Source organism: Actinokineospora sp., from assembly GCF_052390155.1.
Lineage (GTDB): Bacteria > Actinomycetota > Actinomycetes > Mycobacteriales > Pseudonocardiaceae > Actinokineospora.
Genome location: NZ_JBQTHF010000031.1, coordinates 1 through 57,671, shown reverse-complemented (window position 1 = coordinate 57,671; position 57,671 = coordinate 1). Strand labels below are relative to the sequence as shown.

At 71.5% G+C, this 57,671-nt stretch carries 50 protein-coding genes (1 of these 50 running past the window's edge); 23 read left to right on the top strand and 27 right to left on the bottom strand.

Going from position 1 to position 57,671, the window contains the following annotated elements:
• Positions 1–247 carry the final stretch of a TetR/AcrR family transcriptional regulator gene (locus tag ACT4N7_RS13295; protein ID WP_444829002.1) on the top strand. Its footprint begins 398 nt before the window's first position, so 247 of the gene's 645 nt are visible here — the last part of the coding sequence; its start codon lies off the left edge, out of view; the stop codon is at positions 245–247.
• Between the two features lie 339 nt (positions 248–586).
• On the opposite strand, the gene ACT4N7_RS13290 is transcribed toward ACT4N7_RS13295, so the two are convergent.
• Positions 587–952 carry a nuclear transport factor 2 family protein gene (locus ACT4N7_RS13290; RefSeq protein ID WP_444829001.1) on the bottom strand — a complete coding sequence of 122 codons (366 nt, stop codon included), beginning with the start codon at positions 950–952 and terminating at the stop codon, positions 587–589.
• A gap of 188 nt (positions 953–1,140) precedes the next feature.
• On the opposite strand from ACT4N7_RS13290, the gene ACT4N7_RS13285 reads away from it, so the two are divergent.
• Positions 1,141–1,929, top strand: coding sequence for a dioxygenase family protein (locus ACT4N7_RS13285; protein WP_444829000.1), 789 nt, complete (start codon positions 1,141–1,143; stop codon positions 1,927–1,929).
• Positions 1,930–2,002: 73 nt separating this feature from the next.
• Here ACT4N7_RS13285 and ACT4N7_RS13280 read toward each other — a convergent pair whose 3' ends face one another.
• The 3 genes from ACT4N7_RS13280 to ACT4N7_RS13270 all read right to left on the bottom strand — a co-directional run bounded on the left by ACT4N7_RS13280 (position 2,003) and on the right by ACT4N7_RS13270 (position 8,853).
• A complete protein-coding gene (locus tag ACT4N7_RS13280) occupies positions 2,003–5,431 on the bottom strand; it encodes a beta strand repeat-containing protein (RefSeq protein ID WP_444828999.1) in 3,429 nt (1,142 codons plus the stop codon).
• 187 nt (positions 5,432–5,618) lie between these two features.
• Positions 5,619–6,407 carry a hypothetical protein gene (locus tag ACT4N7_RS13275; RefSeq protein ID WP_444828998.1) on the bottom strand — a complete coding sequence of 263 codons (789 nt, stop codon included), beginning with the start codon at positions 6,405–6,407 and terminating at the stop codon, positions 5,619–5,621.
• A gap of 205 nt (positions 6,408–6,612) precedes the next feature.
• Complete coding sequence (locus tag ACT4N7_RS13270) at positions 6,613–8,853, bottom strand: hypothetical protein (RefSeq protein WP_444828997.1); 2,241 nt, start codon at positions 8,851–8,853, stop codon at positions 6,613–6,615.
• Between the two features lie 61 nt (positions 8,854–8,914).
• Here ACT4N7_RS13270 and ACT4N7_RS13265 point away from each other — a divergent pair, with 61 nt between their 5' ends.
• The 6 genes from ACT4N7_RS13265 to ACT4N7_RS13240 all read left to right on the top strand — a co-directional run bounded on the left by ACT4N7_RS13265 (position 8,915) and on the right by ACT4N7_RS13240 (position 14,922).
• Complete coding sequence (locus tag ACT4N7_RS13265; RefSeq protein WP_444828996.1) at positions 8,915–10,144, top strand: AI-2E family transporter; 1,230 nt, start codon at positions 8,915–8,917, stop codon at positions 10,142–10,144.
• Entirely contained in the window at positions 10,141–11,337 is a 1,197-nt protein-coding gene (gene macS, locus ACT4N7_RS13260; RefSeq protein ID WP_444828995.1) for a MacS family sensor histidine kinase, read from the top strand. The genes ACT4N7_RS13265 and macS overlap by 4 nt, the downstream gene beginning before the upstream one ends.
• Positions 11,334–11,996, top strand: a complete 663-nt coding sequence (locus ACT4N7_RS13255) for a response regulator (protein WP_444828994.1) — start codon at positions 11,334–11,336, stop codon at positions 11,994–11,996. Before macS ends, ACT4N7_RS13255 begins: the two co-directional genes overlap by 4 nt.
• Positions 11,997–12,005: 9 nt before the next feature.
• Entirely contained in the window at positions 12,006–12,641 is a 636-nt protein-coding gene (locus tag ACT4N7_RS13250; protein WP_444828993.1) for a DUF1707 SHOCT-like domain-containing protein, read from the top strand.
• Between the two features lie 68 nt (positions 12,642–12,709).
• Positions 12,710–13,738, top strand: a complete 1,029-nt coding sequence (gene tdh, locus ACT4N7_RS13245; protein WP_444828992.1) for an L-threonine 3-dehydrogenase — start codon at positions 12,710–12,712, stop codon at positions 13,736–13,738.
• On the top strand, positions 13,738–14,922 hold the full coding sequence (locus tag ACT4N7_RS13240) for a glycine C-acetyltransferase (RefSeq protein ID WP_444829042.1): 1,185 nt from the start codon (positions 13,738–13,740) through the stop codon (positions 14,920–14,922). Before tdh ends, ACT4N7_RS13240 begins: the two co-directional genes overlap by 1 nt.
• An 18-nt stretch (positions 14,923–14,940) precedes the next feature.
• Here the strand turns inward: ACT4N7_RS13240 and ACT4N7_RS13235 are convergent, their stop codons facing one another.
• The 13 genes from ACT4N7_RS13235 to ACT4N7_RS13175 all read right to left on the bottom strand — a co-directional run bounded on the left by ACT4N7_RS13235 (position 14,941) and on the right by ACT4N7_RS13175 (position 27,725).
• Positions 14,941–16,917 (bottom strand): FAD/NAD(P)-binding protein, encoded by a 1,977-nt coding sequence (locus tag ACT4N7_RS13235; protein ID WP_444828991.1) that lies wholly within the window; start codon positions 16,915–16,917, stop codon positions 14,941–14,943.
• A gap of 32 nt (positions 16,918–16,949) precedes the next feature.
• Entirely contained in the window at positions 16,950–18,149 is a 1,200-nt protein-coding gene (fabV, locus tag ACT4N7_RS13230; protein ID WP_444828990.1) for an enoyl-ACP reductase FabV, read from the bottom strand.
• The gene (locus tag ACT4N7_RS13225) at positions 18,146–19,513 is read right to left on the bottom strand and encodes a class I adenylate-forming enzyme family protein (RefSeq protein ID WP_444828989.1); all 1,368 of its coding nucleotides are present in this window, start codon (positions 19,511–19,513) and stop codon (positions 18,146–18,148) included. Before ACT4N7_RS13225 ends, fabV begins: the two co-directional genes overlap by 4 nt.
• Entirely contained in the window at positions 19,510–20,634 is a 1,125-nt protein-coding gene (locus ACT4N7_RS13220) for a 3-dehydroquinate synthase II family protein (RefSeq protein ID WP_444828988.1), read from the bottom strand. The genes ACT4N7_RS13225 and ACT4N7_RS13220 overlap by 4 nt, the downstream gene beginning before the upstream one ends.
• Positions 20,631–21,443 (bottom strand): 2-amino-3,7-dideoxy-D-threo-hept-6-ulosonate synthase, encoded by an 813-nt coding sequence (locus ACT4N7_RS13215; RefSeq protein WP_444828987.1) that lies wholly within the window; start codon positions 21,441–21,443, stop codon positions 20,631–20,633. Before ACT4N7_RS13215 ends, ACT4N7_RS13220 begins: the two co-directional genes overlap by 4 nt.
• The gene (locus tag ACT4N7_RS13210) at positions 21,440–21,970 is read right to left on the bottom strand and encodes a hypothetical protein (RefSeq protein ID WP_444828986.1); all 531 of its coding nucleotides are present in this window, start codon (positions 21,968–21,970) and stop codon (positions 21,440–21,442) included. Before ACT4N7_RS13210 ends, ACT4N7_RS13215 begins: the two co-directional genes overlap by 4 nt.
• Positions 21,967–23,241 carry a beta-ketoacyl-ACP synthase II gene (gene fabF, locus ACT4N7_RS13205; RefSeq protein WP_444828985.1) on the bottom strand — a complete coding sequence of 425 codons (1,275 nt, stop codon included), beginning with the start codon at positions 23,239–23,241 and terminating at the stop codon, positions 21,967–21,969. The genes ACT4N7_RS13210 and fabF overlap by 4 nt, the downstream gene beginning before the upstream one ends.
• Positions 23,234–24,889, bottom strand: coding sequence for a class I adenylate-forming enzyme family protein (locus tag ACT4N7_RS13200; RefSeq protein WP_444828984.1), 1,656 nt, complete (start codon positions 24,887–24,889; stop codon positions 23,234–23,236). Before ACT4N7_RS13200 ends, fabF begins: the two co-directional genes overlap by 8 nt.
• Entirely contained in the window at positions 24,886–25,602 is a 717-nt protein-coding gene (locus ACT4N7_RS13195; protein ID WP_444828983.1) for a hypothetical protein, read from the bottom strand. The genes ACT4N7_RS13200 and ACT4N7_RS13195 overlap by 4 nt, the downstream gene beginning before the upstream one ends.
• Positions 25,599–26,729 carry a beta-ketoacyl-[acyl-carrier-protein] synthase family protein gene (locus ACT4N7_RS13190; protein WP_444828982.1) on the bottom strand — a complete coding sequence of 377 codons (1,131 nt, stop codon included), beginning with the start codon at positions 26,727–26,729 and terminating at the stop codon, positions 25,599–25,601. Before ACT4N7_RS13190 ends, ACT4N7_RS13195 begins: the two co-directional genes overlap by 4 nt.
• Entirely contained in the window at positions 26,722–26,964 is a 243-nt protein-coding gene (locus tag ACT4N7_RS13185; RefSeq protein ID WP_444828981.1) for a hypothetical protein, read from the bottom strand. The genes ACT4N7_RS13190 and ACT4N7_RS13185 overlap by 8 nt, the downstream gene beginning before the upstream one ends.
• A gap of 2 nt (positions 26,965–26,966) precedes the next feature.
• Positions 26,967–27,236 (bottom strand): acyl carrier protein, encoded by a 270-nt coding sequence (locus ACT4N7_RS13180; protein ID WP_444828980.1) that lies wholly within the window; start codon positions 27,234–27,236, stop codon positions 26,967–26,969.
• Between the two features lie 63 nt (positions 27,237–27,299).
• A complete protein-coding gene (locus ACT4N7_RS13175; protein WP_444828979.1) occupies positions 27,300–27,725 on the bottom strand; it encodes a carboxymuconolactone decarboxylase family protein in 426 nt (141 codons plus the stop codon).
• 186 nt (positions 27,726–27,911) lie between these two features.
• Here ACT4N7_RS13175 and ACT4N7_RS13170 point away from each other — a divergent pair, with 186 nt between their 5' ends.
• Entirely contained in the window at positions 27,912–28,658 is a 747-nt protein-coding gene (locus ACT4N7_RS13170; RefSeq protein ID WP_444828978.1) for a MerR family transcriptional regulator, read from the top strand.
• Here ACT4N7_RS13170 and ACT4N7_RS13165 read toward each other — a convergent pair.
• Together ACT4N7_RS13165 and ACT4N7_RS13160 are read right to left on the bottom strand one after the other, a co-directional pair.
• On the bottom strand, positions 28,648–29,505 hold the full coding sequence (locus ACT4N7_RS13165; RefSeq protein WP_444828977.1) for a ribokinase: 858 nt from the start codon (positions 29,503–29,505) through the stop codon (positions 28,648–28,650). The genes ACT4N7_RS13170 and ACT4N7_RS13165 overlap by 11 nt on opposite strands.
• A gap of 422 nt (positions 29,506–29,927) precedes the next feature.
• Entirely contained in the window at positions 29,928–32,081 is a 2,154-nt protein-coding gene (locus ACT4N7_RS13160) for an MMPL family transporter (RefSeq protein WP_444828976.1), read from the bottom strand.
• Between the two features lie 135 nt (positions 32,082–32,216).
• Between ACT4N7_RS13160 and ACT4N7_RS13155 the strand changes: the two genes are divergently transcribed.
• A complete protein-coding gene (locus ACT4N7_RS13155; RefSeq protein WP_444828975.1) occupies positions 32,217–32,945 on the top strand; it encodes a TetR/AcrR family transcriptional regulator in 729 nt (242 codons plus the stop codon).
• Positions 32,946–32,976: 31 nt separating this feature from the next.
• Here the strand turns inward: ACT4N7_RS13155 and leuS are convergent, their stop codons facing one another.
• The gene (leuS, locus tag ACT4N7_RS13150; RefSeq protein ID WP_444828974.1) at positions 32,977–35,742 is read right to left on the bottom strand and encodes a leucine--tRNA ligase; all 2,766 of its coding nucleotides are present in this window, start codon (positions 35,740–35,742) and stop codon (positions 32,977–32,979) included.
• Positions 35,743–35,921: 179 nt separating this feature from the next.
• Positions 35,922–37,040: an esterase-like activity of phytase family protein gene (locus tag ACT4N7_RS13145; protein ID WP_444828973.1), complete on the bottom strand. Its 1,119-nt coding sequence runs from the start codon at positions 37,038–37,040 to the stop codon at positions 35,922–35,924.
• 67 nt (positions 37,041–37,107) lie between these two features.
• Between ACT4N7_RS13145 and ACT4N7_RS13140 the strand changes: the two genes are divergently transcribed.
• Positions 37,108–37,521, top strand: coding sequence for an SdpI family protein (locus ACT4N7_RS13140; protein WP_444828972.1), 414 nt, complete (start codon positions 37,108–37,110; stop codon positions 37,519–37,521).
• A gap of 9 nt (positions 37,522–37,530) precedes the next feature.
• Here ACT4N7_RS13140 and ACT4N7_RS13135 read toward each other — a convergent pair whose 3' ends face one another.
• On the bottom strand, positions 37,531–38,112 hold the full coding sequence (locus ACT4N7_RS13135; RefSeq protein WP_444828971.1) for a YqgE/AlgH family protein: 582 nt from the start codon (positions 38,110–38,112) through the stop codon (positions 37,531–37,533).
• Positions 38,113–38,489: 377 nt separating this feature from the next.
• Between ACT4N7_RS13135 and ACT4N7_RS13130 the strand changes: the two genes are divergently transcribed.
• Positions 38,490–39,779, top strand: a complete 1,290-nt coding sequence (locus ACT4N7_RS13130) for an MFS transporter (RefSeq protein WP_444828970.1) — start codon at positions 38,490–38,492, stop codon at positions 39,777–39,779.
• On the opposite strand, the gene ACT4N7_RS13125 is transcribed toward ACT4N7_RS13130, so the two are convergent.
• Positions 39,699–41,279 carry a CCA tRNA nucleotidyltransferase gene (locus ACT4N7_RS13125; RefSeq protein ID WP_444828969.1) on the bottom strand — a complete coding sequence of 527 codons (1,581 nt, stop codon included), beginning with the start codon at positions 41,277–41,279 and terminating at the stop codon, positions 39,699–39,701. The genes ACT4N7_RS13130 and ACT4N7_RS13125 overlap by 81 nt on opposite strands.
• On the opposite strand from ACT4N7_RS13125, the gene ACT4N7_RS13120 reads away from it, so the two are divergent.
• The 9 genes from ACT4N7_RS13120 (at position 41,278) to ACT4N7_RS13080 (ending at position 51,595) form a co-directional block, all read left to right on the top strand.
• Positions 41,278–41,853: an NUDIX hydrolase gene (locus ACT4N7_RS13120; protein ID WP_444828968.1), complete on the top strand. Its 576-nt coding sequence runs from the start codon at positions 41,278–41,280 to the stop codon at positions 41,851–41,853. The genes ACT4N7_RS13125 and ACT4N7_RS13120 overlap by 2 nt on opposite strands.
• Entirely contained in the window at positions 41,850–44,027 is a 2,178-nt protein-coding gene (locus tag ACT4N7_RS13115) for a DUF6049 family protein (RefSeq protein ID WP_444828967.1), read from the top strand. The genes ACT4N7_RS13120 and ACT4N7_RS13115 overlap by 4 nt, the downstream gene beginning before the upstream one ends.
• 35 nt (positions 44,028–44,062) lie before the next feature.
• On the top strand, positions 44,063–45,682 hold the full coding sequence (gene murJ, locus ACT4N7_RS13110) for a murein biosynthesis integral membrane protein MurJ (RefSeq protein WP_444828966.1): 1,620 nt from the start codon (positions 44,063–44,065) through the stop codon (positions 45,680–45,682).
• A gap of 69 nt (positions 45,683–45,751) precedes the next feature.
• Complete coding sequence (locus ACT4N7_RS13105; RefSeq protein ID WP_444828965.1) at positions 45,752–47,305, top strand: protein kinase family protein; 1,554 nt, start codon at positions 45,752–45,754, stop codon at positions 47,303–47,305.
• Between the two features lie 66 nt (positions 47,306–47,371).
• Entirely contained in the window at positions 47,372–47,998 is a 627-nt protein-coding gene (sigM, locus tag ACT4N7_RS13100) for an RNA polymerase sigma factor SigM (RefSeq protein WP_444828964.1), read from the top strand.
• The gene (locus tag ACT4N7_RS13095) at positions 47,995–48,786 is read left to right on the top strand and encodes a hypothetical protein (RefSeq protein WP_444828963.1); all 792 of its coding nucleotides are present in this window, start codon (positions 47,995–47,997) and stop codon (positions 48,784–48,786) included. Before sigM ends, ACT4N7_RS13095 begins: the two co-directional genes overlap by 4 nt.
• A 118-nt stretch (positions 48,787–48,904) precedes the next feature.
• On the top strand, positions 48,905–49,909 hold the full coding sequence (trxB, locus tag ACT4N7_RS13090; protein ID WP_444828962.1) for a thioredoxin-disulfide reductase: 1,005 nt from the start codon (positions 48,905–48,907) through the stop codon (positions 49,907–49,909).
• 28 nt (positions 49,910–49,937) lie between these two features.
• Positions 49,938–50,267: a thioredoxin gene (gene trxA / locus ACT4N7_RS13085; RefSeq protein WP_444828961.1), complete on the top strand. Its 330-nt coding sequence runs from the start codon at positions 49,938–49,940 to the stop codon at positions 50,265–50,267.
• A gap of 179 nt (positions 50,268–50,446) precedes the next feature.
• Complete coding sequence (locus ACT4N7_RS13080; RefSeq protein ID WP_444828960.1) at positions 50,447–51,595, top strand: N-acetylmuramoyl-L-alanine amidase; 1,149 nt, start codon at positions 50,447–50,449, stop codon at positions 51,593–51,595.
• Between the two features lie 10 nt (positions 51,596–51,605).
• On the opposite strand, the gene ACT4N7_RS13075 is transcribed toward ACT4N7_RS13080, so the two are convergent.
• Positions 51,606–52,232, bottom strand: a complete 627-nt coding sequence (locus tag ACT4N7_RS13075; protein ID WP_444828959.1) for a GNAT family N-acetyltransferase — start codon at positions 52,230–52,232, stop codon at positions 51,606–51,608.
• A gap of 171 nt (positions 52,233–52,403) precedes the next feature.
• On the opposite strand from ACT4N7_RS13075, the gene ACT4N7_RS13070 reads away from it, so the two are divergent.
• Entirely contained in the window at positions 52,404–53,723 is a 1,320-nt protein-coding gene (locus ACT4N7_RS13070; protein ID WP_444828958.1) for an aminotransferase-like domain-containing protein, read from the top strand.
• Between the two features lie 73 nt (positions 53,724–53,796).
• On the top strand, positions 53,797–54,747 hold the full coding sequence (locus ACT4N7_RS13065; protein ID WP_444828957.1) for a D-alanine--D-alanine ligase family protein: 951 nt from the start codon (positions 53,797–53,799) through the stop codon (positions 54,745–54,747).
• Between the two features lie 70 nt (positions 54,748–54,817).
• Here the strand turns inward: ACT4N7_RS13065 and ACT4N7_RS13060 are convergent, their stop codons facing one another.
• The 3 genes from ACT4N7_RS13060 to rsmG all read right to left on the bottom strand — a co-directional run bounded on the left by ACT4N7_RS13060 (position 54,818) and on the right by rsmG (position 57,465).
• Positions 54,818–55,795 carry a ParB/RepB/Spo0J family partition protein gene (locus ACT4N7_RS13060; RefSeq protein ID WP_444828956.1) on the bottom strand — a complete coding sequence of 326 codons (978 nt, stop codon included), beginning with the start codon at positions 55,793–55,795 and terminating at the stop codon, positions 54,818–54,820.
• Positions 55,792–56,688, bottom strand: a complete 897-nt coding sequence (locus ACT4N7_RS13055) for a ParA family protein (protein ID WP_444828955.1) — start codon at positions 56,686–56,688, stop codon at positions 55,792–55,794. Before ACT4N7_RS13055 ends, ACT4N7_RS13060 begins: the two co-directional genes overlap by 4 nt.
• A 69-nt stretch (positions 56,689–56,757) precedes the next feature.
• On the bottom strand, positions 56,758–57,465 hold the full coding sequence (gene rsmG / locus ACT4N7_RS13050) for a 16S rRNA (guanine(527)-N(7))-methyltransferase RsmG (RefSeq protein WP_444828954.1): 708 nt from the start codon (positions 57,463–57,465) through the stop codon (positions 56,758–56,760).
• Between the last annotated feature and the right edge of the window lie 206 nt (positions 57,466–57,671).

Here is a 57,671-nt window from a genome sequence, read left to right as displayed (position 1 = left end):
CGCAGTCGGCGGGCGCGCTCTGCAGATCCAGTTCGACGCCCAACGCGACATCGCCAAGCATCTCCAGCAGGCATTTCCCGAGGAACTCGACGAGGTGACCGCCGCTGCCCTCGTGGGCGCATTCGTCGGTGCCGTCGACGGCGCACTCCAAGTGCTACTCGACAACCCATCCGTCTCCGACGATCCCGACCAGCTACGCCACCAACTCCACCACGCCACCGATATCGCACTACGTCCCTGGCGCTGACGAACCGACCGCGCTGTCTCGCGGCTACGGAATCCTGGTTGGAACCGCGGGGCGCACCGGGCGGGGGCCTTCGCCCGGGGCGGGTGCCGGTGCGCGGCAGGGCCTAGCTTGACGGACAGCTCCAACTGGCTGAGCGCTCCGTCGTTTCATACATTCCGCCCCCCGAACTTCAGTGGCAATCTTGGCTGCACCAGGTTCCGCCGCCTGGGGCGGGTGGTTCAGGAACCCGATGAAGAAATGTCACCGGAGCCAAGGCCAAGGATGGGTCTGGCGGTGAACCACGTGCTCTGCGCCGTGGGAACCGGTGGTCCGGCTCCCACGGCGTGGCGTTGTGGGAGTTCAGGCGGCGGGCATCTTGTCGATGAAGCCGTAGACGCCGGTGAACTTGCCCTCGTCGGCGACCGCGACGTCGAATCCCTCCACAACGGACTCGCCGCCGCCGACCGGGACGAGCTCCCAGTGGAAGCGCACGATGTTGTGGTGCGCGTCGACGTCGCCGAGAAGCTTGATCTCGTGGCCCGCGAACTGGGCGAGCGCCGCGCCGATACCGCCGTTGATGGCGTCGTGGCCCTCGACGTCCATGAGCGGGTCGGTGTAGACGCCCCCCTCGGTCCACAGGTCGGCGACCGCGGCGCGACGGTCGTCGGCGTCGCCGATGTTCCAGACGGCGATGTAGCGGTCGACGAGTTCCTTGAGGTCGCTCATGACAGGAATCCCCTTCTACAGCACAGGTTTCAGGACGGTCGCGGCCGCAACACCACTCACCATGCCAGGCCGTGCGCGGCCAGTCGATTACCCGTCAGGTAGGCATCAGCGTTCTGTCAACGCGACGGTGGGGTCGACGCGCGAGCCCGCCGTGATATGTTGTTTATAGTTCAACAAAAGGCAGGATCATGACGACGGCAACGCCGCAGCCAGTGCTCTACCTCAGCCACGGCGCTCCGCCACTGGCCGACGACCCGGTGTGGACCAAGCAACTCGCCGAGTGGTCGTCCGGGCTGGTCCGGCCGACAGCGATCCTCATCGTGTCCGCGCACTGGGAGGCGGCTCCGCTGACCATCGGCGCCACCGAGACCGTGCCGCTGACCTACGACTTCGGCGGCTTCGCCGAGCGCTACTACCAGGTGCGCTACCCCGCGCCCGGCGCGCCGGAACTGGCAGCCACGGTGCGCAAACTGCTGCGCGCCCACGAAACGCCGGTTGCCGACGAGCCTGCTCGCGGGCTCGACCACGGCGCCTACGTGCCGCTGGTCGAGATGTTCCCGGCGGCCGACATCCCGGTGTTGCAGATCTCGATGCCGACGCTGGACCCGGCCGCGCTGGTGGAGTTGGGCCGCAAACTCGCGCCGCTGCGCGACGAAGGTGTGCTGATCATCGGCAGCGGCTTCTTCACCCACAACCTGCGCGGCCTGGACCTGCGGCGCGAGAACGACCACGAACCCCCCGAGTGGTCTGCCGAGTTCGACGACTGGGGCAATCAGGCGATCACCGCGCTCGACCTCGACGCACTGATCGACTTCGAGCGCAAGGCGCCCGCGAGCGCGCTCGCGCACCCGCGCACCGAGCACTTCGCGCCATTGTTCGTCTCGCTCGGCGCAGGCCTGGACACCTTGCGCGGACCGCGAACCGTGATCGACGGCTTCTGGTACGGCCTCGCCAAACGCTCCTGGCAGTTCGACTGACCCGCAGTGCCGAACACATGACGAACGGGCCCGGGAGCGTGTGCTCCCGGGCCCGTTCTGGTCGGATCGGTGGTCAGCCGATCAGAGACTGGCCGAACAGGCCGGCCAGCCGCGACTGCGTGTCGGTGAGGGAGGTGCCACCGGCAACGTCAGTCGGCAGAGCCGCCGAGTCCAGACCCGAGAGCGCGGGGGTCTGGATCGGCAGCCGGTCCAGGGACGGAACCTGGAACAGGTCACCCGAGAACGCGCCGGTCACGGTGTCCAGGTCGGGCATGACCGGGGCAGCGGAACGCGAGGCGGGCGCGGGCAACGTGCGGAACTCACCCGGGAGGGCGGGGAAGGAGCTCAGACCGCCGAACAGCAGGTCCGACAGGACGCTGGTCGGCAGGACGCCACCAGTGGGCAGGCCACCGGACAGACCATCGGTCGGCAGGACCTCGGTCAGGCCATTGGTCGGCAGGGTGCCGCCGGACAGACCATCGGTCGGCAGAACCTCGGTCAGGTCGGCGAAGCCACCGGTCGGCAGGCCGCCGGACAGACCATCAGTCGGCAGGCCGCCGTTCAGGTCCGTGAGACCACCGGTCGGCAGGGTGCCGCCGGTCGGCAGGACGTCGGACAGGTCGGTCAGGCCATCGGTCGGCAGGGTGCCGCTGGTGGGCAGGCCACCGGAGAGACCGTCGGTCGGCAGGATGTCGTTCAGGTCGGTCAGGCCGTCGGTGGGCAGGCCACCGGACAGACCATCGGTGGGCAGACCGCCGGAGAGACCGTTGGTCGGCAGGCCACCGGACAGGCCGTCGGTGGGCAGGGTGCCGCCGAGCAGACCGCCGGTGACGTCGTCCGAACCGAAGTCGAGCAGGTCGAGCAGGCCACCGTCGAACAGGTTGCCGCTCACCGAGCTGAACGGGTTGCCGCCGCGCACGGGGAGCGAACGGGCCTGCTCCTCGGGACCGCCGGGCAGGGTCGGCAGCGCCGACACGCGCGGCAGTTCGGTGGCCTGCAGGCCGCCTACCGCGGGCAGTTGGAGCTGCGGGGACTCCTCGCCCACCGCGACCTCGCTGGTGTGGGTGCCGTTGGCGATGGCGTCGGCCAGGATCTCGATCGGCACGTCGTAGAACGGGAGGTCGACGCCGAGCGGCAGGGTGCCGTCGATGCCGGACAGGTCGCTGGCCTCGCCGCTGGTGGTGGAGGTGCCGCCGACGGTGCCCGAGGTGAGGTTGTCGGACGTGCCGACCGACTCGCTGGCGAGCACGGCGACGGCGTCGCCGTGCGCCTGACCCAGCGCAGCGGCCGGGACATCGAACAGGTTGCCCGACAGGAAGCCCTCGTCACCGGTGGTGACGATGTCGCCGCCGGAGGTGGCAACGGTGTCGTTGGTGGCCTCGGCGGTGTTCTGGCCGCCCACCGCCGACCCCGCGACGCCGAACGTCTGCGCGAGCGGCAGACCCTGCGGGCTGAGCACGTTGCCCGCGAGGGAGCCGAACGCACCGGAGGTGGTGGCCGGGCCGCCCGCGGTGGACGTGGTGGTGCTGTCGGCGCTCGCGTCGTTGTGGCCGACGGCCGCGACGGAGTCCGAGAACGCCTGTGCCGCGCCCGCGATCGGGACGGACACGATGTTGCCCGTGCCGCTGCCGTCTTCGCCGGAGGTCTCGGCGAAGTCGCCCGCGGTCGAGGTGACGATGTTGGAGCCACTGGTCTCGCCGTGGCCACCGCCCGTGATGCCGTTCGCGAAGAACTGCACCGGGAACGCGATCGGGGCCTGCGCGATGTTGCCCGCCAGCGAGCCGCCGTCGCCCTTGGCCTTGGAGGCGCCGCCCGCGGTGATGGTGCTGTCCGAGGAGGAGTCGGCGCTGGTGTTGGCCACCGCGCCCGCCGTGTTGCCGAACACCTGCGCCGGGCCTGCGACCGGCACGTTCACCACGTTGGCGGCCAGCGTGCCCGCGTCGTCGATGGCGTTGCCGTCGCCGCCCGAGTTGACCAGCTTGGTCTCGGTGGTGGTGGTCGTCGCGTTGCCGATGGCGCCGCCGGTGTTGCCCAGGCCCTCGACCGGGATGGCGATCGGGATGGTGCCGATGTTGCCGGACCCGATGCTGTCGTTGCCGGTGCCGCCCGCGTAGCCGCCGGAGTCGGTGGTGTTGGTGTTGTCGCACACCACGTCCGACTGGCCGCCGCCCGCGGCGGAGTTGCCGCAGAGGTCGATCGGGCTCGCCACCGAGGGCTCCAGCACAGTGCCGGAGAGCACGCTGTCGTCACCGTGGGTGTACGAGTCGCCGCCCGCGCTCGACGTGGTGGTGTTGGTGTCGTCGGCGGTGGCGTTGCCGATGGCCGCGGCGGCGTTGCCGAAGCCCTGGGTGGGCAGCGCGACCGGCGCGTGGCCGATCGTGCCGGACCCCGTGCCGCCGTCACCGTTGGTGAAGTTACCGCCGCCCGCGGTGGCGTCGCCGCTGGTCTCGCAGAGGGCGTCGGCGATGCCGCCGCCGGTGGCCGCGTTGCAGTTGACGCCGACCGGGCCCGCGAGGCCGGGCTGCCCGACGTTGCCGGACAGCACGCCGTCGACACCGTTGGTGGTGATGTAGTGGAAGTTCGGGCCGAGGTCGCCCGCCTGCGCGAACGCGTCGGCGGCCGTGGTGGTCTCGGAGATGCCCACCAGGCTCAGCGCGTTGCCGTTGCCCTGCACCGGCAGTGCCACCGGCACGCCGAACGCGTTGCCCGCCAGCGAGCCGCGCTCGCCGTCGGTGATGAGCGCGCCGCCCGCGGTGGCGTCGGAGGAGGTGTCCGAGTTCGCCGTGGCGTTGCCGCCGCCCGCGACCGCGTTGCCGTTGAGCTGGACCGGGGTGGCGAAGTGGCCCGCGAGGATGTTGCCCGCGAGTGAGCCGTGGTTGCCATCGGTCTCGATGCCGCCGTCGGCGACAGCCGACTGGGTGGCGGTGTTGTAGGTCTCGGCGGTCCCGAACGCGGCCAGCGCGTTGCCGGTGATCTGCACGGGGAGCGCGTAGTCGAGCCCGACGACGTTGCCCGCGAAGCCGCTGTGCGCCCCGTCGGTGGTGATGTCGTGGGTGTGTCCCGCGGTCTGCGTGGAGTCGTTCTCCACGGCCGCGTCACCACCGGCGGCGATGGCGTTGCCGGAGATGTCGATCGGGACGACCAGGTGGCCGAAGAGCTGGTTGCCGCGCAGCACGTCCTCGTCGCCGCAGCAGTCGTCGGACTGCGTCTTCGACGTGGCGGGCAGCGAGGGCATGATCCGGTCCGCGAGCGGGACCGAGCGGGTCAGCAGACCCGGGTTGATCTTGATCTCGCGGTCGATCTCCGGGAGGGCCTTGACGCCGAACGGCGTGGCCAGCGCATTGTTGTCGATCTTGATGGGGATGGTGATCGAGCCGTCCAGCGCCGAGGCGGGCCGGTCGGGGTTCACATCCTCATCGGCAGAAGCGATGCCGGTACCGAGCATCAGCAAACCACCCGTGACCAGCGCGGTCTGGATTCCGCGCTTCGCCCAGGTCTGCATTCTGGTGTTCTCCTTCTGGTTTTCCCTTACGGGGGAGGTGCGGGCGACCGGACACGGAGATCCGCGTCGGGGCAGTGGCCGCCCATGGGGGATGCGGGAGGACCCGCGGGTGGAAGGCACGGCCTGGGCATGCGGACTACGCGCATGACCCGACGGAGCTCAAGACGCTCCGCGGCCGCGCGGGAAATCAGTCGGGGGTGACGCCGGGCTGGGCGGCGACGGTGGCGGGCACCAGAACCTGGGCCGAACGCAGCGCGTCGGTGGCCGTCAGGTCGGTGCCTGCCGGGACTGCGGAGAGCAGACCGAGAACAGGGGCGTCCACAGAGCCGGTCCCGGTGTGACCGGGGGCGGCGGGCGCGGGAACGCTCAGCGGCGCCAGCGGGCCGGGGCCGCCGGGCAGCCCGGGAGCCTCGTCGGCGGGCACCGGCGAACCGCGCCGGTTCATCCCGTCGGCGTTGGCGCGTTCCTTCGCGCCCGCGACGGCGATCTCGTCGACCGCGCCGGGCCGCACCTTGTCCGCGAGGGTGACCACGGTGACCGGGGCCTCGGCGGCGGGCGGCGCGACAGGCGCGGGAGACAGCTCAGTGAGGGACTCGACAACGGTGTCGATCCGCTCGACCGAGAGGGGCTTCGGTGTCAGGTGCTCCGCGATCTGGCGGCCGAACTCCTCGACCGACTCCTGCGCGTGGGCGCCGAAGTCGGGGTCCATCGGCTCGCCGATGATCCGACCGAGGCTGTCGGTGACGCCGATGACCAGCGCCTTGCCGTCGGCCAGCGCGGGCGCGTCGAGCACCGGCAGTGCCTCGACGGCGGAACGCAGGTTGTGCTGGAGGTCGGCGGTGGTGTCCGCGACGGCGGTGGCCGACGAGATGGCCCAGGCCGCGGCGGTCGTGGCGACGGTGCCCCCGAGGACGAACAGCGCACGAGAGACCACGCGCCGCACGAGTGCGGTCGTCTCTCTCTTCGCCTGGTCCACGGTTCGGTACCTGTCGCCTTCCGATCTGGGGCCGCACGGCGATCACCGTGCACCGCAGACAGTGGCATCGCGGACCGTCGTTATGCACGCGTGACAGAGGAGACCTACCTGATCGTGTGACGAACACAGAGTGTTTCCACAGATCACGATCAGTTAGCACGCCTGCGTGTGCCCGTTACGGAGCGAAACTGTCCACACCTGTGGATCATCCGCGTTTGAGCACCCGGGTCGCGCCGGCAGCGACCGTCGTGGCCAGAATCCAGCCGACGGCGATCAACGCGCCCGCGATCCACTGGGACGGGCCGACCATCCGCCACTTGTTGTCCTGGCCGAGGTCGATGATGGGCAGCAGCAGGTCGGTGGCGAGCAGCGGCGGGTTCCACACCGGGTTCACGTCGACGTCGAGGTTCACCATCCGGTGGCCGAGGAACCACAGCGTGCCCAGCAGCCAGAACAGCGTCAGCCACACGATGGCCAGCCACGGCCGGTAGCCGTAGCCCACAGTCCAGTCCTGCAGCCTGCCCCACGCCCGGCCCGCGAGGTGCAGTTCGGCGTAGCGCCTGCGCTGGCGCTCCAACTGCACCTTCTGCGCCAGCTCCTCGTCGCCGCCCGCGGAGTACACCGCGGCGAGCTGCTCGTACGGGCCCGGCGCGAAGTCCGGCTGCACGGCGCGCAGCCAGGCCAGCCGGGTCTGCACCGGCACGTTCGGGTAGGAGCTGATCGCCTGGTAGGTGAAGTCCTCCAGGTCGATACCGCCGTCGGCCTCCCACAGCGCGGGCCCGTCGATGACCGACACGGCACTGACCCGGGTGAGCACGATCTGGCCCTTCGGCGGCCTGCGCGGCGAGAACGCGAGCACGAGCTCCTGCGCGGTGAGCCCATAGGCCGACAGCGCCTTGTCCGCGACCGGGTGGCCGGGGCCGGAGCGGCCGCCGAGCCGGGCGCCCGCGAAGGTGGCCATCTTGCCGACCTCGACCAGCCGCACCCGCACCCCGCCGGTCGCCCGGAAGCCGTGGCTGCACAGCAAGTCCTTGCCTACCGTGGCGACCCGCGCGTCCAGCGACGGCTTGACCGTGCCGTTCGCGCGGATGCGCGGCTTGAGCAGGCGAGCGCCGGAACAGTCCAGGGTGGAGCCGATGTTCGCGTTCTGCAGCCGCACGGATCCGCTGATCCGCACCTTGCGCAGGAACAGGGTGCCGCCGACGCGCAGCCGGTCGGCGAACAGCGCATCGATAGCCGGCGCGTGCAGTCGTGCGCCGGACAGGCTGGCGCTGCCATGGACGACCGCGTCGACCAGGCGGACCTGGCCGTACGCGCGCAGGGCCGAGCGCCGTTCGCCGTCGGAGTCGATCCGCCCGCGCACCGCACCGCGGGCCTCCACGTCGCCGCCGACCTCGACGCCGTCGGCCACCAGGGCGACCGGTACCGAGTCGACCGCCCGCCCGGCGGCGAACGCCGCGGACAGCCTGGCCACGACCTTGGGAATGCCTATGGTGGCGCCGGAGAGCAGAACGTGGCCGCCGATCCGCGCACCGCGCAGGCGGACCGCGCCGACCGCGGTGAACCCCGCGTCGAGCTTGACGTCGCCGTCGACGCGCACGCGGTCGGCGTCCAGGACGGTGTGGTCCTCGGCGACGCCGCGGGGGATGACCATGACCTGGCTGTCGGTGGCCTGCGCGTCGTGCAGGTAGGCGCCGGAGAACACCGCGTCGCCGCCGATCCGGGCGCCCGCGAGCACGACGGCGCCCGCGGCGTCGAACCGGCCGCCGCCCGTGTCGCAGAGCAGATTGCCCGTGACGACCAGGCCGGTGGCCTCCAGCGCGTCGCCGACCGGGTGGACCAGGCTCGCGCCGGTTAGGTAGACGCTGCCGCCGACGTTCGCGCCGCGCAGCCGCACCTCACCGAACGCCCGCAGCGCCACCGCCTGGACCGACCCGGACACCCGCAGCCGCGCGCCCAGCAGCGCGCCGGACTTCGGGTTGCGCAGCACGGAACCCGACAGGCGCAGCGTGCCGTCGACGGTGGCGTCGGTGAGGTCGAGGACGCCGTTGCAGGTGAACCCGGCTTCGAGCACCAGGTCGCTGCTCACCCGAAGGTTCCGCGCCCGCAGGCCCGGGGTGTGGCAGCCGCGCAGGCTCAGCGCGGTCAGCCGGGCCATGCGCAGGATCGGCGCCTGGTCGAAGTGGCAGCGGCGCAGGGTGATGACGTGGCGCACCCGGCGGCCTTCGAGGTCCAGCCTGCCGGTGACGACGGCGCGGTCGAGGCGCAGCGCGGGCATCGCGCCGTCGTCGAGCGGGTAGGCGTCGGTGAGCAGCGCGGCCAACACGGGGGCACGGACCGCGCGGTCCGCGCGCCCGGTGAGGTCGAGGTGGGTGCCGGTGGTGAACGCCGCGCGGACGGCCCGCTCGGTGTCGGTGAGCGCGGACAGCGGCACGTAGTCGGTCACATGGTCATCACATCAGACGCATCCGTCGCCGCGGACCGGTTCGCCAGATACCGTGATCGCGATGACCAGAAACCGCGTCGCGGGCATGAAGCACCGGTCGACGCCTCCGAGCAACGACGTCACCCCGCTGGTGCCCAAGGGACTACGGGTCAGCGCGGCGCTGGCCTGGCGGTTCCTGATGATCATCGGCGCGCTGTACGTCATCATCTACCTGTTGGGCTACTTCTCCCATGTGGTGATCCCGATAGCCATCGCGCTGCTGCTCGCGGCGCTGATGGCGCCCGGCGTCGGCAAGCTGGTCGAGTGGCGGGTGCCGCGCGGGCTGGCCGCCACCATCGTGATGGTCGGCGGGCTCGCCGTGGTCGGCGGCGTGCTGACGTTCGTGATCACCGAGTTCAGCAACGGCCTGCCCCAGCTCCAGAGCCAGGTCAACGACAGCCTCGACGCGATCCGGGAGTGGCTGGCCAACGGGCCGCTGCACCTGCGTCAGGACCAGATCCAGGGCTATCTGGACGACGCGATCAACGCGATCAAGGAGAACCAGTCGGCGATCACCTCGGGGGCGATCACCACGGCCACCACGATCGGCGAGGTGCTCACCGGGCTGGTGCTGACGCTGTTCATCCTCATCTTCATGCTCTCCGACGGCGCCGGGATGTGGCGGTTCATCGTGCGCGGCGTGCCCGCGACGGTCCGCGACCGGGTCGACGTGGCGGGCAGGCGCTCGTTCGCCTCGCTGGTCAGCTACGTGCGGGCGACCGCGGCGGTGGCCGTGTTCGACGCCGTCGGCATCGGGATCGGCCTGTGGATCATCGGCGTCCCGCTGGTGGTGCCGCTGGCCGCGCTGGTGTTCCTCACCGCGTTCATCCCGATCATCGGTGCGCTCATCGCGGGCACGGTGGCGATACTGATCGCGCTCGTGGCGAACGGGTTCGTCTCGGCGCTGATCGTGCTCGTCGTGGTGATCGGCGTGATGCAGATCGAGAGCCACGTGTTGCAGCCGCTGCTGCTCGGTCGCGCGGTGAAGCTGCACCCGCTGGCTGTCGTGCTCGCCATCGCGGTCGGCCTGATCGCGGCGGGCATCGCGGGCGCGCTGCTGGCCGTGCCGCTGCTCGCGGTGCTCAACTCGGGCATCCGGTCCCTGCTGAGCGAAACCGAGGCCGCGCCGGAAGACGTCGAGGTGCTCGATGACGCGGGCTCGCGGCCCAACGCCGAGGCCGACGACGAAACCGGAGACGACACCGAAGACGCCGAGGACGCGGCGGCCGACCCGGAGCCGACCCGGCCGTGACGCGCGGGGTCCGGCTGCCCGGCGAGCGCTACCGCGGCCCGGACCGGCCCGAGCCGAAGGACCCGACGGCGCCGCTGTGGCGGGCCGCGGTGCTGCTGCGGATCATGACGCTGCTGTTCGCCGCCGGGGTCGTGGCCATGCACCAGTCCGAGTACGCGAGCGCCGCGCTGGCCTGGGTCACGGTCGGGATCATGGCGGGCTGGACAGCGGTCACCTCCGTGGTCTACCTGCGCGACGCCCGCGGTCCGCTGTGGTTCACCGTGCTCGACCTGGCCGTGTGCCTCGGCGCGATGGCGATGTCGCGGCTGGTGCTCACTGACGAGCAGATGACCGAGTTGGGCGTACCGCTGGTGCCGACGGTGTGGGTCACGGCCGTGGTCGCGGTCGGCGCCGTGCGCGCGGGCATGGTCGGCGGCACGGTGTTCGGGCTGGTGGTGTCGCTGGCCAACTACGGCGTGCGCGGATATGTCGACACGGACCTGACCCGCGACCTGGTGCTGCTGGTCGGCATCGGGTTCGTGCTCGGCCTGGCCACGACAACTTCGCGGCAGTCGGCGGAGCGGCTGGCCAAGGCCCTGCGGGTCGAGGCGGCGACGGCCGAGCGGGAGCGGCTGGCGCGCTCCATCCACGACAGCGTGCTGCAGGTGCTGGCCCGGGTCGGCAAACGCGGGCGCGAGCTGGGTGGCGAGGCGGCCGAGTTGGCCGAGTTGGCAGGCAGGCAGGAGGTGGCGCTGCGCGCGCTGGTCGCGGCCGCGCCGCTGGAGTCCACCGCGGACGGCGCGGCCGACCTACGGCCCCGGCTGCAGGTGCTGGCCACGGACAGGTACCAGGTGTCGGTGCCCGCGACGCCGGTCATGGTCGCCGACTCGGCGGCCACCGAGCTGGCCTACCTGGTGCAAGAGACCTTGGCGAACGTCGACAAGCACGCCGGGCCGGGCGCGCGGGCCTGGGTGCTGCTCGAAGACCTGGGCGCCGAGGTGGTGCTGAGCATCCGCGACGACGGCGTCGGCATCGCCGCGGGCCGGATCTCGGCCGCCGAGGGCGAGGGCCGGATGGGCATCGCCCGGTCGATCCGGGGCCGGGTGACCGAGCTGGGCGGCACCATCACCCTGGAGACGGCGCCGGACGCCGGGACGGATTGGGAGGTGCGGGTGCCGCGGGTCGGGCGCAGAGGCATGAGGGGGAGACAGTGACCGAAGGGCGGATCTCGGTGATGGTGGTCGACGACCACCCGATCTGGCGCGACGGCGTGGCCCGCGACCTGTCCGAACGCGGGTTCGACGTGCGCGCGACCGCGGGCGACGCGCCCTCGGCGGTGCGCATCGCCCGCGCGGTGCGGCCGGACGTGGTGCTCATGGACCTCAACCTGGGCGCCGAGTCCGGTGTGGACGCCACCCGGCAGATCACCGCCGACCTGGCGGCCACCCGAGTGCTGGTGCTGTCGGCCAGCGGTGAGCACGACGACGTGCTGGAGGCGGTGAAGGCGGGCGCGTCCGGCTACCTGGTGAAGTCCGCGTCCGCCGAGGAGCTGGTGGCCGCGGTACGCCGGACGGCGGCGGGCGACGCGGTGTTCACCGCGGGCCTCGCCGGGCTGGTGCTCGGCGAGTACCGGCGGATGGCCGCGGGCCCCGAGGACGGCGCAACGCCGCGGCTGACCGACCGGGAGACCGAGGTGCTGCGGCTGGTGGCGAAGGGGCTCACGGCCCGCCAGATCGCCGACCGGCTCGTGCTCTCGCACCGCACCGTGGAGAACCACGTGCAGTCGACGCTGCGGAAACTCCAGCTCCACAACCGCGTCGAGTTGGCCAGGTACGCGATCGAACACGGCTTGGACACCGAGCCCGAGCAGTAGGCTGGTTCCGTGACAGAAGCGCGGCCGCCCGGCCCGATCGACCCGCGAGACCTGCGCGTCTCCGACGCCGAACGCGAGCACGTGATCACGGTGCTGCAGAAGGCGATCGGGCACGGCCTGATCAACCTCGACGAGTTCACCACGCGCACCGACATCGCGCTCGCCGCGCGCACCCGGTCCGAGCTGAACGGTGTCCTGGTCGACCTGCCCGGCGTGGTCAACCGCGACCTGCCCGGCGCTGTCGCAAGCAGGCCGGTCGAGTTCCGCTCGACCATGTCCTCGGTCAAGCGCAACGGCAACTGGGTGGTCCCACAGGACATCCTCATCCGCAACCGGATGGGCTCCACCGACCTGGACTTCACCGAGGCGGTCATCGACCACGCGGAGGTGCGCGTCGAGGTGGACGTGGCAGGCGGATCGGTGGAGCTGCTGATGCCGGAGAGCGCGTCGGTGGACGCGGACGACGTCCAGGTGACCGCGGGCAGCGTCACCAACAAGGTCAGGGGTGGCGCGCGCCTCGGCGGTACGCATTTCGTCATCGTCGGGACGGTCACAGCCGGGTCGCTGACCATCCGCAGGCCGACCTACGTGCGCATCGGGTCGCTGACGATCCGCAGGCCGTGGAAGGTCTCCTGGGACAACTAGGCTGATCTGGCGGTGTGGACGTAAGGCAGACTCCGCGCGGGCACACATCCCGCTGCATCGGAGGAATCGTGAAGGCTCTGGTCAAACTCGCCCCGGGCCCCGGCCTGGACCTCGTGGAGGTCCCGGACCCGAAGCCGGGACCGGGTGAGATCCTGCTGCGCGTGCTGCGCACCGGCATCTGCGGCACCGACCTGCACATCGATTCCTGGGACGACTGGGCGGCCAAGACCGTCCAGGCTCCGCTCACCCTCGGCCACGAGTTCGTCGGCGAGGTGGTCGAGGTCGGCGCCGCGGTCACCAAGGTCAAGGTCGGCGACCTGGTCAGCGGCGAGGGGCACCTGATCTGCGGCACCTGCCGCAACTGCCGGGCCGGGCGCAGGCACCTGTGCGCCAACACGATCGGCCTTGGCGTGCACACCGACGGGGCGTTCGCCGAGTACGCGGTGCTGCCCGAGCAGAACGCGTGGGTGCACAGCCACCACGTCGACCTGGACGTCGCCGCGATCTTCGACCCGTTCGGCAACGCGGTGCACACGGCGCTGTCGTTCCCGATCCTCGGCGAGGACGTGCTGATCACGGGCGCGGGCCCGATCGGGCTGATGGCCGCCGCGGTCGCCAAGCACGCGGGCGCCCGGCACGTGGTGATCACCGACGTCAGCGAGCCGCGGCTGGAGTTGGCCCGCAAGATCGGCGTCAGCCTGGCGCTCGACGTCAGCACGACGTCGGTGGCCGAGGTCTACCGCGAGCTGAGCATGACCGAGGGCTTCGACGTGGGCATGGAGATGTCCGGCCAGCCCTCCGCGCTGCGCGAGATGATCGCCAACATGTGCCACGGCGGCAAGATCGCCATGCTCGGCCTGCCCGCGCGGGAGATCGCGATCGACTGGAGTTCGGTCGTGCTCAAGATGATCACCATCAAGGGCATCTACGGCCGCGAGATGTTCGAGACCTGGTACGCGATGTCGGTCCTGCTGCAGGGCGGCCTCGACCTGAGCCCGGTGATCACCCACCGGTTCCACCACACCGAGCACCGGGCGGCGTTCGCCACCGCGCGCGGCGGCCGCTGCGGCAAGGTCATCATGGATTGGGAGAGCTGATGTTCGGCGCGATGCGCGAAGACCTGCTGGCTGGCCTGGCCGAGATCCGGGCGGCCGGGCTGCACAAGGCCGAGCGGGTGATCACCAGCCCGCAGCGGGCGGCGGTGAAGGTCGGCGGCGACACCGAGGTGCTGAACTTCTGCGCCAACAACTACCTCGGCCTCGCCGACCACCCCGTGCTGATCCACGCCGCGAAGGACGCCCTGGACAACTGGGGGTTCGGGATGGCGTCGGTGCGGTTCATCTGCGGGACGCAGGCGCCGCACAAGGAGTTGGAGCAGCGGCTGTCGCGGTTCCTCGGCACCGAGGACACCATCCTCTACAGCTCGTGCTTCGACGCCAATGGCGGCCTGTTCGAGACCCTGCTGACCGACCAGGACGTGGTCATCTCCGACGAGCTGAACCACGCGTCGATCATCGACGGCATCCGGCTGTGCAAGGCGGGCCGAGCGCGCTACCGCAACCGCGACATGGCCGACCTGGAGGCGCGCCTGCGGGAAGCAGAGGGCGCGCGCTACCGGCTCATCGCCACGGACGGCGTGTTCTCCATGGACGGCTACCTCGCGCCGCTGGACGAGATCTGCGCGCTCGCCGAGCGGTACGACGCCCTGGTCATGGTGGACGACTCGCACGCGGTCGGCTTCATGGGCGCCACCGGCCGCGGCACGCCCGAGCACTTCGGCGTCGGCGACCGCGTGGACATCTACACCGGCACCCTCGGCAAGGCGCTCGGCGGCGCCAGCGGCGGCTACGTCGCGGCGCACGCCGAGATCGTGGCGATGCTGCGGCAGCGGTCGCGGCCGTACCTGTTCTCCAACTCGCTGGCCCCGTCGATCACCGCCGCCGCGCTGGCGACCCTCGACCTGCTGGACTCCTCGGGCGACCTGCTGACCAGGCTGCGCGAGAACAGCGCGCTGTTCCGGTCCCGGATGACCGACGCGGGCTTCGACCTGCTGCCGGGCGAACACCCGATCATCCCGGTCATGATCGGCGACGCCGCGCGGGCCGGGCGGATGGCGGACCTGCTGCTCGACCAGGGCGTGTACGTGATCGGCTTCTCCTACCCGGTGGTGCCGCACGGCAAGGCCCGCATCCGCACCCAGATGTCGGCGGCGCACTCGACCGACGACGTGCACCGCGCGGTGGACGCCTTCATCGCGGCCCGGGACAAGATGGCCGAGTAGGTCGACACGGCCTGAGCGTCACCGCCGGGCCAGCGTCGACTGCGGCACCGCGGCGAAGATGCCCGCGCGCGCGACAGCGTCCGCGTCGCCGAGGATGACGGAGTTGACGCCTGGCCGGATGCCCGCCGCGGTCACCCAGTGCACCGTCTCGGTGGGAACCCCGAACGCGAACCTGCGCGGGTGCGGGTTCCCGTCGGCGTCGAGCAGCCGGTACGGGCGGGTGGTCACCGCCAGCCCGCCGGTGGCGTAGTGGCCGCCGCCGCGGACCGGCATGCGGTACAGCACGCACTCGCCTCTGGCCACCATGGTGCGCACCAGGGGATCGGTGGTGTGCCGCAGGTCGGGCTCGGGGAGCCGGGCCTCGATCAGCGCGGTGGCCTGCACGGTCACGTCGGGCAGCAGCCCGGACCAGGCCACGAAGCCCCGGCCGTCCGGCGCGCGGTCCACCCGCAGGTCGGGGCCGAGCACGTCGAGCACGCCCGCGTCGATCAGCGCGATCATCTCCTCGACCCGGCGCACGGGCGGCCCGATCGACAGGTACGCGTTGAGCGGCATGTACCAGCCTTGCAGGTCGTCGCGGTACGAGTCGCCACACAGCCCGCCGTGGTCGACCACCAGGCGGATCTCGTTGCGCAGGTCGCGCAGCACGTCCAGCGCGGCCTTGAGGGCACCCCGGACGTTGCCCAGCAGGGCCGCGCGCACATCGGTGTCCAAATAGGACCGCAGCCAGGCGCGGAACTCGGCGGTGCCGGTGAACCGCGTGCCGGTGTACGGCCGGGCGATCGTGTGCCAGTCCCACCGCTCGCCCTCGCCGATGCCGTACCCGGTGAGCAGGGCGGACTCGGCGTCCGGCGGGTCGGCGGCAAACGGGTCGTCCGCCCCGGGGCGACCGGCCACGGTGAGGAACCGGTCGGCGAACTCGTCGGCCGCCACCGGCCCGAGCCGTTCCCGGACGAGCGTCGCGTAGTAGACCGTCCGCACCTCGGCGTCGATCAGCGGCCACAGATCGGTGCGGAAGTCGGCGGGCTCGCCGCGGTCGGCCCTGGCGCGGAAGTCCGCGATCACCGCGTCGGTCAGCAGCCGGGGGATGTGCCTGCCCGCGGCGCCCTTCTGGTTCTCGCCGCGCGCCTGGTAGGGCACGCCGCGCCGGGACCCGGCGTACAGCTTGGGTTCCCGGCCGGACGGCCGGTACACCAGCCCGCCGTCGCCGCGGTGGAACGAGCCGCCGCGTCCGACGGTCAGCAGGGCCATGTGGTCGAAGAAGTTCAGGCCCATGCCGCGCAGCACGGTCGGCTCGCCGGGGCCGATCGCGTCGAGGCGCACGTCGGCCGGGTTGCCCGGCGGCACGTAACGCAGGCGGTGGTGCACCGCGAACCGGGTAAACGCCGCCTCGGTCGTGGTCTGCCGGTTCGGCAGGTGCCCGAGGGTGAGCACGACCGCGCCCAGGCCGGTGATGGTCTCGCCGTCGGCCAGGGTGACGATCTGGCTGCCGTCCGCGCCGTCGCGCAGGTCGATCGCGCCCGCCACGTGCAGCTCGACCCGGATGTTCGCGGGCGCGACCCGGATCAGGTGCTGCATGGTCCACGACAGGTAGTGCCCGTAGAACGCCCGCGACGGGTACGAGTCCGGGCCGAGCCGGGCCGCCTCGGCGCGCACGTGGTCCGGGATGCCCTGCGGGCTCGCGATGATCGACAGGATCGAGATGAACCGGGCCCACTCGTAGAGACTCGGTCCGCGCACGACCGGACCGTCGCACTGGACGCTGTCGTCGAGGAACACGCTGGCCTGCGAGGTGACCGTGTTCATCAGCAGCTCTGGGTCCTGGTCGGTCCGCCACACCTGCCCGCCGCCGAGCAGGTGCGGGTCGACCAGGTGCACCACCAGTTCGACGCCCTCGGACAGGCACTCGTGGGCGTTCGCACACAGCCGTTCGAACACCGACAGGCCGCGCGGGCCCAGGCCGATGACGCACAGCTTGATGGTTTCGTTCGACACCGTGCCCCCAGAGGCGGTGGGTAGGATGATCCTCAGTCGACCAGTACCGCGCCGGGGAAGGTCGCCGCCGGGTCGCAGTCCGCGGCGTAGTCGACGCCCAGGATGCCGAATCCGTACAGCGCGCGCATCTCGGCGTCGAACGCGGCCACGTCGCCGAGTTCGGCGAGGTTCTCGCTGGTGGTCGCGGCCCAGCGGTCCCACACCTGCGCCTGGACGGCGGGGTCGAACTCCCGGTCGTCCATCCTGATCCGGCCGAAGTCGTCCATCGAGGGCCGCGCGCCGTCGGCGAACCCGTCCGCGATCAGCCGCCGCCCCTGGTCGAACACGTCCTGGCGGATGCCCGCGTCGGCCAAGGCGCGCAGCAGCAGCACGGTGTAGAGCGAACTCATCGGGATGGCCACGCTGGACTGGGTGACCAGGGCCTGCATCACCGCGACGTGCGCGCCGCCGCCGGACTCCGCGAGGTGCGCGTCGAGCTGCCGGGCGGTGCGTTCGAGGTCGTCCTTGGCGGCGCCGAGGGTGCCCTGCCGGTAGGTCGGCGCCAGTTGCGGAGTGCCCACATAGGACAGTGCGACGGTGCGCGCGCCCGGCGCCAGCACGCCTGCCGAACCGAGCGCGGACAGCCAGTACGCCCAGTCCTCGCCGCCCATCACGGCGACGGTGTCCGCGATCTCCGCCTCGGTGGCCGGTCCGAGCGTCATCTCGCGGACCTGCCCGGTGGAGACCGTGTAGCCCTTCTCGGTGAAGGGCTCCCCGACCGTCTTGATCACCGAGCGGTGCACCGTGCCGGTGTGCGGGTGGGTCCGGCGCGGCGCGGCGACGCTGTAGACCACCAGGTCGACTTGGCCGAGCAGGTCGCGGACCACGTCGCAGGTGGCTGCCTTGGTCCGCTCGGCGAACGCGTCGCCGACGACCGTCGCGGCAGGCAGACCGGCTTGCCCGGCGGCCTCCTCGAACGCAGCGGACCGGTACCAGCCGGGGGTGGCCGTGCGGGTTTCGCTGCCGCCGCGCTCCAGACACACCCCCACGGTGCCGCTGCCGCCGCCGAACGCGGCACCGACCCGGGCGGCCAGCCCGAGGCCGCCGGAGCTGCCGACGACCAGGACCCGGCGCGGTGCCGCGATCGGCTCGGCCGCGCGGGCCCGGTCGAGCCACGACCGCAGGTGCGCGGCGCAGCCCGCCGGGTGGGCGGTGACGCTGAGCGGACCGCGGAAGGCGGGCGCGATGATCATTCCGGGCTCCCGGTGAGCTGGTCGGCCCGGCGCAGCAGCTTGCCGGTGGTCGTGCGCGGCAGGGTCGGGCCGACCTGGAACCGGCGCGGGATCTTGTAGGGCGCCAGGCGCTCGGCGCACCACTGGTGCAGCCGGTCGGACCCGACGCCGACGGAACTGCCGACGAACGCCGAGATCACCCCGTCGGTGATCAGCACCACGGCCTCGTCCACCTCGGGCAGGGCCAGCAGGGACTGCTCGATCTCGGTCAGGTCGATCTTGAGTCCGCCCACCACGGCCATCGAGTCGTTCCGGCCGTGCGGGGTGAGCACGCCGCGCTCGTCGAGCGTGCCCCGGTCCCCGGTGCGCAGCCAGCCCTCGCCGTACCGGTCGCCCGCCTCCGCGGACAGGTACGGCGAGGCGGCGACGGCGATCTCGATCTGACCGTCCACGACGCGCACCCGGTGGTTGCCGGACACCCAGCCGACAGCCGGGCCGACGACACCGAACGCGTCGCCCGCCACCATGCCCACCTCGGTCAGCCCGTAGGACTGGCCGAGAGTGCGCCGGTGGCGTTCGGCGAACCGGGTGTAGGTCTGCTCGGTCATCAGCTCGCCGCCGGACACGCACACCCGCACCCCGTCCAGGACGCCCCGGTCCAGGGTGGCGAGCAGGTCGAAGTGCGCGGGCACGCCGCTGACCGCCGTCGGCGCGAACGCGGTCAGCGCGGCACGCAGGTCCTTGGGCAGCGCGCGGTCGGCGAACGCCACCGTCGCGCCGGACCGCAGCGCGTGCAGCACCACGCCGACCAGCCCGAACGAGTGCGCCAGCGAGTTGAGCGCCAGCACCACGTCGCCGCCGCGCACCCAGCCGTGGAACCCGGCGAACAGGTCGAGCTCCTCGATGATCGACCCCGAAGTGCGCCCGATCACCTTGGGCAGTCCGGTCGAGCCGGAGGAGAACTGCACCACGCAGTGCTCGGTCTCGGCGGGCCTGCCCTCCGGGTCGACGGTCAGCTCGACGTCCCTGGCCGCCTGGAACGCGGTGAGCTTGCCGGTGGCGGGCGCGCTCAGCGCGATCCGCGGCCGGAACCCGCGCAGGCACGCCGCGCGCTCCGCGGGCGTCAGCCGGAAGTCGATCAGCAGCACCTGCGCGCCCAGCCGCAGCGCGCCGAGCAGGGCGGTGAGGTAGTCCACGCTCGGCGCGATCTGGACCGCCACCACCACACCCGGCCCGGCGCCCGCCGCGCTCAGCTTGTCGCTCCACCCGCGGACATCCGCGCGCAACCGCGCGTAGGACACCTCGCCGCCGATGAAGCGCACCGCGTCGCGCCGGTCCGGCGCCCCGGCCAGGACCAGGTCGTCGACCCAGTTCGACTCGGTCATGTCTCGACGCAGAACTCGTCGACCGGGTAGCCAACGTGCCTGCGGTCGGTGGCCAGGTAGCCGAGCAGTTCGGTGCCGGGGGTCAACTCGGTCACGTTGAGCACCGCGTCGCCGGGGCCGAGCACCCGCACGTGCCAGTCGTCCTGCAGGGTCAGGCTGACCTTCTCCCCGCCCGGCGCCACCGCGTTGATCTGCAGCAGCGGGCGGCGCTCCAGCTTCGAGCGGCCGACCACGATCCGGCGGGTGGAGCCGTCGGTGCGCACCGCGAGCACCGGGGAGCCGCTGCTCAGCTCGCTGAGGTAGTTGGTCCGGTTGTCGCCCTGCATGACGTAGGAGTGCAGCGCGCCCGCGTTCACCCGGAACGGCCGGGTCTTCATGTACGGCAGCGGGTGCGTCTCGCTGACGCACAGGATGAAGCCGTGCGCGAACGAGCCGACCAGGATGCCCTCGTCCTCGCCGAAGTGGCTGCAGGTGTCCACGCAGACCCGCTCGCCGACGCCGACGTGCTCGATGCTCTGCACGGTCAGCGTGGTCAGCTCCAGCGGCGGGGTGCTGTCCTGCAGCCGCTTGACCAACTCCACCACCGCGTCCGGCGCCCGCGGGGAAAGCAGCAGGCCGTCCGAGCCCTTCTCCAGCACGCCGAGGACGATCGTGGCCTCCTCGCCGTCGACCACCCGGCAGATGAGCTGACCGGCGGCCTTGTCGGCGGCGGCGATCACGATCTCCAGCGGGATCTTGGTCGGGTCGGTGAACTCGACCACGGTGCACGGCAGCCGGGCCGCGCTGGCGCAGGCCACGTCCAGCGTCTCGTGGTCGCGCACCACGATGTAGGGCGCCACGTCGTAGCGCTGACCGTCCAATCGGGACAGTTCGGCGTGCGTGCTCACCGGCAGCAGCACCAGGTCCGCGGCGAACGACGCGGACTCGGGCAGCTTCTCGGCGGTCTGCCAGCCGTCGACCTCCTTGCCCGCGTACACCTTGGTCACCGTCGGCGGCAGCTCGGCGAGCCGGGCAGGGTCGGCGTCGACGATCACGTCGGCGCGGTTGTGCAGGGCGGCCTGCCGGACGGCGTCGACCGCCTCGGCCGGAACGTCACGCAGGTCGATCCAGACAAGCTTCACTTTGTTGCTCCGGTCAGGGCGGTCAGCGCCGACGAGTCGTACGGCACGAGGGGACTGGGATCGGGGTGGATCACTTTGACGAGCTCGCGGACCACGGCGCCCGGGTCTGGGTCGCCCCAGACTCGGCGGCCGACGGCCATGCCCGCGCCGCCCGCCCGGATGATCCCGGTGGCCAGGTCGATCAGTGCGCCGCCCGCGAAGCCGCCCGCGCACACCACCGGCACGGGACTGCCCGCGACGACGGTCGCGAGTTCGTCGAGCGGACGCGGCACGTTGGTCTTGACGATGTCGGCGCCGATGTCCACCGCGATGCTGACCGCGTGCGCGATCAGCGTCGGGTCGTACGGGTCGGTGATCTGCGGGCCGCGCGGATAGACCATGGCCAGCAGCGGCATGCCGAACCGCTCGCAGGCCGACGCCACCGTGCCGAAGTCGACCAACTGCTCGCGCTCGGTGAGCGAGCCGATGTTGACGTGCACGCTCACCGCGTCCGCGCCGAGCCGCACCGCGTCCTCGACGTCGCCGACCAGCACCTTGGCGTTCGGGTCGGCGGCGTGGTTGGTGCTGGCGGACAGGTGCACGATCAACGCCGTTGAGCCGAGCGGCACCTCGGCGACCGCCCTGGCCCGTCCTTTGTGGACGATCAGGGCGTCGGCGCCCGCCCCGGCGATCTCGGCGACGATCTGCCGGAAGCGCGGCGCGGTGGCGATCGACCCGTCGGTGAGCGAGTGGTCCATCGGCACGAACAGGAACCGGTCGCCACCGGAGCGCGACAGTCGCGCCATGCGCAGTCGCTTGCCCTGGCTCATCGCGGGTCACCAGCCGCGGGCTGCGCGACCGTGCCGAGCATGGTGCAGCACGCGTCGCCCTTGCGCAGGCAGCTCACGACCTCGTTGGTCTCGAACTTCGCGCCGAGGCCCGCGAACCAGCCCTCCCGGGTCTCCAGGCAGGGGCACGCGTAAGTCTCCAGGCTGCCCGCCCGGCGCAGCATGTCCACCGCGAAGCTCTTGGAGATCTCGACCTTGAAGCTGTCCACCCCGGTCGGCTGGATGTCCCAGGTGATCATCCCGGCCGGGAACATCGCCTCGGCGCAGGTCCGGTACACCTCGACCAGCTCCGCCATGCTCAGTTCCTCGACCGGCCTGCCCAGCGTCTTGCGGACCGTGGAGCCGATCCGCTTGGCCACGAAGGCGACCGCGCTGGCGTTGAGCTCGTTCGCGACGTCGGTGCCGAACTTGGTGGCGACCTCCTGGTACCAGCGGGCGTCGTGCAGCCACCACCACTGGTACAGTTCCGGCAGACCGGGCCAGGCCGCGTCGTTCTCCTGTTGTGTCATTGCCAGACCTTTCTCGACATCGTGGCGTCCTCGACGGCCCCGGCGATCAGCGACGCGTTGTGGCCGCCGAACGCAAAGGAATTGCTCATCGCATGGGTGAGGCGCACCGCGCGGGCGGTGTCCGCGACCGGGTCGAACCGGATGGCCGGGTCGGGCCGCTCCAGGTTGATCGTCGGCGGCGCGGTGCCGGTGACCAGGGCGAGCACGGTGAAGATGAACTCCATCCCGCCGGACGCGCCCAGCAGGTGGCCGGTGATCGACTTGGTCGCGCTGCACAGCAGGCCCTCGACGTGCTCGCCGAACACCTCGTCCAGCGCGGCGATCTCGGCCGCGTCGCCGCGCTTGGTCGCGGTGGCGTGCGCGTTGACGTAGCCGACGTCCTTCGGCGCGACCCCGGAGTCCGCGAACGCCCGGCGCATGCTGTTCGCCGCGCCCCGGCCGGTCGGGTCCGGTGCCGTGGTGTGGTGCGCGTCGGTGGTCGCGCCGTAGCCCAGGAGTTCGGCGTACACCGTCGCGCCCCTGGCGCGGGCCGACTCCAACTCCTCCAGGACCACGATGCCCGCCCCCTCGCCGAGCACGAACCCGGCGCGGGACTCGTCGAACGGCCTGCTCGCCCGGGACGGGTCGTCGCCCGCGGGCGCCAGGGCCCGCATCGAGCAGAACCCGGCCAGCCCCAACGGGTGCACCGAGTACTCGGTGCCGCCCGCGACCACGATGTCGCAGTCGCCGCGCTGGATCGAGCGGAACGCGTCGCCGATCGCGTTGGCGCCCGCCGCGCACGCGGTGGCAGGCGTGGAACTCGGCCCGCGCGCGCCGAGCCGGATCGCGACCTGGGCGGTGGCCATGTTGGTGAGCATGGCGGGCACGTAGTACGGGTTCACCGCGCGCGGGCCGTGCTCGGCCAGCACGGCGGCCTCGCTGACGATCGTGGCGTACCCGCCGGACCCGGACCCGATGATCACCCCGACCCGGTCACCGTCCACTTCGGACTCGGTGGCCAGGCCTGCGTCGGCCCACGCCGTCAGCGCCGCCACGGTGGCGTACTGCGCGAACGGGTCCATCAGCCGGGCGTACTGCTTCGGAATCCACTGCACCGGGTCGAAGTCGAGCACCTGTGCGGCGAAGCCGACCTGGTAGCCGGTCGCGTCGAAGCGGTCGATCTTCGTCACCGACGACTCGCCTGCGCAGAGCTTGCGCCAGACCTCCGCGGTGTCCCAACCGAGCGGGGTGACCATGCCGATGCCGCTCACCACAACGCGACGGTCAGCCATAGTGGCCACCCACGATGTTCATCGGCTCCACCGCCGCGGCGGCCCAGCCGAACTGGTTCTCCCGCACAGCCCGCTTGCGGACCTTCCCGGTGACCCCGTGCGGCACGTCCGCGGCGACCGTCCGGCGCACCTCGTCCACTGTGGACATTCCGTGCGCGACCAGGACCGCGTCGATCCGCGCGCGCCAGGCGTCCTCGTCGAAGGCGGCATCCGGGTCGGCCAACTCCAGCAGCACCCGCACCTCCGGCTGGGACCGCTCGCCCACTCGGCTGACCACGGTGCAGTCGGCGACCTCGGCGAACTCCTGGAGCACCAACTCCTCGGCCAACACGGTGAAGACCACGCCACGCTCCGTGCGCACCGCGTCGCTGGCCCGGTCCATGTGGAAGAAGCTGCCCTGGGCGTCGCGGTACACCAGGTCGCCGGTCAGCCAGTACCCGTTCAGCCGAGAGCGGAACGTGGTCGCGGAGTCGTTCCAGTACCCGGGGGTGACCGTGGGCGAGCGCACCCCGAGCAGGCCGACTTCCATCGCGGGCAGCACCTCGCCCCGGGTGTTCAGCGCGGCGGCCTCAGCGAACAGGTACGGCTTGCCGATGCAGCGCGGCCGGGCCGGGTCGCCCGCCAGGTGCTGCCGGTGGAACAGCGCGTGCCCCATCTCCGAGGAGCCGAGTCCGTCGATGAACGTCGAGCCGCGCTCGGTCGCCCGGCCCGCCGCGGTGACCACCTCGCGGCTGCCGTGCCGGACCAGCTTCTGGATCTGCGCGTGGTGGGCGGCGTCGCCGCTGTTCCACCACAGCGTGACCGAGGACAGGTCGCGCGCGTCCAGGTCGCACCCTGCCAGCTCGCCGTAAGTGGAGCCGAACGCGGTGACCATGGTCGGCCGGAACGCCTCGATCGCGTCCAGCACCGCGTCGGCGTCCTGAGTGGACAGCAGCAGCACCGGCACGTCGTGCGTGAGCACCATGGACAGCAGCGTGACCGCCGAGTTGTGCGACGGCGGCAGCGCCGAGACGATCCGCCGGTACGCGGTCGACAGCGGCAGCCGCAGCCGGTAGTGGATGGCCGCGAACAGGCTCCGGTGGGTCATCGTGACGGCCTTGGGCACGCCGGTGGTGCCGGACGAGTGCGTGATCAGCACCGGGTCGTCGTCGTGGTGGGCGAACGGGTACCAGTCGGGCAGGTCGATCCCGCTGTCGGCCAGCTCCGCCAGCGTGGTGGTGAACCGCAGGTCGGCGCCCGCGCCCGCGGCGAGCAGGTCCTCGTCGGCGACCATTGCGACCGGGCGGAGCCGGTCGAGGTAGCTGCGCAGCGTCGCCACCGGGACCTTGGCGTTGATCAGTGCGGGAATCGCGCCCAGCCGGGTCGCGGCGAGGTAGAAGGTCGCGCAGTCCAGCACGGAGCGCGACAGCAGCGCGATCGGGTCACGGGGCCCGATGCCCCTGGCGTGCAGCCCTTGGGCGACCGCGTCCACCCTGGCCACCAGCTCGCCCAGGGACAGCTCGGTCAGCGGGTCGCCCTTGGCCGCGCCGGGCAGGTAGAGCGCGGGCGCGGCCAAGTCCCGGCCGGTCGCCAGGATCGCCCGCAGGTAGGTACCGGCGCCGATGCCGGGCGTCGCCGCCAGCGTCAGGCGCGGGTTGGCAGAGGTCATCGAGCAGGCTCCCTGGGCATGGATGCGGTGGTGAGGGCGAGGAAGGAGCGGACCGGGCGCGGCAGCAGCGCCGCAGACGAGTGGTCGTTGAGCCGGGTGCCCGCCGCGATCAGGTCGGCGCAGTCGGACTCGGTGAGCAGCACCGCGGTGCAGCACTCCCAGCCAGCCACCAGCGGCTCGCCCGACCACGTGTCGAGCGCGCGCATGGAGTCCGCGGGCCTGCGGCCGGTGCCGAGTTCGGCGTAGGCCAGCAGCACGCGGTCGACGCCGTCGGCGAACATCAGCTCGACGGTCTCCACGGCGTCGTCGTACAGCTCGGCGCCGCCCGCCAGGCAGGTCAGCGGGCCGGTGATGCCGTACTCGGTGGCGACGTGGCCGACGACGGAGTTGGGCACGGATTGGTAGAACAGCAGCGGTTGCGGCTTGCGGCCGATGGCCACGGCGGCGCTGGCCAGATCCGCCGTGGTGGTGTCGCCGAGCACCGAGGCGAGCACCATCCCGACGCCAGCGCCGTCCGGGCGGCCCGCCTCGTCCAGGCAGCGCGCCAGGGTGTGGCGCACCAGCGGGATGAACCGGGACTGCACGAACCAGGCGACCGGCGGCAGGTCGGCGGGCACCAGTCCGTCCCGCGGCGGGACACAGCCCGCGGACAGCCAGGTGTCGACATCGGCGACGTCGGTGCCCCACGGCCCGGTCGCGGCGCCGCTCGTCATGACGCCCTCCGCAGCACCAGCGCGGCGTTCGCGCCGCCGAACGCGGCGTTCACGCTGACCACCGCGTCGACCCTGGCCGCGCGCGGCCCCTCCGGGATGCAGTCCAGCTCGCAGGTCGGGTCCGGTTCGGTGAAGTTCGCCGTCGGCGGCAGCAGGCCCTCGCGCAGCGCGAGCAGGCAGATGACCGCCTCCAGCGCGCCCGAGCCCTCCAGGGCGTGCCCGGTGGTGGACTTGGTGGAGCTGACCGGCGGGCACGCCGAGCCGAACACCCGGCGCAGCGCCAGGGTCTCCGCCGGGTCGTTCACCGCGGTCGCGGTCCCGTGCGCGTTGACGTAGCCGACGTCGGCCGGGTCCAGCCGCGCCCGCCGCAGCGCCGCGGCGATCGCCCTGCTCATCCCCGAACCCTCGGGATCGGGCCTGCACACGTGGTACGCGTCCGACGCCATCCCCCAACCGTCCACTGTGGCCAGTGGCCGCGCGCCGCGGGCCCGGGCCGTGTCCAGCGCTTCGAGCACCACCACGGCCACGCCGTCGCCGAGCAGCAGACCGGTGCGGTCGAGGCTGAACGGCCGCATCGGCGGGTCGACGGTGATCGCCCGGCCGGAGTCGAACCGGGCGAAGAACTCGGCGTCCACCAGGTAGCCGCCGCCCGCGATGACGGTGTCCGCCCGCCCGAGCTCGATCAGCTTGGCGCCCTGGGCGATCGAGTCCGCCGAGGCCACGCAGCCGTTGACGAACGTGCGCCGCCTGCCGCGGGTGATGCCCGCCGACGCGGCGAGCAGGGCAGGGTGCACCCCGGCCGCGGTCGGCAGCAGGTCGGTGTCCGGCTCGTCCCAGTACCTGGTCAGGCCGGTCCAGTCGCCCTGGGTGCCGAGCAGGATCGCGGCGTCGTCGGGGGCGTCCATGCCCGCCATGGCCAGCGCGTCCGCGGTGACGTCCGCGAACGTCGCGGCCAGGGCGGGCGAGGTGTCGGCGTGCGCGGCGTGGTCGGCCCGGTGCTGCCCGAGCGCGAACCGGCTCACCCGGCGGAAGCCGTGCTTGCCCGCGAACACGGAGTCGAACAGCGCGTCCGGGCCGCGCCCGAACGCGCTGAACACGCCGAACCCGGTGATCGCCGCTTCACGCATCGGACCGGTCCATGGCCAGACCGCACAGGTGCGCGTGCATGGCCCGGACCGTGGTCAGCCCGGACAGGGCCTCGTCGTCCGGGTCGGCCGCGATGCCGTACCGCTCCTCGATCAGGTGGATCATCCAGGTCAGGGCGAGCGAGTCCAGGGCGAACATGCTGTCGGCCTCGGCGGGCACCACCTGCGCCGGACTCTCCGCGAGCAACTCGGTGAGGTCGGCGAGCGTCACCGACATGGTCAGCCCGCCTCGGCGCCCGCGAGCCTGGCTTCGAGATACCCGGCTAACTGGCCGACGGTGAACTGCACGATCTGCTCGAAGTCCTCGTCCGGGATCTGCATGCCGAACTCGCGCTCGGCGTGCACGGCGAGTTCGGCGAAGGCCAGCGACTCGAAGTCGAGTCCACCGGGGCCGAGCAGCGTGCTGTCGCTCAGTCCGGCCTCGTCGACCGGGAGGTTCATGACATCACGCACGGTCTGCGTGATGAAGGTACGGACCGGGTCGGTCACGGGTGTTCCTCTCTGGATTCTCTGGGTGTTCTTCGGCTCTTACGCACGATGGAAGATGACGGTTCAAACACCGGATGCGATCATCATCCGATTCCAGGAATTGATGGATCCGATGACGACGACCAGGTGGGCGATCTCGGTGTCGCTGAACGACTCCCGCACGGTGGCCAGGGCTTCGTGGGCAGCCGGGTTCGGCAGCGCGGTCAGGGTCTCCGCGAACCCGAGCGCGGCTTTCTGCCGCGCGTCGAAGCAGTCGGCGTCCCGCCACGCGGGCAGCGCGTCGAGCTGCTCCTCGGTGGCGCCTGCCTTGGCGCCGTCGCGGCGGTGCATCCTGATGCAGAACCCGCAGCCGTTGAGCTGGGAGACGTGCAGCCGGACGAGTTCGGTGAGCACCAGGTCGCCGGCTAGCTGAGAGACCTTCGCCTCGAAGGCGTACACCAGGTCGAAGAGCTCGGTCGCCTCGCGGCGCAGCGACAGGTGCGCGGCCATGGTTCCTCCTGATGTCGCCCGACCCCGATGGGAATGATCTTGTCAGCGCGATCCGAGCACCATCCCCGATGGGACGCGCGCGCCGCAAGCCCCTAGCCCGTGAGTACGACGCAGATCACCGACATTCGGCGGACTCAGATTTTCGGGGTTGAACCTGACGCGGCGTGAGGTCCTAGCGTCATCGGCATGAGCGGGGACGAGCGGCGCTGGAGCGTCGGCGAGTTGGCCAGGGCGACCGGGCTGACCGTGCGGACGCTGCACCACTACGACGAGATCGGGCTGGTCGAGCCCAGTGAGCGGACCTACGCCGGGCACCGCCGCTACACCGGCGCCGACGTGCGCAGGCTGTACCGGGTTCGGGCGCTGCGGTCGCTCGGGCTGGGGTTGGAGGCCATCGCGGAGACGCTGGCCGACCCCGGCGACCGCGACGCGCTCAAGCACGTGCTGGCGACCCAGCTCGCGCATCTGGACACCGAGGTGCGCCGAATGCGCGACCTGCGCGCCCAGGTGCGGTCCCTGCTCGAACGGATGAACACCGCCGCCGACGACGGCGAGGTGCTGCGGCTACTGGAGGCGATGCAGATGATCGAGAGCTACTACACCCCCGAGCAGTTGGACTACCTGGCCAAGCGGCGCGAGGAGCTCGGCGAGGACGCCATCAAGGCGGTCGAGCAGGCGTGGCCGGAGGTGATCGCGGCGATGACCGCGCACCAGCAGGCAGGCACGCCGGTCGACGACCCGGAGGTGCGCGCGCTGACGGTGCGCTGGTTCGAGCTGGTCGAGGCGTTCACGGGCGGCAACCAGGGCATCTCCGATTCCCTGTCCACCCTCTGGACCGAGCAGGGCGACGCGCTGAACCAGCAGTACGACACCGGTCTGGGCGCGGAGCTGTGGGAGTACGTCTCCCGGGCGAAGGCCGCGCTCACCCCGTGAGTTCGGCGGCCGTCGGGTAGGACGGCTGGGCACCCGGCCGGGTGACCGAGATCGCGGCGACGCGGACGGCTCGGCGGGCGGCGGTCAGCAGATCGTCGCCCGCCGCCAGGCCCGCGGCGAGGGCCCCGGTGAACGCGTCGCCAGCGCCCGTGGTGTCCACCGGATCGACCCTGGGGGTGTCGATCCGCTCGACTCCACCCGGGGTGACCACGGCGGCGCCGCGGGCGCCGAGGGTGACGACGGCGGTGCGCGGGCCGAGGTCGAGCAGCGCCCGGTGGTCGTTCGCGCCGAGCGCGGCGGCCTCGTGCTCGTTCACCACCAGCGGGTCCAGCACCGCCAGGGTCGCCACCGACAGGTCCGCGACCGGGGACAGGTTCACCACCGGCCGCACGCCCGCGGCCGCCGCCAGTGCCACGGCGTGCTCGACCACCGGCACCGGGACCTCCAGCGACGCCACCAGCACCCGCGCGGTCCCGAGCACGACGTCCGCGCAGGTCAGGGCCTGGTTGGCGCCCGGGGAGACGACGATCGAGTTCTCGCCGTCCGGGGTCACGGTGATGTAGGCGATCCCGGTGGGCCGGTCGACGCGGCGGACTCGGCCGGTGTCGACGCCCGCCGCGCGCAGCGCGTCGAGCAGCAGGTCGCCGTACCCGTCGCGGCCGACGGCGCCGACGAACGACACGGCCGCGCCCAACCTGCCCGCGGCCACGGCGGTGTTGGCGCCCTTGCCGCCGGGGAGCACCCGGACGTCCGATCCGAGCACCGTCTCCCCGCCCAGCGGCCGTCGGGGGAGCGCCACCACGAGGTCCGCGTTCGCCGACCCGACCACCACCACCGCGCTGTCCACGGCATCGACCCTAGTGCGGTGGCCGCGAACGTTTGCCGTGGTCGGCCGGTCCACGGCGTGGCTGGCGGTGCCGCGGGAAAGACGCTCGTACTGGACGTACTTGGTCTTTCTGCGGTGCCGTCAGCCGCGTCGTGGGCCTGACGAACGCGGTGAACGTTCGTGGTCGCCGCACTGGTCAGAGGTCGTTGCCAATAGCGAACGTGCGCAAGTGTGAACGAATGGGTAGTCGAACGGAGCCAGAGTGCGACAATGTGCGTCACTTGATCTGCGCGCACCTGCGAAAGGTGTTCGTGGCTAGACCCCGGCGCGGGCTTCGGTCCGCTTCGGGCGCCGGTCGGGGCCAGGGGGCCACGGCCGGTGAGCAGTGTCACCGGCGCCGGTCGCGTAGCCCCCCGAGCGATCGGCGCCGGTGGCCCTGTACCTCAGCCGACAGGCTCCAGTTCCCGCTTGTCCGCGGGCTTCTCCACTTCCGAGAGCCCGGCCCGTTCCTGCAGCCTGCGCAGCGGGCCCGGTGCCCACCAGGTGGCGTCGCCCAGCAGCCGCAGCACCGCGGGCACCAGCAGCATCCGCACGACGGTGGCGTCGAGCAGCAGGGCAACGATCATGCCCAGCCCGATGAACCGCATGCTGGCCAGCGCGGACAGCCCGAACGCGCCGGTCACCACGCCGAGCAGCAGCGCGGCGGCGGTGATCATCCGGCCGGTGCGCACCAGACCGGCCCGGATGGCGTCCCGAGTGGACAGACCGGAGTGCCGCGCCTCGACCATCCGGGACAGCAGGAACGTCTCGTAGTCGGTGGACAGCCCGAACACCACGGCGCCGATCAGCACCATCATCCCGGCCTGGATCGGCTGCGGTGTCACGTCGAGGAAGCCCGCGCCGTGGCCCTGCTGGAAGACGAACACCAGCACGCCGAACGTCGCCGACAGGCTCAGCGCGCTCACCACCACGGCCTTGATCGGCAGCAGCACCGAGCCGAACGCCAGGAACATCAGCAGCAGCGTGGCGCCGACGAGGATCGCCACCATCCACGGCACCCGCTCGACGATCGACTCGACGCTGTCCGCGACCAGCGCGGGGTACCCGCCGACGAACACCTCGCCCGCCGCGGGCACCGCGCGCAGCCCGTCGATGGCGTCGCGCGCCTGCTGCGAGTTGGCGTCGCCCGCGAGCGGCGCGGTCAGGGTGACGATGTCGCCGCCCGCACCGGTCGGCGACACGCCGAGCACGCCGGGCACCCGGCTCGCCGCGGCGGTGAAGTCCCGCACGGCGGTCTGCTCGGGCGCGGCGCCGTCGGTGCCGCGCAGCACGATCTGCGCGATGTTGGTGCCCGCCGCGGGGAAGTTCGCCGTGATCGCCTCGGCGGTGACCCGGCTCGGGTCGCCGGGCGGGAGCTGGGTGACGTCGGCGCCGCCGAACCGGACGTCGCCGAGGGGCAGCGCGAGCAGGATCAGCACGCCGACGATCGGCGCGACGAACCAGGTCGGGCGGCGCATCACCGCGTCGGCGATGCGGCCGAGCAGCTTCGACTCGCCGCCGGACCGGCGCCGCCACTTGGGTAGGGCCAGCTTGTCCACGCGGTGGCCCAGGATGCCGAGCAGCGCGGGCAGCAGGGTGAGCGAGAGGGTGGCGGCGATCGCGACGGCCGCCATGCCGCCGTAGGCCATGGACTTGAGGAAGTCCATGGGGAACACCAGCAGCCCGGACAGCGCGATCACCAGCAGCGTTGCCGAGAAGGCGACGGTCCGGCCCGCGGTGGCGACCGTGCGGCGCACGGCGTCGGCGGGCTCGGCACCGCCCGCCAGCTCCTCGCGGTACCGGCCGACGATGAACAGGCCGTAGTCGATGGCCATACCGAGGCCGAGCAGGATCGCGACGTTGACCGCGAAGTTGTTGATCTCCAGGCCGAGGCTGAGCAGCCGCAGCACGCCGAGCGAGCCGATGATCGACAGCCCGCCGATGAGCACCGGCAGCGACGCGGCGACGAGGCTGCCGAAGATGACCACGAGCAGGATCAGGGTGACCGGCAGCGAGATGGCCTCCGCGACCGCGAGGTCGTCGGTGGACCGCTGGGTTATCGCCTGCTCGGTCGACGCCCGACCGCCGATCTGGGTCTGCACGCCGTCCACCGGCAGCAACTTCTCGATCGCCGTGAAGGCGCTCTGCTGGGCGTCGCGATCGTCGCCCGCGAGGGTGATGGTGGCCAGGGCCATCCGCTTGTCGGGCGTGGCGAGGGCGGGTTGACCCGTGCTCCAGTAGTCGACGCGCTGGGCGATCCGGTCCGCGGGCAGGCCGTTCAGCGCGGCTGTCACCCGCTGGGCGAACGCCGGGTCGTCAACCGTCCCGCCTGCGGGAGCGGTGTAGAGCACGACCACGTCGGCCGACCGCTGCCCGAGCTGCTCCTCGATGATCCTGGCGACCTGCGCCGACTCGCTGCCCGGGTCGTCGTAGCCGCCCTGGGTGAGCTTGTCGAACACGCCGAGGCCCCATAAGCCGCCCGCGACGGTGACCAAGAGCGTCGCGACCAGCACCACCCAACGTCTGCGGTGTACCGCCGAACCCCATGATGCGAACACTGGCTCTCCTCCTAGCGGTGGTGGTTCCCACCGACTACGGCTACGGTCTGTGAACACGGGAAACTGAATAAACACCGTTCACTTGCCGGTAGAGTACGACTAGTTAACGCCGTTCACAAGAACGTGAGGAGAGTAATGACGCAGGCCACACGACGCGAACGTGGCCGAGCGGACACGGATCGGGAGATCCGCCGCCACGCTCGAACACTCCTGGTGAGCGACGGGCCGCAAGCCGTCACCCTTCGGGCGATCGCCCGGGAAGTGGGCATCACCGCGCCCGCGCTCTACCGCTACTACGCCTCGCGCGAAGACCTGCTCGAACACCTGCGCAACGACGTGTGCGCCGACCTGGCCGCCGAACTGGCGGGCGACCTCGACAGAGTGCCCGCGGACCACATCGAGCAGGTGTTGGCGATCTGCCGGGGATTCCGCCGCTGGGCGCTGGCCCACCCGCAGGAGTTCATCCTGGTCTTCGCCTCACCCGAGGCGAACGCGTACTGCTCCAGCGACGACACCACGATCGCGCAGGACTCCTTCGGCCGGATCTTCCTCGGCGTCGCGGCGCGCGTGCTCGCCGCCGGACAGCTCACCACGCCACCCGACCGCGACATCCCGGAATCGCTGCACGCCGACCTGGCCCAGTTCCGCACGGAACTGCTCGCGACCATCGCGCAGACCGGCGTCGACATGCCCGTGGACCGGCTCAGCATCGGCACCGCGTACGTGATGCTGCAGTTCTGGGTGCGGCTCTACGGACAGGTGACGCTGGAGGTGTTCGGCCAGTTCCCGTTCCAGGTGACCGACGCCGAGGGGCTGTTCGAGACGATGCTGCTCGACCTCGCGGGCGAGATCGGCCTCTGCTGACCGGCCACCGCCTCAGTGCTGCGCGCCCGCCTCACAGCACGATGTTGACCAGCCTGCCCGGAACCACGATGACCTTGCGCGGGGTCGCGCCGTCGACCAGGGCGGCGACCTTCTCCTCGGCCAGCGCCGCGGCCTTGACCTCGTCCTGGCTCGCCGTCGCGGCCACCGTGACCCGGCCGCGGACCTTGCCGTTGACCTGGATCGGGTACTCGACGGAGTCCTCGACCAGGTAGCGCTCGTCGGCGGTCGGGAACGGGCCGTGCGCCAGCGACTCGGTGGCGCCCAGCTTCGACCACAGCTCCTCGGCCACGTGCGGGCACAGCGGGGCCAGCAACTGCACCATCGCCTCGGCCACCACGCGGGGCGCGCCCGCGGTGAACTTCTTGGTGACGTGGTTGTTCAGCTCGATCAGCTTCGCGCCCGCGGTGTTGTAGCGCAGGTTCGCGTAGTCCTCGTGCACGCCCGCGATGGCCTTGTGCAGCGCGCGCAGTGTCTCCTCGTCGGGCGCGTCCTCGCTGACCCGCAGCTCGCCGGTCTCCTCGTCGACCAGGTTGCGCCACAGGCGCTGCAGGAACCGGTGCGCGCCGACGACGTCCTTGGTCGCCCACGGCCGGGAGACGTCCAACGGACCCATCGACATCTCGTACATCCGAAAGGTGTCCGCCCCGTAGGCCGCGCACATCTCCTCCGGCGTCACGACGTTGCGCAGGCTCTTGCCCATCTTCCCGTACTCCTGCTTGACCTCGCGGCCGTCGAAGAAGTACTTGCCGTCGCGCTCCACGACCTTGGCAGCGTCGACGGGCGTGCCGCGCTCGTCACGGTAGGCGTACGCCTGGATATAGCCCTGGTTGAACAGCCGCCGGTAGGGCTCCTCGGCGCTGACGTGGCCCAGGTCGAACAGCACCTTCTGCCAGAACCGCGAGTACAGCAGGTGCAGCACGGCGTGCTCGACGCCGCCGACGTACAGGTCGACGCCGCCCGGGTCGCCGTCGCGCTGCGGACCCAGCCAGTAGCGCTCGTTCTCCGGCTCGCAGAAGCGCTCGCTGTCGACCGGGTCGACGTAGCGCAGTTGGTACCAGCACGAACCCGCCCAGTTGGGCATGGTGTTGGTGTCGCGGCGGTAGGTCTGCTTCCCGTCGCCCAGGTCCAGCTCGACCTCCACCCAGTCGGTCGCCCGGGACAGCGGCGGCGAGGGCACGGTGTCGGCGTCCTCGGGGGCGTAGGTCTTGGGGGAGTAGTCGTCCACCTCGGGCAGCTCGATCGGCAGCATGCTCTCCGGCAGCGCGGTAGGCGTGCCGTCGGCGTCGTAGACGATCGGGAACGGTTCGCCCCAGTAGCGCTGGCGGGAGAACAGCCAGTCGCGCAGCTTGTACTGGATGGTGCCGCGGCCATGGCCGCGCTCCTCCAGCCAACCGATGATCGTCTTCTTGGCCTCGTCGATGGCCATGCCGTCCAGGAACCCGGAGTTCACCGCCGGGCCCTCGCCGGTGTACGCCTCGCCGTCGAAACCCTCGCCCGGCGCCACGGTGCGGATGATCGGCAGGCCGAACTTGGTCGCGAAGTCCCAGTCGCGCTGGTCCTGGCCGGGCACCGCCATGATCGCGCCCGTGCCGTAGCCCATCAGCACGTAGTCCGCCACGTAGACCGGGATTTCCTCGCCGTTGACCGGGTTCACCGCGTGCGCCCCGGTGCGGACGCCGGTCTTCTCCTTGTTCTCCTGGCGGTCCAGGTCGGACTTCATGGACGCGGTGCGCCGGTAGTCCGCGACGGCGTCGGCCTGCGCGGGCGTGGTGATCACGTCGACCAGCGGGTGTTCGGGCGCCAGCACCATGTACGTCGCGCCGAACAGCGTGTCGGGCCGGGTGGTGAAGACCTCGATCGCGTTGTCGCCGACCGGGAAGCTCACCCGGGCGCCGTGCGAGCGGCCGATCCAGTTGCGCTGCATCGCCTTGACCTTGTCCGGCCAGTCCAGCCGGTCCAGGTCGTCGATCAGGCGGTCGGCGTAGGCGGTGATCCGCATCATCCACTGGCGCAGGTTCTTGCGGTACACGGGAAAGTTCCCGCGCTCGCTGCGGCCGTCGGCGGTGACCTCCTCGTTCGAGATCACCGTGCCCAACCCGGGAACCCAGTTCACCGGCGCGTCGGACAGGTACACCAGGCGGTGGGAGTTCAGCGCGGCGTGCTGCTCGGCGCGGGTCAGCTCGCACCAGCCGCGCTTGTCCGGGGTATCGCGCTTGCCCTGCGCGAACTCGGCTTCCAGCTCGGCGATCGGCCGCGCCCGGCCCGCCCGCTCGTCGTACCACGAGTTGAAGATGCGCAGGAAGATCCACTGCGTCCAGCGGTAGTACTCCGGGTCGATGGTGGAGATCCGGCGGCGCTCGTCGTGGCCCAGGCCCAGCCTGCGGATCTGGCCCAGGTAGGTCCGAATGTTGTCCTCGGTGGTCTTGCGCGGGTGCTGCCCGGACTGCACGGCGTGCTGCTCGGCGGGCAGGCCGAACGCGTCGAAGCCCATGGTGTGCAGCACGTTGCGGCCGGTCATCCGGTGGTACCGGGCGAAGACGTCAGTGCCGATGTAGCCCAGCGGGTGCCCGACATGCAGGCCCGCGCCGGACGGGTACGGGAACATGTCCTGCACGAACAGCTTGTCCCGCGGCACCGGCCCGGCCAGCGGCCCGACCGGGTTCGGCGCGTGGAAGGTGCCGTGCTGCTCCCAATACTCCTGCCAGCGCAGCTCGATCCGCCCGGCCAGTTCGGCCGTGTAGCGGTAGTTCGGCACCGATTCGACGGGGGCACTCATTCGGTTTCCTTCCACACGGGTCCACCCACCTTGAGAAAGCGAAAACCCCCCAGCCCGTCGAGGGCATGAGGGGTTGCCGCGCTTACCAGCCGTTGCCGGTTAGCGCGGCCAACTAAGAAGCAGGCGGGCCCAACTCATGGGATGAGGATAGCGCACCGTGTCCACCGGGTTGTCCGCTGCTACATTCGCACGGCCAGTGCCACCACCTGGGTGACCTGCGTCGCGGCGAAGTTGTCATCGCTGACCAGCAGCAGCGTGCGCTCACCGGTCCGCAGCGTCGGCCCCCAGGTCATCCCCTCGATGTTGTCCACAGTGGACAGTCCGAGGTCTGCCATATCGGCGACGAACCGCTTGCGCACCGGCTTGACGTCGATCGCGCCCGCGAGGTCGCGCGCGGCCACGTTCGTGGCGCCCGAGGTGTCGATCTCGAAGATCCGCACCTTGTTGCCCGCGCCGGTCACGAACGCGCGCTCCATCACCAGGTACCTGGTCGGGTCGAGCGGGTTCACCGCCAGGATCGCGACGACCCCGGTGGTGGAGAACGCACCGGGCGGCGTCGGCGCGCTGAAGATCGGCTCCTGCGGATAGGCGAACTGCGCGAGCCGCGAGCCGCGTCGGGTCTGCACCGTGATCCGCGACAGCACGCCGCGCTCGGTGGTCGCGGTCGGCCCGTCCTGCAGCAGCGGCCCCTCGACGGCGCCGACCACCAGCGTGCCCGCGGCGGCGTAGGTCAGCCCCTCGAAGGCGAGGTTCTGGCGCGGTCCCCGGTCGGCGGTCATCCGCAGATTCGCCGGGAGCGGCAACTCGCGCACGAAGGCCCCGTCCCGCTCGGCGGTCCGAATCGATGGGTCGATCAGCACCGTCGCGCCGCGCTCGCCCTCCTGGACCCACGTGTAGTCACCGGTCCACGGGTCGACGCGGATGTCCTCGGGGTCGATGGTGGTGCCATCGGTCGCCGACAGCGGCGGGTAGGTGGTGCCATCCGGCCTGCGCAGCGCATGGGTACCGGTGAACTCGACCGCGCCAAGGCCGTCGGCGGAGACGTCGATGCGCGCGGTGTAGAACCGGGCGGGCTGGCGGTCCGAGCGGTCGTCGCTGATCAGCACGTAGCCACCGGAGCGCGGGTCGCGGTCGATGCCGGACAGCCCGCCGACGGTCGTGCCTTGGTAGGTAAGCCCGAAGGGCACCACCCGCTCACCCAGCAACCGCACCCTCGTCGGGCCGGCGGCGGCGGGGGCGGCCAACAGGCCTGCGGTGACAACAGCAGCGCACAGCGCGGCGAGCATGCGGCGGGACATGTCGCGCAGCCAACCACAGCAGGGTGTCCACGACGAGACCCCCGATGCGACCTCTTACCATCGAATGGTGAACCTCGTGCCGCTCGCGCCCCTGCTGGCCGGTCTACCGCTGTTCGTTGTCGGCTTCCTCGGCCTGACCGAGCGCCTGCCCCGCAACCGCGTCGGCGGCGTCCGCACCCCGGCGACGCTGCGCAACGACGAGGCGTTCCGGGTGGGGAACAAGGTCGCCGGACTGCCGACGATGGTCGCAGGCCTCATCGGCATCCTCGGCGGCGGCGCCGCCTACCTACTGCCGACAACGGCCGGACTGCTGACCGTGTCCGTGATCGCGCTGGTCGGCCTGCTCACGGTGACCCTCGGCGCAGGCGTACTGGGCAACCGCGCCGCCGCAGTCGTCCCGGAGCCCGCGCCCGCCCTCCCGGCAGGCTGCGCGGGCTGCCAATGCGGCGGCTGCGACGCACTCACCCGAGCCAAGACCTGACGCACGCCGCTAGTTCTGCTTCACGTCGCCTGGGTGGGTGGCCAGAAGGGCCAGCGGCATACCCTGGCGGCGCAGTACCCGACCCCACAGGTCTTCCTCGGCGGGCGCAAGAACGTCGTCGGGTAAGGCGGGGACCACTATCCAGTCGCCGCGTTCTATCTCGCCTGCCAGTTGGCCGACGTCCCAGCCCGCGTAGCCCGCGAAGACGCGCATGCCGCGGAACTTGGGGACGAGGATGTCCGGGTCGGCGTCGAGGTCGACCAGGGCGACCGGGCCACGGACGGCGATCAGACCGGTGACGCCGTCGACCCGCTCGCCCGTGCGCATCGCGGCGAGACACAGGGCGGTCTTCTGTTCGACCGGCCCGCCGACGAACACCGCACCGGGCTGGGTGACGTGCCTGCCCCAGATGGGGAGCACCTCTTCGACGGGGATATCGCTCGGCCGGTTGAGCACGACCCCCAGCGTGCCTTCGCCGCGGTGGTCGATCACGTAGACGACCGTGCGACGGAAATTGGTGTCGAGCAGGCTGGGCGCCGCGACCAGCAGCGTCCCCGGCTCGACGGCTACATCAGGCGGCACACCCAACATGATCCCATCACGACCACCCCGCCCGGCAGGCAACCAGCCAGGTCCGCAAAACAAGCTCCAGCCGGAGACCCACCGTGCAGCGACCAAGACATCGACCCGTCGAGCAAGCTGAGCGCCGCGACCAGCAGCGGCGTCCCCAACAGTTGCCGCACCCGCCAGCCAGCCGGGTCCGGGAACAACATCGGTCGGCCGCACGTTGAGGAGACGGTCGGCACCACCGTGTCCCCCGGGCTCAATCAGAAACGCCTTCGTGGAATACCGTTCGGCTGGAGCCACGTCGTGCCACTCGCCGTGAGGCGACCGGGTGTCGGCTGGATGGGCGGTCCCCAGTGCGGGGCCGCCCATTCCTTTGTGTCCGCCCCGTAGGCTGAGCCGCTGTGAGCACGTCCGCGGACACCGCGAGTGCGCACGCCGAGCCCCATCACGCCCGGGTCGGCGCGCGCACGCTGCTCGCGATCCCCGGGTTCCGGCGCCTGCTCTACAGCCGCTTCGCCGCGCAGTGGGGCGACGGGTTGTTCCAGGCCGGGCTCGCGGGCGCCGTGCTGTTCAACCCCGAGCGCCAGGCCGACCCGCTGGCCATCGCGGCTGGTTTCACCGCGCTCTTGTTGCCGTACTCCCTGGTCGGGCCGTTCGCGGGGGCGCTGCTCGACCGCTGGGACCGCCGCCGCGTGCTCGTCGCGGCCAACCTGTTGCGTGGCGCCCTGATCATCGTCGCCGCGATGACGGTCACGCTGGGCTCGGCTGGGACCACGCTGTTCGTGTTGGCGCTGGTGGTCATCGGGATCAGCCGGTTCGTCGGCTCCGGGCTCTCGGCCGCGCTGCCGCACGTCGTGCCCGTGCGCACTCTCGTGGAGGCGAACGCGCTGGCCACGACGTTCGGCGCGGTCGTCGCGGTGACCGGGGCCGGGTGCGCGGTCGGGCTGCGGGCGCTGTTCGGCCAGGACGACGTCGGCTCGGGGCTGACCACCGCGGTGGCCGTGCTGGGCTCAGTCGCGGCGGCCTGGTTCGCGGTCCGCTTCGCCCGCGGGGCGCTCGGCCCGGACGAAGTCGATGAACCCCCGCAGACCGTGATCGCGATCGCCCGCGGCCTGTTCGACGGCGGCCGGGCCGCGATCCGCACCCCCAGCGTGCTCGCCGGGTTCGTCGCGCTGCTGGCCCACCGGGCCGCGTTCGGCATCGCGCTGCTGCTCACCGTGCTGCTCATGCGGTTCCGGTTCGACGCGGGCCTGGGCGGACTCGGCCAGGTGGCGGGCCTGTTCGGCCTCGGCATCCTGATCGCCGGGCTGACCACGGCCCGGATCGTCGCGCACTTCGGCAGGCGTCGGACGATGTGTGCGGCGCTGGTGCTGGGCGCGGTCGCCATCGTCGGCCTCGGCCTGCCGATGACCATGCCCACCACGCTCGCCGCCGCGCTGCTGATCTCGTTCGCGGGGCAGATCGTGAAGCTGTGCGTGGACGCGGCCGTGCAGCGCGACATCGGCGACGAGGTGCGCGGCCGGGTGTTCGCGCTCTACGACACGCTGTTCAACGTCGCCCAGGTGGTGTCCGTCGCACTCGGCGCGCTGGTGGTCACGCCCGACGGGGCCTCACGCGGGCTCGTGGCCGCCGCCGGGGTCTGCTACCTCGCCGGACTGGCAGGCTTCGTCGTGGTCACCCGCAGGTCCTAGGCCGCGCGAGCGCGCCCACGAGCGCAGCGCGGCGACGGCCTCGTCGTGCGCCATCGGGCCGTGGTCGAGCCGGAGCTCCTTGAGGTGGTTCCACGCCTGGCCGACGAGCGGGCCGGGCGGCAGGTCGAGCAGCCGCATGATCTCGTTGCCGTCGAGGTCCGGGCGCACCCGCGCGAGGTCCTCGTCGGCCGCGATCCGCGCGATCCGGGTCTCCAGGTCGTCGTAGGTGCGCTGCAGCGCGGCGGCCTTGCGCCGGTTGCGGGTGGTGCAGTCGGCGCGGACGAGCTTGTGCAGCCGGGGGAGCAGGTCGTCGGCGTCGGTGACGTAGCGGCGCACGGCCGAGTCGGTCCACTCGCCCTTGCCGTAGCCGTGGAACCGCAGGTGCAGGAACACCAGCTTGGCGACGTCCTCGGTGATGTCCTTGGCGTACCGCAGCGCCTTCATCCGCTTGCGGACCATCTTGGCGCCGACCACCTCGTGGTGGTGGAAGCTCACGCCGCCGCCCGGGATGAGCCTGCGGGTGTCCGGCTTGCCGATGTCGTGCAGCAGCGCGGCAAGCCGCAGCACGAGGTCGGGCGCGGTGCCCGGCTCTTCCAGCGCGATCGCCTGGTCGAGCACGACCAGGGAGTGCTCGTAGACGTCCTTGTGCTGGTGGTGCTCGTCGATCTCCAGGCGCATCGCGGGCAGCTCGGGCAGCACGTGGTCGGCGAGCCCGCTGTCGACCAGCAGCTCGACGCCCGTGCGCGCGTGTGCGCCGCAGAGCAGCTTGGACAGCTCGGCCTGCACCCGCTCCGGGGTGATCCGGGTGATCTCCGCGTTCATCGACGCCAGGGCTTCGAGCACGCGCGGCGCCGGGGTGAAGCCGAGCTGGCTGACGAACCGGGCGGCGCGCAGCATCCGCAGGGGGTCGTCGGCAAACGACTCCTGCGGGGTCGCGGGGGTGTCGAGCCTGCGCTCGGCCAGCGCGGACAGGCCGTCGTGCGGGTCGATGAAGAGCTTTGTCGACAAGTCGATGGCCATCGCGTTGACCGTGAAGTCGCGGCGAACCAGGTCGGCCTCGATGGAGTAGCCGAACTGGACCTCGGGATTGCGCGACACGCGGTCGTAGGCGTCGGCGCGGAAGGTGGTGATCTCGCACGTGTTGCCGTGCTTGGTCGCGCCGACCGTGCCGAAGGCGATGCCGGTGTCCCAGATCGCCTCCGCCCAGCCGGTGACGATCCGCATGATCTGCTCGGGGCGGGCGTCGGTGGTGAAGTCGAGATCGTTGCCGAGCCTGCCCAGCATCGCGTCGCGGACGCTGCCGCCGACCAGGTAGAGGCGGTGACCGGCCTTGCCGAACCGGTCGGCAAGGTCATCCGCGACAGGGGACACGCGCAACAGTTCCACCACAGCGTTCTGGGCAGCCGACGTTCTGGACACGGTGAACCAGCGTAGCCGGCCATCCACAGGCTCGTCCGACGCCCGTCCCGATTGCGCCGATCGCACTACCATCGCGGACATGCCCACGTCGTCCGGCAGGTCCCGAGGTGCCCGGTCCGGGCGCCGGTTTCGGCGCCGCACCCGCAAGCTGACGACCGTCGACGAGACCTCCGCGGGCGGGCTCGTGGTCGACGTGCAGACCGACAGGGTGGCGCTCATCGGGCGGCTCGACCGGCGCGGCAGGCTGCTCTGGTCGCTGCCCAAGGGCCACATCGAGCCCGGCGAGACCGCGGCGCAGACGGCCGTGCGCGAGGTCGCCGAAGAGACCGGGATCGACAGCGAGGTGGTGCGCCCGCTCGGCACGATCGACTACTGGTTCATCGCCGACGGCACCAAGCGCATCCACAAGACGGTCCACCACTTCCTGCTGGTCGCGCACTCCTACGAGCTGTCCGACGCCGACCTGGAGGTCACCGAGGTCGCCTGGGTGGCGCTCGACGAGTTGGAGACCAGGCTGGCGTACGCCGACGAGCGGCGGTTGGTCCGCAAAGCCAGACAACTACTCTCCGAGCAACCGCTGTCACCCGATCCAGTGAGAAGCGGCAGCTATCCGAAGTCGGACGAGGCTGACTCGATGACTGGAGACACTCCGTGATCTCTCGACTGCGCCGCGCGGGATTCACCGCGCTGGCCGCGGGCCTGGTCCTGCTCGGCGCCCCGGCGGCGGCACAGCAGCCGAGCAGCCGGATGCGCGTCGAGCTGGACCGGGTGTCGCCGCGCGTGGTCGACGCGTCCGCGCAGACCGTCACGGTGTCCGGCAAAATCACCAACACGGGTGACCGCAAGGTCGAGCGGCTCGAAGTCCGGCTCCAGCGCGGCGACGTCCTCGACACCGAACCCAAGCTGCGCCAGGCACTCGCCGAGCCGCAGGAGACCTCCGCGGCGAGCCGCCCGACCGCCAGTTCGGCGTTCCAGGACATCACGGGGGTGCTGGAGCCCGGCCAGACCGCCGACTTCGCGCTGACGGTGCCGCTCGGCGGTGAGCGCGGCGCGCTGCGCGTCGACAAGCCGGGCGTCTACCCCATCGCGGTGAACATCAACGGCGTGCCCGACTTCGGCCGCACCGAGCGCGTCGGCGCGCTGAGCCTGCTGCTGCCCGTGCTGTCGGTGTCCGGCGGGGGCGCGGTGCCCCCTCCTGCCGACCCGTCCCGGCTCGGGCTGCTCTGGCCGCTCGTGGACGACCAGCCGCGCCGGATCGAGACCCGGCCGGACGGCGGGCCGACGATCTTCTCCGACGACGGCCTCACCGCATCCTTGGGCACCGGCGGCAGGCTGTTCACGCTGGTCAGCGCCGTACAGTCGGCGGCGGCGGCCGACCCGACGCTGCTCCGCTCGCTGTGCTTCGCCATCGACCCCGACCTCATCGGCACCGTGCAGGCGATGATCTCCGGCTACCAGGTCCGCACCGGCAGCGGCGTGGTCGACGGCCGGGGCTCGGGCACCGCCGAGCTGTGGCTGTCCCGGGTGCGCGAACTGACCCGCGGCCAGTGCGTCGTCGCGCTGCCGTTCGCCGACGCCGACCTGGTCGCGCTGTCCCGGTCCGACACCGTCGACCTGCAGACCCTCGCGATGTCGGCGTCGTCGCAGGTGGAGGAGGTGCTCGGGGTCAAGCCGCTGCCCGGCGTGGTCTGGCCCGCGGGCGGCACCCTCGACCAGCGCACCCTCGCCGACCTGTCGAGCGCCCGGCGCACCACCGTGCTCGCCGACGCCACCAGGCTGCAGCGGACAACGGGCGCGGCGCCGTACACCCTCGGCGGCAACGCGCTGCGCGCCATCCCCTACGACGAACTGGTCGCGTCCTCGCTGGCGCCGCGCGCCGAGGTCGGCCTCGCCGGGTTCAAGACAGCGCCTGCGCAGAACGGGCTGGCCACCCTGGTGTTCCGGGGCGCCTTCCAGGCCGCGCCCGGCCAGCCCGTGCTCGTCGCCCCGCCGCGACGCTGGTCGGCGTCCATGGACGAGCTGACGATGTTCCTGCGGACGGTCCAACAGCTCACCGCCCAGGGCTACGTACGGCCGCTGAGCCTGCCGTCCCTGGTCGAGGGCGCCGACCAGGGCACCGCGTCCGGGCTGGACTACAACGCGCAGGACAGCGGCGCGGAGATCCCCGCGCCGGTCACCGCGGAGGTCGCCCGGATCAACGCCGTCCAGCGCGAGCTGATCAAGAACGTGTTCACCGAGGACGACACCGTCCAGGTCGACCCGGCCGTGCTGGTCGCGCCACTGCAACTCGGCCTGATCCGGGCCACCTCCACCGGCTGGCGCGACCGGCCCGAGGCGGCCGCGGACGCCGCGCGCGCCGTCTCCGACCAGCTCGCCGCGCTGCTCTCGCAGGTCACCGTCAACGACCCGGGCAGACCGCTCACGCTCGCCTCGTCGGACAGCCCGATCCCGGTCTACATCACCAACGCGCTGCCCGTGTCCGTGCTCGCCCGGATCAACCTGGGCGACACGCCCGGGCTGCGGCCGGAGGAGACGATCTTCGTCAAGATCCCCGCGCGGCTCGGCATCAACCGCTATCTGCCCACGAAGGTCACCCGGGCGGGCCGGTTCACCGTGGACGTCTACCTCACCACCGAGAACGGCACGGCCCTCGGCGGGACCTCCCGGGTGGAACTCAACTCCACCTCTTACGGCAGCATCACCATCGTGGTCACCGGCACGGCCGCGGGGGCGTTGGTGCTGCTCGTGGGCCTGCGGCTGTTCCGCAGGGTGCGGGCGGCGCGGACCGCCAACGCCGCCGCGGAAGGCAGTGGCCTCCAGGACCTCTAGAACCCCGGTCAGCGAGTAGAGCGAGGACGGCCACCGTGGAGCAGGGCGCACAGAAGCGGGAGGTGCCCTCGCTGGCCCGCGCCAGTGGGTCGATGGCGGTCGCCACGCTGGTCAGCCGCATCACGGGCTTCGGCTGGAAGGTGATGCTCGCCTGGCTGGTCGGCACGAACGTGGTCAGCGACTCCTTCACCATCGCCAACACGCTGCCCAACATCGTCTTCGAGTTGCTGCTCGGCGGGGTGCTGGCGAGCATCGTGGTGCCCCTGCTGGTGCGGTCGCAGGATGACCCGGACGGTGGCCAGGCGTACACGAACCGGCTGCTCACCGTGGGGATGACGGGCCTCGCCGTCGGCACGGTCATCGCGATCGCGGCGGCCCCGCTGTTCACCGGCCTCTACGTCGACGACTCGACCGGCGAGGCCAACTCCGCGCTGGTCACCGCGTTCGCCTACCTGCTGCTGCCCGAGATCCTGTTCTACGGCCTGTTCGCGCTGCTCTCGGCGATCCTGCAGGCCCGGCACGTGTTCGGCCCGACGGCGTGGGCACCCATGGTCAACAACCTGGTGATCATGGCGACGCTGGTGCTCTACGCGGTCGTGCCGGGGGAAATCTCGCTCGACCCGGTGCGAATGGGCGACACCAAGCTGCTGGTGCTGGGCATCGGCGTCACCCTCGGCATCGTGGTGCAGTCGCTGCTGCTGCTGCCCGCGCTCAAGCGCATCGGGTTCGCGTTCCGCTGGAACTGGGGCTTCGACGCCCGGCTCAAGGAGTTCGCCGGGCTGGCCCTGTGGATCCTCGGCTACGTCGGCGTCAGCCAGGTCGGCATGGTGATCACCCAGCGGGTGCTCACCGCCGCGTCCAACGGCGGCGCCACGATCTACAGCAATGCGTGGCTGCTGTTCCAGCTCCCGTACGGCGTCATCGGCGTCTCCCTGCTCACGGCGATCATGCCGCGGATGAGCAAGGCCGCCGCGGACGGCGACACCCCGCGGCTCATCGACGACCTGTCGACCGGCAGCAGGCTGTCCGCGGTGATGCTGGTCCCGATCAGCGCGGTGCTCACCATCGCGGGCTCGGCGATCGGCGTCGCGCTGTTCAACGCGGGCGAGACCGGCATCACCGAGGCGCAGCGGCTCGGCACCGCGCTCGCCTTCTCGGCGTTCGGCCTGCTGCCGTACGCGCTGGTCATGCTGCAGTTGCGGGTCTTCTACGCGATGAAGGACGCGCGCACCCCCACGCTGATCATGGTCGTGATGACGATCGTGAAGATCCCGCTGCTCTACATGTGCGGCGCGCTCGTGCGGCCGGACCAGGTGGTCATCGGCGTCATGCTGGTCAACTCGCTGACCTTCGTCGTCGGCGCGGTGCTCGGCCAGATGTGGCTGTGGGTGCGGTTGGGCAACCTGCACAGCAAGAAGATCGTCAAGGTCATCGCGAAGAGCGTGTTCGCGGGGCTCGCCGGGGTGCTCGCGGGCTGGCTCGTCACTCGATTGGTGCTGCCTGCCGGGGTGGAGTCACGACTGACGGCGTGGGTCGCGCTGGTTATCCAGGGGCTGGTCGCGGGCGTGGTCGCGTTCGGTGTGCTCGCCGCGCTCAAGGTGCCCGAACTCAAGCCCGCGACGAGCCGAATCACCCGTCTGGTACGCCGCGGCTGACCCCGTTCGTCACCGGCCGGGGAGCGACTTCACGTACGCTCGTCGGCGAGTAGCCGGCCGGAGAGAGCAGTGACGACGAGGCGAACCGAGTACCCCACGGGCGAGGACGCGGCCGGTAGGCCCAGCGATGGCTTCCTCGTTCCCGGTGGCGTCGTCGGCGCGGGCCGCTACCGGCTGCTCGCCCAGTTCGGCGTCGATCAGCGGGCCAACGCCCAGCTCTGGCGCGCCCAGGACGGGCAGCTCCGCCGCGATGTCGCGCTCACCCTGCTGGTCGGCGACCCGGCCGACGAGCAGGCCGCGAACAGCGCCCGCCGCACCCTGGAGCGCGCGACCCACGCCGCACAGCTCACCCACCCCGGCAAGGCCCGCGTGCTCGACGTGCTCGGGGTGGGCAACGGCGTCGACGACGCCGAGGGCCTGCTCGGCATCGTGGTGGCCGACTGGTCGCAGGGCACCGACATCATCGACCTGATCACCGAGCACCCGCTGCCGCCCGCGACCGCCGCCCGACTGCTGGAGCCGCTGGCCGCGGCCGTCGAGCTGGCCCACCACACCGGCCTGGTGCTGGGGGTCGACCATCCGCAGCGCATCCGGGTCACCCCGGAGGGCGCGCTGCTGCTCGCGTTCCCCGGCCCGCTCGCCGAGGCCACCCTGCAGGACGACGTGCACGGCCTCGGCGCGGTCCTCTACCTGCTGCTCACCGGCCGGTGGCCGCTGCCCGGCGGACCGGAAGGCGTTCCCCGCGCGCCGGTCGGCCACGACGGCCTGCTCGTCCCGCCGAGCGCGCTGTTCCACTACATCCCGCACGAGCTGTCCGTCGCCGCGGTACGCAGCCTCACCGACGACGCGGTGAGCGGCATCCGCACCAGCGCGGGCCTGATCCGGGTGCTGGAGCGGGTCAAGGTCGCCGACGACGAGACCCAGCGCATCCAGGCCGTCGAGGCCGCGGACGACTACGAGGACGACGGCACCGTCTGGACCACGCGCAGGCCGAGCAACGACCGCGCCAAGCGCCGCAAGCTCGCGATCGGCGTCACGGCGCTGGCCGTCGCCACGGTCGGTGTGCTCGCCTGGGTCGGCATCCAGCTCATCAGCTTCTTCGGCGACGACGCGCCCGGCGCGGGCGGCCCGACCGTCGTGGCCACCGCCCCCGGCAGCGGCCAGAACAACAACCCGGCGCCCCCGCAGCCCGGCCAGCCCATCAAGGCGGCTGGCGTGCAGGTCTACAACATCAAGGGCACCCCGGACAACCCGCGCCGAGCGAACCGCGCGGTGGACGACGACCAGAAGACGTCCTGGCGGACCGACACCTACCAGCGGCCGTTCCCGGCGCTCAAACCCGGCGTCGGCATCATGGCCTCGTTCGCCGAGCCCGTCCCGTTCGCCGAGGTGATCATCGACTCGCCGAGCGACGGCACCGTCGTGGAGATCCGCACCGCGCCATCGGAGAAACCGGGCTTCTCCGAGACGAAGCTCATCGGCCGGGCCACCCTGCAGGCCGGGCAGACCAAGCTTCAGCTCGACACCGCCGAGCCCACCGAGCACCTGCTGATCTGGATCACCACGCTGGCCGAGGGCAACGTCTCCGAACTGACCGAGATCGGTTTCGTCCGCGCCCGGTGACCGCGGGCGAAACCCCAGGTCGAAGCGGGTTACGGCGATCCGGCGCCTGCCCGATACGCTGTCCGGGTGACCGCCGCCGCCAGTTCGGACGCCGACCTCATCGCGGCCCACGCCGCGGGAGACCCACGCGCCTTCGCCGAACTGGTGCGCAGGCACCGGGACCGGATGTGGGCGGTGGCGCTGCGCACGCTGCGCGACCCCGAAGAAGCCTCCGACGCGCTGCAGGAGGCGTTCATCTCCGCGTTCCGGGCGGCGGGCTCGTTCCGCGCGGAGTCCCAGGTCACCACTTGGCTGCACCGCATCGTGGTCAATGCCTGCCTCGACCGGGTCCGCCGCAGGCAGGCCCGCCCCACGGTGCCGCTGCCCGAGGCGGGCCCCGGCGAGCCGGTCACCCCGCGCGACGCCATGGCCGAGCGGGAGACCCGGCTGGTGGTGCAGACCGCGTTGTCGGAGCTGTCCGAGGAGCAACGGGTGCCGATCGTGCTGGTCGACGTCGAGGGCTACTCGGTCGCGGAGACCGCGAAAATGCTCGGCATCGCCGAGGGAACGGTGAAAAGCCGGTGTGCCCGGGGTCGCGCCAAACTGGCCAAAGTTCTCGGGCATCTTCGGAACCCCGATGCAGATGCGAACGTCCCAGGTGACGCTATCGACAGGCGAGATGTGCCGAGCAGGCGCCACTGGGAGGGACGATGACGGACGAGATTCGGGGCACCTTGGGCCCCGACGGCCCGCCGTGGTCTGTCGACCTGCTGGCCGATCTGCACGCGGGGGTCCTCGACCCGCAGGAGAGTGCCCGGTTGTGGGCGCGGGTCGACGCCGACCCGGACGCCAGGGTGATCATCGACGCGCTCGACTCGGTCAAGGTCGGCCTGGGTGAGCTGAGTGCGGCGCCCGCTGCGCCGATGCCAGCCCGGTTCGCCGCGAGCCTGGACGCCGCGCTGGCCGCCGAGGCACACCGCGCGTTCGGCGGCGGTGTCGCCGTCCAGCAGCAGCCACCCCCGCCCGCCCCGGTCGTAGACCTGGCGCAGGCGCGCCGCAAGCGCACGAAGCGGGTGACCTGGGGCGTGGGTGTGCTGAGCGCCGCGGCCGCCGCGGTGGCGGTGACCGTCGTGGTCATCCCCGCGGCCAAGCAGACCACCGGCGGCACGGCCGCCGCGATCACGAACACCACCCCGACACCGCCCGCGGGCAGCGCCGAGGCGCCGCTCGCCGTCACCCGCGACGACATCGGCACGGCGGCGGGCAAGGTGGGCAACACCAAGGAGTACGGCGCGCTGAAGAACCAGGTGGGCCTGGACAAGTGCCTCACCGCGAACGGCGTCGACCCGGCGAAGGCCGAGACGATCGGCGTCCGCCCGATCACCCTGGACGGCAAGCCCGGCATCATGGCGCTGCTGACCGCCGGCGAGTTCGGCAAGCTGCGGGTAGTGGTCGTCGAGCCCGACTGCACCGCGCTGTTCAACGACACGATCGGTCGCTGACGCCGATCGTGCCCAGTGCGGCCCATCACTGATCTCCCCGGAACAACCGACGCCTACGATCGCGTTGACACCAATGCGACCGGACAGCCAGCGTCCGGCGGAGGTCGATGGAGGGCAGATGCCTGCGGATGTGGACCAGATCCGAAACCTGATCATCGTCGGTTCTGGGCCGGCCGGGTACACCGCGGCCGTCTACGCCGCGCGGGCTCAGCTCGATCCCCTGGTGTTCGAGGGATCGCAGTTCGGCGGCGCCCTGATGACCACCACCGAGGTGGAGAACTTCCCCGGGTTCCGCGACGGGATCATGGGCCCGGACCTGATGGAGCAGATGCGCGCCCAGGCCGAGCGGTTCGGTGCCGAGTTGCGCTCGGAGGACGTCGAGTCCGTCGAGTTGACCGGCGAGGTCAAGTACGTGGTCGCGAACGGCGTCCGTTACGCGGCCAAGGCTGTCGTGCTCGCCATGGGCGCTGCCGCGCGCTACCTGAACGTGCCCGGTGAGCAGGAGCTGCTCGGCCGCGGCGTGTCCGCCTGCGCCACCTGCGACGGCTTCTTCTTCCGCGACCAGGACATCGCCGTCCTCGGCGGCGGCGACTCCGCGATGGAGGAGGCCACCTTCCTCACCCGCTTCGCCCGGTCGGTGACGATCCTGCACCGCCGCGAGGAGTTCCGGGCGTCGAAGATCATGCTGGAGCGGGCCCGGGCGAACGAGAAGATCCGCTGGCAGCTCAACACCGAGGTCACCGAGGTGCTCGGCGACACCACCGTCAAGGGTCTGCGGCTGCGGGACACCCGCACGGGTGAGATCTCCGTGCTCGACGTGACCGGGTTCTTCGTCGCCATCGGCCACGATCCGCGCAGCGCGCTGGTCAACGGCCAGGTCGACCTGGACGACGAGGGCTACGTGCTCACCACGGGCCAGAGCACCTACACCAACATCGACGGCGTGTTCGCCGCGGGCGACCTCGTGGACCACACCTACCGGCAGGCCATCACCGCTGCCGGGTCCGGCTGCGCCGCGGCCATCGACGCCGAGCGTTGGCTGGCCGAGCGCGCGGAGAGCGGCGCGGCCGCGATCGCCCCCGAACTCGTCGGCGGCGGCTACGGCCCCGGCGCCACCAACTGAGCCGACACCGCACACCCAGGGAGAGAAGATGGCCGGTAACACCGTCACCGTCACCGACAACTCGTTCGCCGACGACGTCCTGACCAGCGAGAAGCCCGTGATCGTGGACTTCTGGGCCACCTGGTGCGGGCCCTGCCGGATGGTCGCCCCCGTGCTGGAGGAAATCGCGGCCGAGCACCGGGAGAAGATCACCGTCGCGAAGCTCGACATCGACGCGAACCCGGGCATCGCCCGCGACTACCAGATCATGTCGGTGCCCACGATGATCGTGTTCCACGGTGGCAAGCCGGTGAAGACGATCGTCGGCGCGAAACCGAAGGCGGCTCTACTGTCCGACCTTGCGGACTTTCTCGCCTGACTCAGGCAACCTGAACCCGGGGTTCATGCGTCTCGTTGTAGTCGCAGGACCCCGGGTTCGGCTGTGCGACCCGCCCACCCACCCTGCTACGCCAGTGAAGTCCGGCAGTGCACAATGATGAGCTGTCGGGATTCGCACCGGAGGTTTTCTCCGGTGCCAGACGTCGAAAGCGAGGGTGCATGCGGGTACTCCGCCGCGGTGATGGGGGGCCGGCAGTAGCCGAGGTTCGGTCCACGCTCGCAGCGCTGGGCCTGATGCCTCCTGCCAATGGTGTGCTCGACCAGGGGGCGTTCGACCCGGTCATGGAGCACGCGATTCGAACTTTCCAGCAGCAGCGGGGTCTGATCACCGACGGTCTCGTCGGCCCGGCGACCTACCGCGCGTTGCGCGACGCGACCCACCAGCTCGGCGGCAGGCCGCTGGCGTTCATGGTGTCCGCCCCGATCACCGGCGACGACGTGGCCACGCTGCAGGAGCGCATGCTGGAGCTGGGCTACGACGCGGGCCGCCCGAACGGGGTGTTCGGCGCGCAGACCGAGTCCGCGCTGCGCAACTTCCAGCGCGACTACGGGCTCACCGTCGACGGCATCTGCGGCCCGGAGACCGTCCGCGCGCTGCGCCAGCTCGCCTCGCCGCGGGCCCGCGGCGGCCGCCCGGTCCTGATGCGCGAGCAGGAGGTCGTGCGCAAGTCCGGGCCGCGCCTGCGTGGCAAGCGCATCGTCATCGACCCTGGCCACGGCGGTGCCGACACCGGTGTGTCCGTCGACGGGGTCAACGAGTCCGAGCTGATGTGGGACCTGGCCACCCGGCTGGAGGGCCGGATGGTGGCCACCGGGATGGAGTCGCTGCTCTCCCGCGGCCCCGACCAGTGCCCCGACGACGGCGACCGGGCGAACTTCGCCAACGAGGCGGGCGCCGACCTGGTGCTGTCGCTGCACGCCGACCGCAATGTCTCGCCGCTGGCCCAGGGCGTGGCGTGCTTCCACTTCGGCACCGGCAACGGCGCGACGTCCACCCTGGGTGAGGCGATGGCCGGGCTGATCCAGCGTGAGCTGGTGATGCGCACGGGCCTGCACAACTGCGGCGCCCACCCGAAGACGTGGGATATCCTGCGCCTCACCCGGTGTCCGGCCGTGCGCATCGAGATCGGCTACCTGACCAACGACGACGACCGCGCCCGGCTCAGCGACCCGGCTTTCCGCGACGTGGTGGCCGAGGGCATCCTGGTCGCCGTCAAGCGGCTCTACCTGCTGGGCGAGAACGACCAGCCGACCGGCAGTTTCACCTTCGCCGACGTGCTCGCGCACGAGCTGGCCAAGGCCGAGTAGCGGGCCTCGCTCAGCGTTGCAGGATCGGGCTGGCCGTGGTCACCGAGACGGTGCCCAGCAGGCGCTCCAGCGCGGCCTCGACGTCTTCCTTCCAAGTGATGGCCGTCCGCAGCTCCAGGCGCAGCCGCGGCCACAGCGGGTGCGGCCGGATGGTCTTGAATCCGACGCTGGTCAGGAACTCGGCGGGCACCACGCAGGACCGTTCCTCATCGGGCCGGGCGTTTCCGAACGCCTCGATGGCCTTGACGCCGCGCCGGGTGAGGTCTTTCGCGACCGACTGCACCAGCATCCGGCCCAGGCCGCCCGCGCGGAACTCGGGGAGCACGTGGAAGCCGGTGAGCACGACCGCGTCCGCGCTGACCGGCGAGGTCGGGAAGGCCGACGCGCGGGGCACTGCGTTCGGCGGGGCGTAGAAGACGAACCCAACCGGCAGCTTGTCGCTGTAGACGACCCGGCCGCAGGAGCCCCATTCCAGCAGCACGCTGGAGACCCAGGCTTCCTTCTCCAGCTCGGTGGTGCCGAACTCCTCGGCCTGTTCCTTCAGGTGCGGCGCCAGTTCCCAGTACACACATCCGCGGCAGTGCTTCGGAAGATGTTCCAGGTTGTCCAGCGTGACGCTGACGACGCGTCGCGACACCCAACCTCCCCGCCCGAGCGAACCGATCGCGCGCCCGTGAAAGGGACGGCGAGTTACCCGGGACCAGGATAGGGCGCTGTGACGTACACCGGAACCGCGGGCCCGAATATCAGGGCTACGTCACCTGTCCGGTTACACTCGATCGGTCTACCTGCACCAACGGAGCACCCGATGACGACGCCTGGACAGCCACCCGAAAGACCCGGCGCCCGCAGCCTCGATCCGCACCTGCACCGGTACGCGGCGCGTGCGGCGGGCATGACGGCCTCCGAGGTGCGGGCACTGTTCGCGGTGGCCAGCAGGCCCGAGGTGGTCTCGCTGGCGGGCGGTATGCCGAACCTGGCCGCGCTGCCACTGCAGTCGCTGTCCGAGCAGGTCGGCTCGATCATCGCCGAGGAGGGCCTGACCGCGCTGCAGTACGGCTCGGCGCACGGCGTGCCGCAGCTTCGCGAGCAGATCTGCGAGGTCATGGCCCTGGAGGGCATCTCCGGCCACCCGGACGACCTGGTGGTCACCGTGGGCTCCCAGATGGCGCTCGACCTGGTCACCCGCATCTTCTGCGACCCCGGTGACATCGTGCTCGCCGAAGGCCCGTCCTACGTCGGCGCGCTGGGCACGTTCGCCTCTTACCAGGCCGACGTCCGACATGTGGCCATGGACGAGCACGGCCTGCTGCCAGACGCGCTGCGGGCCGCGCTGGCCGCCGCCGAGCGGGCGGGCAGGCGGGTCAAGTTCCTCTACACGATCCCGAACTTCCAGAACCCGGCCGGTGTGACGCTGGCGGTGTCGCGCCGGGCCGAGGTGCTCGACATCTGCGCCCGGCACGGCGTGCTGGTCATCGAGGACAACCCGTACGGCCTGCTCGGCTTCGACGGCCAGGTCTATCCGGCGCTGCGGTCGATGGACACCGACAACGTGGTCTACCTCGGCTCGTTCTCCAAGACCTTCGCCTCCGGCCTGCGGGTCGGCTGGGCGCTGGCGCCGCACGCCGTGCGGGAGAAGCTGGTGCTGGCCGCCGAGTCGGCCGCGCTGTGCGCGCCCACACTCAACCAGTTGATCGTCTCGCGCTACCTGGCCACCCATGACTGGAAGGGTCAGATCAAGTCGTTCCAGGCGATGTACCGCGAGCGCCGCGACGCGCTGCTGGCTGGTCTGGAGCAGCACATGCCCGCGGGCTGCACGTGGACGCGGCCGGACGGTGGCTTCTTCGTCTGGATGACGGTGCCGGAAGGCGTTGACACCAAAGCGATGCAGCCGCGCGCGGTCACCGCCCGGGTGGCGTACGTGCCGGGAACCGGCTTCTACGGCGACGGTTTCGGCAGCAGGCAGATGCGGCTGTCGTTCTGCTACCCGCCGCCGGAGCGGATCTCGGAGGGGGTGCGCAGGCTCGCCGGGGTGCTCGCCGACGAGATCGAACTGCTCAACACCTTCGGCCCGACCACGAGTCGGTCGCTGTCCGGCCCGCAGACGCCCGCGCCGGACACCGCCTGACCGTCGGCGGGTGCGGTGTACCGTCGTCAGGGCGCCACCCGTCACTCCACTGTGGACATTCGAGGAGTCAGCCTTGACCGATCGTTCGGTAGCCGTGCTCGCCGGGGGTTTGTCGCACGAGCGCGATGTCTCACTGCGGTCGGGGCGTCGGGTGTCCGCGGCGCTGCGGTCCGTCGGGCTCACGGTGGCGGAGTGGGACGCCGACGCGTCGCTGCTGACGCGACTGCGCGAGCACCGGCCGGACGCGGTGATGATCGCGCTGCACGGCGGTGAAGGGGAGAACGGCTCCATCCAGACGATCCTGGAGCTGCTGGGCATCCCGTACGTCGGCAGCGACTCCGACGCCTGCCGCCGCGCGTGGGACAAGCCCAGTGCCAAGGCCGAGCTGGCGCGCGCGGGCCTGCTGACCCCCGACTGGGTAGTCCTGCCGCACAGCACGTTCCGCGAGCTGGGTGCGCGCCCGGTGCTCGACGCCATGGTCGAGCGGCTGGGGCTGCCGATGATGCTCAAGCCCGACCAGGGCGGCTCCGCGCTCGGCGCCCAGGTGGTGCGCGCCGCGGCCGATCTGCCGACCGCGATGGTCGGCTGCCTGGCCTACAGCGACACGGTGCTCGCGGAGCGGTTCGTGGCCGGGGTCGAGGTGGCCGTGACGGTTGTCGAGGGACCGGACGGTCCAGAGGCGCTGCCCGCGGTCGAGATCGCGGCGGAGACCGGGGTCTACGACTACACCGCCCGCTACACCGCCGGGCTGACCACCTTCCACACGCCTGCCCGGCTCGACGCGCCGACCGCCGCCGCGGTGGCCGACCTCGCGGTGTCGGCGCACCGGCTGCTCGGGCTCCGCGACGTCTCCCGCACCGACGCGATCGTGGACGCCGACGGTGCCGTCCACTTCCTCGAAGTGAACCTCTCGCCCGGGCTGACCGAGACCTCGCTCGTGCCGATGGCGATCGAGGCGGCCGGTCGGTCGTTCGGCGCGATCTACGCCGGGCTCGTGGATCGCGCGATCACTCGCGTACGCTGAGTGAAATTCGTCTGACACAGAGCCATCGTCACCGTGACGTAACTACCCGGTATGGTTCCCTGCGACGTTTTCATGTCCGATTTATCCCGTTTTCCGCCATCATGTCGACGATGCGTTCAAGATCGTCAACCGAGCCGAATTCGACCACAATCCGACCTTTCCGGCGCCCGAGTTCGACCTTGACCCGGGTGTCGAACCGGTCGGACAGCCGCTCGGCGACCGCCTGGAGGCCCGGCGCCTGCATCGGCTTGCGCGCGGCGGGCTTGGCCTTCGCCGGGGGAGCGCCCTTGGCCAGCGTGACCGCCTCCTCGGTCGCCCGCACCGACAGACCCTCCGCGATGATCCGCGTCGCCAGCTCTTCCTGCGCGCCCGGGTCGTCCAGACCCAGCAGCGCGCGAGCGTGCCCGGCCGACAACACGGCCGCGGCCACGCGCCGCTGCACGGGCAGGGGCAGTTTCAGCAGCCGGATGGTGTTGGTGATGACCGGTCGGCTGCGGCCGATCCGGGACGCCAACTCCTCGTGCGTCACCGCGAACTCGTCCAGCAATTGCTGATACGCGGCGGCCTCCTCCAGCGGGTTGAGCTGCACCCGGTGGATGTTCTCCAGCAGCGCGTCGCGCAGCATCGCGTCGTCGGCGGTCTGCCGGACGATGGCGGGGATCCGGTCGAGCCCAGCCCGCTGGGAGGCCCGCAGCCGCCGCTCGCCCATGACGAGCTCGTAGCTGTCCTCGCCCAGCTCCCGCACCACGATGGGCTGCATGAGCCCGAACTCGCGGATCGAGTGCTCCAGCTCGCTGAGGGCGTCCTCGTCGAACGCCTGGCGCGGCTGCTTCGGGTTCGCCTTGATCGAGCTGGTGGGGATCTCGCGGTACACCGCGCCCGCGACCGTGCCGCTGTGCTCGACTTCGGCCACCGGGCCGCCGCCATTGCGGGCAGGCGGCATCGGCAGCTTCAGCCCGCCCGCGGCGGACCCCGTCGGCGGGCCCTGGGGGATGAGGGCGGCCAGCCCGCGGCCCAGCCCGCCCTTACGTCCGGCTGGTCCGGTCATTGCGGCGGCTCCGCTCCTCGCTCGGCTACCTCGCGGGCGGCGTCCAGGTAGCTCATGGCGCCCCGGGAACCGGGGTCGTACGCCAGCACGGTCTGCCCGTAGCCGGGGGCCTCGGACACCTTCACGCTGCGCGGGATCACGGTCTTGAGGACGGTGTCGCCGAAGTGGTGACGCACCTCCGAGGTGACCTGGTCGGCGAGCTTGGTGCGGCCGTCGTACATCGTCAGCAGGATCGTGGAGACCACGAGCGTGCGGTTCAGGTGCCCCTGCACCAGCTCGATGTTGCGCAGGAGTTGGCTAAGCCCCTCCAGGGCGTAGTACTCGCACTGGATCGGGATGAGCACCTCCGCCGCGGCCACCATCGCATTGACCGTCAGCAGGCCGAGCGAGGGCGGGCAGTCGATGAAGACGTAGTCCGGGTTGAGCTGGTCCAGCGCCTCGTCGGACAGCGCTTCCTTGAGGCGAGACTCGCGCGCGGCCATCGAGACGAGCTCGATCTCGGCACCCGCGAGGTCGATCGTCGCGGGCACGCAGAACAGCCGGTCCGACTGGTCGCTCACCTGAGCGGCGTCAGCGAGGGTGACTTCGCCGAGCAGCACCTCGTAGACCGACGGGGTACCGGACCGGTGGTCCACCCCGAGCGCGGTACTGGCGTTGCCCTGCGGGTCGAGGTCGATCACCAGGACCCGCAGCCCGTGCATGGCGAGTGCGGCGGCCAGATTGACCGTGCTGGTCGTCTTGCCGACGCCACCCTTCTGGTTGGAGACGGTCAGCACCCTGCGGTGCGTGGGGCGGGGGAACATCTGGTCCGGGTGCTTCAGCCGAGTGGCCCGAGCGGCTTCCTCGGCGATGGGCGTCCACCCGGACACGGAGGCGGGAGAGGGCTGGTTCACCGGCGCGCACACCTCCCGGGTACCGGTCGCGTCGGCCGTTGTTTCACGTGGAACATCCTCGCTCCGTTCTCAGGCTCGGTGTGCACCCTGATCCTTCCTTGTCCGCCGGGGCCGGTCGCGCCCGCCCGCAGACTTCACGCGTTCGATGACGACCACCGTCGTCGGCACGTCGAGTACGGCGGCGCCACAGGTCTCGATCCGCGGTTCGCCACCGCCGAGCCGAGCCACTGCCTGACGGTCCCGCTCGATCTCCTCGGCGGCACTCGCCCCCTTGAGGGCAACGAGTGCGCCACCTGCGCGCAGCAACGGCAGGCACCATCCACAGAGCTTCGCCAACGGGGCGACCGCCCGCGCGGTGACCACATCGGCACCGATGACGCGGGTGATGACGGCCTGATCCTCGGCCCGGCCCCGCACCACGGTGACCGACGACAGTTCGAGAGTCTCCACGACCTCGTCCAGCCACGCCACCCGCCGCGCCATCGGCTCGACCAGGGTGACGGTCAAGTCCGGTCGAGCGATGGCCAGCGGAATCCCCGGGAGGCCGGCGCCGGAGCCGATGTCGACCACCCCGACCCCTTCGGCGAGCACCTCGCCGACCACCGCCGAGTTCAGCACGTGCCGGTCCCACAGCCGATCCACCTCGCGCGGTCCGATGAGTCCGCGCCCCACCCCGTGCTCGGCGAGCAGCGCCACGAACCGCTCCGCCCGGTCCAGCCGATCCCCGAACACCGCCGCGGCGACGGCGGCCACGTCGGCCCGGTCAACGTTGGTCATGCAGGTGCGCCCCATCCGATGTTCCACGTGAAACCATGCCCGTTGATTGTCGCTGATCCGCTGGTGCCCGCCCGCAGGCTCACCGCCCACTGCCGCTGTTTCACGTGAAACACGAAAGGCGCGGCCCGGCGGTGGCGGGGCGCGCCGTCACGGGCTGCGTCCAACGGCGGGGAGACGACCACGCGCCGACGCGGGGCCGCGCCCGC

Excerpts from the sequence above, each read along its gene's own strand:
- ACT4N7_RS13290 (WP_444829001.1), bottom strand. The coding sequence starts at position 952 with ATGAGCGACCTCAAGGAACTCGTCGACCGCTACATCGCCGTCTGGAAC.
- ACT4N7_RS13285 (WP_444829000.1), top strand. The coding sequence starts at position 1,141 with ATGACGACGGCAACGCCGCAGCCAGTGCTCTACCTCAGCCACGGCGCT.
- ACT4N7_RS13280 (WP_444828999.1), bottom strand. The coding sequence starts at position 5,431 with ATGCAGACCTGGGCGAAGCGCGGAATCCAGACCGCGCTGGTCACGGGT.
- ACT4N7_RS13265 (WP_444828996.1), top strand. The coding sequence starts at position 8,915 with ATGACCAGAAACCGCGTCGCGGGCATGAAGCACCGGTCGACGCCTCCG.
- ACT4N7_RS13240 (WP_444829042.1), top strand. The coding sequence starts at position 13,738 with ATGTTCGGCGCGATGCGCGAAGACCTGCTGGCTGGCCTGGCCGAGATC.
- fabV (WP_444828990.1), bottom strand. The coding sequence starts at position 18,149 with ATGATCATCGCGCCCGCCTTCCGCGGTCCGCTCAGCGTCACCGCCCAC.
- ACT4N7_RS13225 (WP_444828989.1), bottom strand. The coding sequence starts at position 19,513 with ATGACCGAGTCGAACTGGGTCGACGACCTGGTCCTGGCCGGGGCGCCG.
- ACT4N7_RS13215 (WP_444828987.1), bottom strand. The coding sequence starts at position 21,443 with ATGAGCCAGGGCAAGCGACTGCGCATGGCGCGACTGTCGCGCTCCGGT.
- ACT4N7_RS13210 (WP_444828986.1), bottom strand. The coding sequence starts at position 21,970 with ATGACACAACAGGAGAACGACGCGGCCTGGCCCGGTCTGCCGGAACTG.
- fabF (WP_444828985.1), bottom strand. The coding sequence starts at position 23,241 with ATGGCTGACCGTCGCGTTGTGGTGAGCGGCATCGGCATGGTCACCCCG.
- ACT4N7_RS13200 (WP_444828984.1), bottom strand. The coding sequence starts at position 24,889 with ATGACCTCTGCCAACCCGCGCCTGACGCTGGCGGCGACGCCCGGCATC.
- ACT4N7_RS13195 (WP_444828983.1), bottom strand. The coding sequence starts at position 25,602 with ATGACGAGCGGCGCCGCGACCGGGCCGTGGGGCACCGACGTCGCCGAT.
- ACT4N7_RS13190 (WP_444828982.1), bottom strand. The coding sequence starts at position 26,729 with ATGCGTGAAGCGGCGATCACCGGGTTCGGCGTGTTCAGCGCGTTCGGG.
- ACT4N7_RS13185 (WP_444828981.1), bottom strand. The coding sequence starts at position 26,964 with ATGTCGGTGACGCTCGCCGACCTCACCGAGTTGCTCGCGGAGAGTCCG.
- ACT4N7_RS13175 (WP_444828979.1), bottom strand. The coding sequence starts at position 27,725 with ATGGCCGCGCACCTGTCGCTGCGCCGCGAGGCGACCGAGCTCTTCGAC.
- ACT4N7_RS13170 (WP_444828978.1), top strand. The coding sequence starts at position 27,912 with ATGAGCGGGGACGAGCGGCGCTGGAGCGTCGGCGAGTTGGCCAGGGCG.
- ACT4N7_RS13155 (WP_444828975.1), top strand. The coding sequence starts at position 32,217 with ATGACGCAGGCCACACGACGCGAACGTGGCCGAGCGGACACGGATCGG.
- leuS (WP_444828974.1), bottom strand. The coding sequence starts at position 35,742 with ATGAGTGCCCCCGTCGAATCGGTGCCGAACTACCGCTACACGGCCGAA.
- ACT4N7_RS13145 (WP_444828973.1), bottom strand. The coding sequence starts at position 37,040 with ATGTCCCGCCGCATGCTCGCCGCGCTGTGCGCTGCTGTTGTCACCGCA.
- ACT4N7_RS13135 (WP_444828971.1), bottom strand. The coding sequence starts at position 38,112 with ATGTTGGGTGTGCCGCCTGATGTAGCCGTCGAGCCGGGGACGCTGCTG.
- ACT4N7_RS13120 (WP_444828968.1), top strand. The coding sequence starts at position 41,278 with ATGCCCACGTCGTCCGGCAGGTCCCGAGGTGCCCGGTCCGGGCGCCGG.
- ACT4N7_RS13125 (WP_444828969.1), bottom strand. The coding sequence starts at position 41,279 with ATGTCCGCGATGGTAGTGCGATCGGCGCAATCGGGACGGGCGTCGGAC.
- ACT4N7_RS13095 (WP_444828963.1), top strand. The coding sequence starts at position 47,995 with ATGACGGACGAGATTCGGGGCACCTTGGGCCCCGACGGCCCGCCGTGG.
- trxB (WP_444828962.1), top strand. The coding sequence starts at position 48,905 with ATGCCTGCGGATGTGGACCAGATCCGAAACCTGATCATCGTCGGTTCT.
- trxA (WP_444828961.1), top strand. The coding sequence starts at position 49,938 with ATGGCCGGTAACACCGTCACCGTCACCGACAACTCGTTCGCCGACGAC.
- ACT4N7_RS13080 (WP_444828960.1), top strand. The coding sequence starts at position 50,447 with ATGCGGGTACTCCGCCGCGGTGATGGGGGGCCGGCAGTAGCCGAGGTT.
- ACT4N7_RS13070 (WP_444828958.1), top strand. The coding sequence starts at position 52,404 with ATGACGACGCCTGGACAGCCACCCGAAAGACCCGGCGCCCGCAGCCTC.
- ACT4N7_RS13060 (WP_444828956.1), bottom strand. The coding sequence starts at position 55,795 with ATGACCGGACCAGCCGGACGTAAGGGCGGGCTGGGCCGCGGGCTGGCC.
- rsmG (WP_444828954.1), bottom strand. The coding sequence starts at position 57,465 with ATGACCAACGTTGACCGGGCCGACGTGGCCGCCGTCGCCGCGGCGGTG.